The sequence below is a fragment of the Bradyrhizobium daqingense genome, assembly GCF_021044685.1.
GTDB lineage: Bacteria > Pseudomonadota > Alphaproteobacteria > Rhizobiales > Xanthobacteraceae > Bradyrhizobium > Bradyrhizobium daqingense.
This window is the reverse complement of sequence record NZ_CP088014.1, coordinates 7,896,378-7,953,490: the sequence shown is the minus strand read 5'-3', so window position 1 is coordinate 7,953,490 and position 57,113 is coordinate 7,896,378. Positions and strand designations below refer to the sequence as shown.

Sequence of the window (57,113 nt, the reverse complement as noted above, 5' to 3'; positions counted from 1 at the left end):
ACAGTTAGTGAGGCCGTCGAGCGAGCCTGTTTGGGCGGACTTGGATGCGCCGTGCAGGCGCACTAGCGCATCTGATTCTGCTTCAGGCAGTCACGCCAATGGCGATGGCATCGCAGTGTTTCTTCGATCGGCCAGCCAAAAGCGGAATCTAGCTGGGCGAAGCGATGATGGCCGGGAGATCTAAATGAGGCCAGAGAATGCGGCGGTGATAACGGCGCCCGCTGAAAATCCCGAACCTAAACCTGTTACCTTTGGGCAAACGAAGTTTGCGACGGTGCTCCTGTTGGAGGAACGTCAGACTTCTTGAAGCTGGGCTGCATGGATTGATATGTGTGGAATTGTTGGCATTTTGGGCCGTGGTCCGGTCGTTGATAAGTTGGTCGCGTCGCTCAGGCGATTGGAATATCGTGGCTACGATTCCGCGGGCCTCGCAACTCTCGAAGGAGTCCGGATCGAGCGCCGCCGCGCCGAAGGTAAGCTGAGGAACCTTGAGGAGCAGCTGCGCTATTGTCCGCCGTCGGGGCATGCTGGCATCGGTCACACCCGCTGGGCGACTCATGGAAAGCCGACCGAAAGCAATGCTCATCCGCATGCGACGGAGAATGTCGCGGTCGTTCATAACGGGATCATTGAGAATTTCCGCGAGCTGCGAGCCGAGTTGGAGCGGAATGGAGCCGGCTTTAACTCGGAGACGGACACCGAGGTAGTGGCGCATCTCGTCGATTCCTATCTCAAGAATGGCTACTCGCCGCAGGATGCGGTACAGGCGTCACTGCCGCGACTGCGTGGTGCCTTCGCGTTGGCATTCCTTTTCAAAGCGAACGACGATCTTTTGATCGGTGCTTGCAAGGGCTCGCCGCTCGCGATCGGACATGGTCGCGGCGAAGTGTATCTAGGCTCGGACGCAATTGCGCTCGCACCTTTGACCGACACCGTCACCTACCTTGAAGACGGCGACTGGGCCGTGCTTACGCGCGCAACGTGCGTGATTTATGGTGCAGACGGCTCTATCGTCCAGCGGGAAACATCAAAATCTGGCGTATCAGCGCTCCTTGTGGACAAAGCGAATTACCGCCACTTCATGGCCAAAGAAATTCACGAGCAGCCGACAGTGGCCGGCAAGACATTGGCGCATTATCTCGATGTTGCGGCCAAACGCGTCGCCCTGCCGCTCGCGTTGCCCTTCGACTTTAATTGCATTCAGCGCATTTCAATTACTGCGTGCGGCACGGCTAGCTACGCTGGGCACATCGCCAAATACTGGTTCGAGAGGCTCGCGCGTTTGCCTTGCGACGTCGATGTAGCCTCTGAATTCCGCTACAGGGAGGCGCCTTTGCGCCGAGGCGATCTCGCAATAGTCATCTCGCAATCGGGCGAAACCGCTGACACATTAGCTGCCTTGCGATACGCCAAGGGCAAGGGCTTGCATACGATATCTGTGGTTAATGTACCGACGTCGACGATTGCGCGCGAGAGCGAATCCGTTTTGCCTACCCTGGCAGGGCCAGAAATCGGCGTCGCTTCCACCAAGGCATTTATCTGCCAGCTGATGGTATTGGGGGTGCTTGCCGTCAGAGCAGCTAAGGAGCGGGGTAAGCTGTCTGAAATCGATGAATCGCAGCTCGTGCGCGAGCTCATTGAGGTGCCGCGATTGATTGCTGCGGCCCTGTTGGTCGAGCCCCAGATTGAGAAGCTCGCGCGTTATATCGCCGGCGCGAGGACAGTACTCTATCTCGGTCGTGGCACATCGGCCCCCTTGGCCTTGGAGGGCGCGCTCAAGTTGAAGGAAATTTCCTATATCCACTCAGAGGGCTACGCCGCCGGCGAGCTCAAGCACGGCCCGATCGCACTGATCGATGAGGCTGTGCCTGTGGTGGTGATCGCGCCTTACGACGAGGTCTTCGAGAAGACCGTCTCTAACATGCAAGAGGTGGCCGCTCGGGGCGGCAAGATCATCCTGATCACCGATGCGAAGGGTGCGTCTGAAGCGATGGTAGACACGCTCCTGACCATCGTGCTGCCGGCAATGGTCGCAAGCTTTACGCCGCTGGTCTATGCCATTCCGGTCCAGCTCTTGGCTTACCATACCGCGGTCGCAAGGGGGGCGGACGTGGATCAGCCGCGTAATCTTGCAAAATCGGTCACGGTGGAATGAGGCTGGAGAAGTTAGTATCAAAGCATTGAGGTCTCGGCCTCGAGCCATTCGGCGCGGGTTTGGTGGCCTAGGTTCTGCGGGGACGGAATCCGACAAGTTCCCAATCCGGGTCGCTCGTAGCTGTCGTGCGGTTTTGGTGAACTTAGCTGATGCTGCCATCAGCCTCGTATAGCAGAATCGACTAGCCTAGGGGCGATCCGGGATGTTGCACGACTGGGACGGCGTTCATCACGCCCGTCCACAGCCCTGTTGCCCTGGTCGCCATCGACCGGAACAGGTGGTCGTCATCGATCGGAAATGGTGGTCGCCATCAATCGGATTCACTGGTCGCCATGCCCCGGAGCGCGCAGCCTGACTTCGACGGCTCTGTACTTCGAGCGCTGTTTATTGAAACGAATACCGAAAGTCACGCGCGTGCCGGACACCAGATCAGCCCCTGCGCAGCCGCGAAGGTCCGATATGTGCACGAACAAATCCTTGCCGTCGCCATAGTCAGGCCGAATGAACCCCCAGCCCTTTTCAACGCTGTACGACACTACTGTTCCGGTGCGCATGTTTGTTCCACGGTCTTGCGGCTCGATATCGCCGCCTACTACTCCGGAGCTGCGGGTGCACTTTCCGTTCCTAACTCGGCGGCGACGAGCGCGAGCGAAGATGAGCGCCACCACTTGAAACATCCTGACTCACCTCGCCTCACAGCAAACCGGCGGGGCGGACCAGGCGCTAGAAGCGACGAGCCCGCCCCTAACATTACCGCATCTGGAGACTCGGTGATGCTGCCCAGGACCGAGCAAGGGTCGTGCCGAATCGAGAATCGGAGATTCTGCAGGCGCTTCGTGGCGGGCTACAGGGTCAAGGTGTTCGCTTTGGTCTGAAAACTGATGGCCGACGGGGGCACTGTCCGTCCCAGTTGGTCCCGCCGAACTTCGGACTGCAGGCTCACGCTCGCGCCGCCAAATTGCCCCGACAACGTGCTGCCCATCACGGCCCAGCGCATTCTCTTGCACGCCCGGCCTGTACGCGATGGCGGCATTCATCCGACCTGCTAAGCACACAGAAATTTCGCTGGCGTATTGAACAGCAGGCAAGCGGGCCTTTTAATCGATCGTCTCCCTTCGGACGCGCACCCGTTCTCCAACACGCCGTGCGCGATTGAGGCTCGAAAACTACGCAATCACGAGCTCGACCATCTCCATCTCAGAATCACTGAGCCTCACGAGGAGGAGCATTCGCATGGGTAGTCGAGCAAGTAGCGAAGCTGGACTGGGGTGATTGTCAGGCTTGCCAAAGGTGCGTTCACCTCGGAGGTAATAGAGCGCCATCGACCCTATTTCACGCTTGGCGAATTGCTCAGCTAGCCGCAGATGACGGCCCGCTCTAAATGATCTTATCTCTCAGCCTTTGCTGAACGATTTCGACCAGAACTGCTCCGCGAAATCCAGATGGCACTTCATCACGTCCGAGGGAGTTTTGGAATTGGCAAGATTCTTCAGAAGATTGACCTGAGCGTGCAGAGAGGAAGCAGCCAGCTTTGACCCGTCCTTCAACGCCGCAGCGAACAGGTCTGTTGTCTCTTCGAGGGATTTTTTCCATTCCGGAGACGCAAATGAATGGCTTGATGCAGCCCTCGCTGATTCTCCAACATCGTGCGTGGTGCCTCCCGCTTCAGAGGCTGAAGCCTGGGCGGCCCGTTCGGGCTCTGGATGGGTCTTCCGTTCGCGTTTCTCGTATTCGGGACTTCTCGCGGTCATTCAACGTCTCTCCGTCTAAACAGGATCGCAGCTCGCTGCGTGGTCTAGATCCGACCAAGAGCTTCGGAAAGTACCACAACCGGCAACATGTCGAACCTATCTCATTTGGTAGCACTTGCTCATCGGGATTGCTTAAGCGGATATCCGCACCATTTGCGGGGTATGCGAACGACCGCGAGATTTGACTGAGAATTTCCTGCACGGCATGAAGAAAGTTGGTGGCAAGGAAGTCGAGAAGGACCGCGTTCTAACACTCGACGAACTGAAGCCTTCTTTGCGATCCTCAACGATGAGGAAGCGGGCATCACGGATGGAACGCGCTTGGCGCTGAAAGTCCGTATTGCTGACAGCCCAGCGCCGGGGCGAAGTCGCGAGCATGATGCGTTCCGAGCTTCACGGCCTACACGGGGAAAAGCCCCACTGGATCATTCCCGCTGTACGGACGAAGAACAAGAAAGCGGAGCACACAGTCCCGCTCTTCCCGACTGCCGTCAAGTTGATCGAGGCGGCCTTGGAGATCGGCAAGCCAGAGAAGGGAGAGGACCAAGGCAACAGACCCGTCGTTGCCAGTCGCTTCGAAAGCGTTGGGGTGCTTGCGAGCCACTGTATGAGCCAGGCTGTGCGGCGCTTGTTGGAAGACAATGAGCTGGTAGCCTTTACGCCCCATGACCTCAGGCGTACAGCCGCGACCATCGTTCATGCGTCTATGCGCGATGGCATATGTTCGAAGAGAAGCGAGAAGCGATTCCAGCGGATTGAAAAGCATTTAATCACAATCACCGGTTAGCAAACTTCTGCGACACTTCAGCTCCCCTCTCGTCTGTATCGAGCCAGTGCTGTCCGCTCCTCTGCGCTAATGCCCATGAATGTTACGCCGTTGTACCCGCCGTTTGAAAGGGCAGATCGCACGTCATCCGTCGAAGCGCCGATATCGTAAGCGATGTTAGCGAACATATATTGCTGGGTGTCGCTCTCATTGTTCGCGATCTGGGTATTAAGGTGATTGGCGGCGCGATGCGCAACCGCGTTATAAACCCGCTTTTTTTGCGCTGCAACTTTCGGTTCACGCCACTGTAGTATCTGAGTTTTGGTTTGACGGGGAACCGAATCATGATCAGGCACCAAACACGCCAGCGCCCACGAGACGCCCTCTAGAAGAGCGCGTATGCGTGCAGCGATCTTGCCTGCCTCCTTCGGCCCAGGTTGAGTTTCACGCTATCGAGTATGCCCAACACTGCCTGAGCCTCCTCGGCATCAAACGTCGCGACTTGGCGATCTGCCGGGCTCAAAGACTGATCGGCGGCCCGGGCCTGATTGGCTGCAAGCACCTCAAGCGCTTGCGACCGCAGGGCTGTGATCTGCCGAAGATTTCGAGTGTTGATTGTCACCGCCCATTCGGACCCACAGTAGATAGCTGCACGTGACTCGGCGCTTTGACGTGAACCGAGGAAGCGCTGTCCCTACCACTCACCGCTAACTTCACCATGGTCAGCCCAAGCAGCGGAAGAAGCTAACCGGGATGCATATTCGGCGAACGCCCCTATCACAACTACCAGGATTGGTCGTAGCCAGCGCTTGGCGATCAGTTGTGATCTTAGGCAGTATGGCCGCGCCACTAGCGGCGAACCGGCTGCGTCGACAAGAGAATGCACAAGCGCATCGCGCTCTCATCCTGATTGTCGCGCTATAGGAGTTCGTCTCGATACGCTCAACGAAGCCGTCAACAGTTCCGAACTGAAGCTGACAGGCAACGATTTCCACAAGCTGGCCGGAAAGTCCGTGCGCTACACGATTCACATCAATGGCCCGTGGTGCATCACATTCGAGTTTGAAGGAAGCGATGCATTCAAGGTTGACTTTGACCAGTACCACTGAACGCAGAATACCGAATAAGCCATGAGGGCTCCGACATGCTGGAGAGCATCAATGGCAGAGCAGAAGGCTAAGCGCGATCCTAACCGCTGCCCGTCTCATCCGGGCGCCGTCCTTGATGAAATTCTACAGTACATCAGGAAGTCTAAGACCGAGATTGCAGAAGCGCTGGGATTCCAGGCAGCATCTGCACGACATCCTCGCGGAGAAGAAGCCGGTCAGTCCGAACGTGGCCGCCCGGATTGGAAAGCCGGTCGGCAACGGCCCGGCCATCTAGCTTCGTTTGCAGGCAGCCCCCGATGCGTGGCACGCCGACGCGAAGTTGATGTCAGCGAGATCAAGATGCTGGAACCGGCTTAGGGCGACGAGTCCGGGTGCGGGGTCGCCCAAACGGTGTCGCAAGCGATGGTAGCCAGCCCGTCCTCGAAGACAGGGGCTGGCCACCTTTACGCCCGAGAGGTTCAAATTCCCCAAGGTGCTACCATTGTATGGTGGAGAAGAACTGGAGAGCACCTACCAGTACCGGTGGGGTGCCGCGCCCCGCGTGCATGTCATATTGAAGCGCTCGGCCCGCAACTGTTCGAGCTGGCTCCGCTCATAGGAGTAACCGCCGTGCCTAGGACCGATGTGGGGGCGGCAATCCAAGCATTCACGGACTACGCCCGTAGGCCAAGCCATACCCCGGCAGAAGACACCTACGGGCCACAGCGAACTGAAGAGCAGCTGGCCGCTCGGCGATTCCGGGTTGAAGTTATCTGCTCAAAAATGGACGCGGTGGCGGAGTGCCCTCTTTCGACCTTAGCCGAATTCGAGGCGCTCAGACGCGAGATGGGAAAAGATTTTCCCCCAACGCCACCCGCTTTACTCAACCATGTAGTGGACGCATTTTTACGTTGTGGGTCCTACCCGCGCGGCCGGATGACCGACCCTTAATCGTGGACGGAGCCAAATGATGCTTGGCACGTTCTCGCTGCACAAGATCGACCACGCTATACGCGACCTAGAACAAAAAGTCGCCCACGGCGCGGAAATCAGCCGCGAGGAGCTTGCGAGCGGACTGCGGATTACGAAGCATCTTCGAGATGAACTCGAAGTGGCGCTCAAGGTGATCGATGGCCTAAAGGATCATACCGGTCCCGGGTCGACAGGCCGCTCAAGGTGGTAGCCGCGACCTAAACAGCGGGAACGTTAGCGGCCACGTGGCTCGGCGCCCGCTTGGAGAAAAAGCGCTCTCCCTACCACGCGCCAGCCTCAAACAGCGGAAGAAGCTGACGGTGGGATACATTCATCGCAAAAAGCCGTGGCACAACTACCAGAACCGGGGTTGCAGCCTCGCGGGGCTCGGGGATCAGCCTCAGATCGCAGGCAGTGCGGGTGAGACTCGGCGCCGTTCGGTTGCGCCGGAGCGGACGCTGTCCCTGCCCCGCCCGCACTGCCGATAGTTAGCGGTCACGTGACTCGGCGCTCAAGTAACCCCCACGCATACACAGGGGAAGCGCTGTCCCTGCCACGCGCCGCTAACCCCCACACGGCCAGCCTCAAAGCAGCGGAAGAAGCTGACCGGGAGGTCATCGCTCGCAGAACGAGCGTAACTTACAGAACCGGGAATGGCCCGTGATTTAGAAGCAGTGGGCGCGACACGGTGCCGACCGACCAGGGGGGCTGAGTTGAAGCACCTGGCGCATCCGCACTGCTGGTGAGTTTAGCGGAAGGTGACACTCCACCCCACTGCTCTGGAAACCACAGCAATGTCCGTGCCACCCCCGCTAAACCCAACAACCAATTATTGGGACTAGCTTACTGAAAGCTGACGAGACTGCGCGCCCATTCACAAAACGAAAAGCGGCCCACGGGGCCGCTTGCCGTGGAGACAATAAAGACGTTCAGGCCGCAGACGAAAGGCGTTCGGCTCGCTTACGATCAGCGGCAGCCGCACCACGACGACGGCCCGGATCGGCAGTTCTGTGCGTCAAGTTCAGCAAAATCGATTATGGGATCCGGCCGAGCCATCCCCTCGGAGCCGCCGTCGCTCGCTTGCGCAAAAGCGTAGCCCTGGCGAGCGACGGCGGCGGAGAGGGGGGCGTGCATCCCCTTGGTGGGCCTGAGCATCGTCAGGCCGCCGGCGTAGCGCCTCCTTGTGCTCCTTCGGCAGATCCATGTTTAGATGGCGATGGTCCTCGAGCCAGGCCTCATGGCGCTCGACGGTCAGCGCCCGTACCAGCCTTAAACAGCTCTCGGCATTGGGGAGGATTCGCACGACATAGGTTCGCCGCCTGATCTCCTCGTTGAGGCGATCGAGCAAATTGGTGAGATGTCTCGGTGCCAACGTTCCCGCTGCGGTGTTCTACATCGTGGAGTATGGTGCGACCATCGGGACAGCGGCACCGGGAGCACGAAGTGCGGGCAGGCCGATGTTATTCCAGAGCCGAGAGCTCGAGTTAGTAGCTGGCGGCCGCCTCCGTGATGGGCTCGAGTATCCCGAGGTCACGCGGGTCGAACTCGATCGAGCGGCGCCCCCTCCACCGGCGTATCGGCGCGGCCCGCGCCCATCTGCGCCATGTGCATCGCGATTCTCCGCGCGCGCTCACCTGCTGCGGACCTCACCATCGAGATCGAGCTCGGAGGGGGATGGCATCCGCTGCGAGACTCATGCCCAGGGCACGGCCGTCGAGAGGTGTCCGGGGCTGGAGAACATCTGCATTCTGCAGCGCGTCGTCGGTCATAAGGTCACCTGCAGGCGGTACGATCGCGCGAACGATGTTCTTGTCGATATCGCCCCTCCAGCCTGGAGGTCGGGAGTAATGAGATGGGGAAGTAATGACATGGATTGGCGCCGCGACCTCATGCTGTGGCACCCGCGTCTGTTCCTCACGACGGCCGAGGAGCCTAGTCGCTCGTTCGGCTACCCGCACTGCGAGCGAGGGTGGCAGGATATCCTGGTCCGGCTCTGTCGCAGGATCGAAGTCGCGCTCCGCGACGGCGAGACCTTCGAATTCGTCCGCATCAAGCAGAAGATGGGCATCCTGCTCGTCGACTGGGACACCGAAGCCTCGAAGTCCACCGAGTCCGCGATCGGCCATGCAGTTGACCTGGCCGTCGCCCGCTCCGCCTGCACCTGCGAGATTTGCGGCGCGGAAGGCCGGCTGCATGCCAACAAAGGGTGGCTCGAAACCCGCTGCGCAGAGCACGCGGCCGGCGATCCAGTGCCGCCCCACTTGGGGCAGGGCTTCGACAACGTCCGCCGGCTGCGCCGCCGGCGAGGCCAGGCCAGCGTTTACTACGCGCTTACGACCGCGACGCCGACACTTTGACCGAGGTGCCGCCGCCCTCGCCGCAGCAGGAGCGCTAAGATGGCCAGATTTCGCTGTAGCGCCTAGGACCAGCAAGGCGAGTTCACCTAGCCGCGCCGGCGAATGCGCCGTCCGGCATCTCAATGGCTATCGCGGCATCCTCCAAGTGGATGGCTACGCCGCCTATAACAAGCTCGCGCGATCCGATCGCGGCGATGATGGCATCACGTTGGCCGGCTGCTGGTCACACAGCCGGCGCAAGTTCTATGAGCTGCATGTTGCAGGGAGCTCGGAAGTGGCAACGGCGACGCTCGAGCGGATGGCGAAGCTCTGGCAGGTCGAGAAGACCGTGCGCGGTCAAAGCCCCGACGCCCGCGTTGCCGCGCGCCAGCAAGCCTCCGCGGCTGTCGTCGCAGATCTCTTCGATCTCTGGCAGCAGACCTTGCGGCGGATCTCCGGCAAATCAAACTGGCCGAGGCGATCCGCTATGCTGTCTCGCGCCGTGCCATCTTCGAACGCTTCCTGCTCGACGGCCGCATCGAGCTCGACTCCAACATCGTCGAGCGCGCCATCAGACCGCAGACAATTACAAGAAAGAATAGCCTGTTCGCGGGCAGCGACGGCGGCGGACGAACCTGGGCGACCATCGCAACACTGCTGCAGACTGCGGATTTCACGGATCGTGTGCATCGATTTCGCGCGATCGTGAGCACTGAATTCAGACGATCGTGAGCAGCCCGCTACGGCCGATGGGAGATAGAGTCAGTGTTCTGGTTGCCGTCAAGGGTGATGGTTTTGGCGCTGCGTTTTCGCATGCTTTCTCCGGTGAGCTGGAGGCGGTGGGCGTTGTGGACGAGGCGATCGAGAATGGCGTCGGCGACCGTGGGGTCCCCAATGGCTCCATGCCAGGTGTCCACGGGGAGCTGACTTGTGACGATGGTGGATGCGCGGCCATGTCGGTCCTCGAGGATTTCGAGCAGATCGCGGCGTTCCGCGGCGGTGAGCACCGATAGTCCCCAATCATCCAAAATCAGAAGCTGAGCGCGGCCGAGGCTTTTGAGGAGTCGGGCGTAGCGTCCGTCTCCGCGCGCGAGCGCGAGCGCCTCGAACAGCCTTGGAACGCGATGATAGAGGACTGATCGGTTGTCGCGGCAGGCCTTGTGGCCGAGCGCGCAGGCTAACCAACTTTTGCCCAGGCCGGTTGCCCCGGTGACGAGCAAATTCTCGTGGCGATCGATCCAGCGACCTTCGACGAGTTTGGCGAAAACGGCGCGGTCGATGCCCCGCGGGGTGCGCAGATCGACGTCCTCGACGCAAGCAGTCTGGCGCAGTGCGGCGATCTTGAGGCGCGTGGTGAGCCGCCTGGTGTCGCGTTCGGCGGCTTCGCGGTCGACCAACAGGCCGATGCGATCTTCGAACGGCAGGGCTTCGAGATCGGGCGATCGGCGCTGCTCCTCGAAGGCCTTGGCCATTCCGGTCAGTCGGCGCCGTAGCTTTTGACGAGCGCCAGAATGCCAAGGCAGGTTCGAAAGCCTTGTTCTGGATGGGGCCGGGCGTCGATCGCGGCCTGGAAAAACGCTGCTGTCGAAGGACCGATCCGCTCGCCGGCGGCGATCACCGCGGCGGGGGTCCATTCGCCGTAGCGGCGATGGGCGCTGGGCATGTGGTCGGCGATGGTGGTGTGTCCGCGTCGGTTGGGCGCGCGGGCATGGCTGGCGATCCGCTGGCCCTTGTGGAAGATCTCGACCGTCCGATCGTCGATACGGGCATCGACCAGCTCGCCAATCAGACGATACGGCGCGGAGTACCAATGGCCGTCGACCTCGACATGATAATCGGGAGCGAGGCGGCAGCGCTTCCAGCGTGCGAAGGCATAAGGCTGATCTGGCAGCGGGGTTAGCTTGGGTTTGTCGAGTTCGGCAAACAGTTCGGCGCGGCTTGAGCCGAAGCCACGCATTTGACGAGCATTGAGTTCGTCGACGAGTGTCTTGATGCCGGCGTTGAGCTCGGCCCGGGAAAAGAAGCGCTGATTGCGCAGCCGGGCCAGAATCCAGCGCTGGGCGATTTGCACCGCGACCTCGACCTTCGCCTTGTCTTTTGGGCGCCGCGGCCGTGCGGCGAGAATGGCGGTGCCGTAATGGCTCGCCATCTCGGCATAAGTGCGATTGAGGCCGGGATCGTAGCGGTCGGGGTTGCTGACGGCGGCTTTGAGGTTGTCGCAGACCACGAACGTCGGCGTTCCGCTCAAAAACGTGAACAAGTTGACGTGGGCCCGGATCCAGTCGGCCAAGCTCTCGCTGGGGCAGGCCTCGGCGTAGGTGTAGTTCGAAGCGCCCATCGCCGCGACGAACAGCTTCATCGGCTGCACTTCCCCGGTCAGGGGATCGACGATGTCGATGGTGTCGCCGGCGAAATCCACGAACACCTTCTCGCCGCCCAGATGAATCTGCCGCATCGAAGGTCGGACCCGCCCCTTCCAGGCCTCGTAGGTAGTGCAGAACCACGTGTACCCGAAACCGTCGGGATTAACGGCGCGATACTCCTCCCAGAGCAGGCGACGGGTTACGTTGCGCCGGCGGAGCTCTTTATCGATGTAGCTCCAGTCGGGCACCGGCCGCTGCGGGCTCTGAGACGCTGGTCGTGGGGCCGGGAAAAGCAAAAGCTCCAGGTCTTCATCGGTCATTCCCTCCGGAAGCGGCCAGCTCAACCCAGCAGAGCGGGCGCGGCTCAGGTAGCTGTGCACAACGCCGTTGCTGACGCCCACGCTCCGCGCGATGGCCCGCTCTGGCAGGCCTTGAAAATGTTTTAACCGAAGGACTTCCTTGATCCGGCGCATCGACAATCTCTGGGTAGGCATTGGACTTCCTCGTTAACCACGAGGTCATCCCTAAGCCGGTTGAGTTGTCGGCCGAAGCGCTGCAAGGCTCCGAAAGCCTTGCTCACGATCCCGCGAAATCGTTGCTCACGATCCCCTGAAATCCGCGCTCACGATCCCGCGAAACGCGCATGAAACTGACGAGAACCGCTTTGCTGGGCGATTTCCCGCCTGTTGCGTTGCGTAGCTTCGGCATTCACAACGAATTCGCCATTGGAAAGCATTGCGGGAATGCTGTCCGAGACGCTTGTCCCAGCGCCGGAGACGAAGCCGCCGGTGCTAAAGCTAGGTGTCGACATAGAGCTGATCGCGGCGACCTTGGCCATACCGGCAGCGAGCACGCCCGCAGCCAACGCATCATTGAATGGCGGCACGGCCGATGCCAACGCCTTCGTGAAGGCGGTGTAAGTGTTGATCCTTGCCTCGACAATGCCGAACGCTTTAGCCGCCGTCGCCATAGCCATGCTGTGCTTGCCGAATTCCTGCGAGAGTTGTGCAAATTCGCCCGCCATGGAGGCGCCGGCGGTGTTCCACGTCGATTGGGCGTTCTCCGCTAGCCTTTGTTGCGCATCCAGGAATTGCTGCGCACTGATCGTATTGGCGTTGAATTGCGCTTGGATCTTAGGCTCCTGTAGGTAACTCTCAGAGGGAGTCAAGTTCGCTTGGATCGTCTGGAGCCCGGCCAGCGTCATGGCGTATTCCGAAGTCTTCTGCTTCAGCAGGTCGAGCTGCACCTGCTGCGCGGCGGTGATCGCGGTGTTGTTCGCCCGCGCGATCGACTCCGTTTGCAATTGCAGCTTCATCGCCTCCATTGCGCCGGGAAGCAGTCCATAGGTTGCCACCTCGGCCTTCATTCCCTCCGGCGACTTGCTTTGCGATGCAATGAACTGATCGACCACGTTTTTTCCGCCCATCACCGAAAAGTTGAAATCCTTCTGAGTCTTCGATGCCTTGTCCGTCGATGCAGCCGCGGCTTCCTGGGGACCGCGCTCACCGCAGTATCGACCGCGATGAAGGCGCTCGTCACCAGTGGGGTGATTGTTTCACGGCCGCCTTCGAGAAGGTGAAGGGCGGCATCGCTGGGATTGAGGAGACGGCAAGGCGCCGTGTTCAAAGTCGCTCGCCAAATACATCTCAACCGTCTCCGGTTGCGAGCCCTTCCACAAATTGTCGACGATTCTTGCGTCATTGATGCCGCTCGAGCCCGCACCGAGCCCGGCAGTGGATGTGCCCGAAGCGCTGAAAGCCAGCTCGCTCGAGCTGTGGTATCAGCAGAAACTTCATCTCCGGACATTGGTTCCGAGCGGCGCCGAGGCGCTGATCCGGATGCGCCATCCCGCATGGGGCGTCGTGCCGCCTGCCTACTTCATCCCCGACGAAAGCGATCCGCATTTTCATGCGCTGTCCGAGTTCGTGATCGCGCGCGCGATCGAGGACTGGCGCTATCTGCTCGGGCAGATCGGACCGGTCGATCTCTCGATCAACCTGCCGATCTCGTTTCTGGCCGACGATGCTGCGGTGCGCGAGCTTTGCTACCGGATTCCGGATCATGCGGCGTTCGCCGGCCTGCTGATCGAGATCGACAGCGCCGAGGTGATCGACAATCTCGACCTGGCGATCGATGTCGCCCGGCGCGTTCGCCTGCACAATATCGGCATCTCGATCGACAATGTCGGCGCGAAGTGGCCATCCTTGCTGGGATTGCCGAACTTTCCGTTCGTCCAGCTGAAGGTCGACCATCAATACGTCACCGGTTGCGCGGATCAGCGCCTCAAGCAGACGGTGTGCCGGCGTATCGTCGAGCTCGCACACGACTCCGGCGCGCAGGTTATTGCGCAGGGGGGCGAGACGCGCGCGGACTTTCTTGCCGCACATGAGATGGATTTCGATCAGGTCCAGGGTTACCTGTTCGGCAAGCCGATGGGCGTCAAGAAGTTCGCCCGCTCGCGCACGCACTTCTCGGAGAAAGAGCCGATCGTCCTGACGCATGGCGCCTAGTCAGGCGCGAGTGTCGCCATCGATCGCGCGCAGCGCTTCGCCGCGGGCGATCAGGCGCTTTGTGTGAATCGGCGGATGGAATGACCCTGCCCAGATTAATGATGTCAACGGCTTAACGTGCCGATCGGCGCCGGGCCCCGCGCCAACTCACATGCTGACGGCGGTCGTCTTCCCCTCGGCTTTGCTATGCACTTCAAACTCGAGAGATCGATTCGTTCAGGATAATGTCCTGAATAACGAGATAAGCCGTACGGCAGTTGCCGCACGGCTCTTCCGGAGTTCGTCATTCACTGCGCGGATCCGGTAGCGACGCGCTGAGCCGCCGTCTTGGCAGACTTATTGGACGCGCTCGTCGGCGACCTTCTTCTCAGAAGAGAGCTCGGTCGTAATTCTGCGCATTGCCACGGCCTGGGCCTGAACTTTTTGGCTAACACGCTCGAACTCAGCCATCTGGTTCTGGAAACCGGCATCCTGGGTCTGCTGGGTAGCAGGAGCGGCGCCGTTACCGCCAACACTATTAACCGCCATGTCTATTCACCTTTCTTTATGATAGTCGTTAGTTGTGGCCTGCTACGTCGGGCGGGCCGACGATACGAGGGGCAGGAATAGAAAGAAAGACGGTGCTCGCCCCCCAGACTTCTCAGGCTCAGTTCGGCGCTCTTGCCGAGACCAACGGTCTTGGGCTGTACGTTGTCCGTTTTGCCGGCGTTCTTGTTTTCGGCGGCCATCGCTTTCTCCTATGCTCGTCTTGTTACGTCTCAATAGACGTGCTCGCCTAGAGTTCAGCAGCCTCACGCTAGGCGGGCTACCTTTCGAGAAGCTGACGAGTCTCGGTCGGGGTGATTAGGTCGATCCTTTGCAGCAGCCCATCACCTGCCGGCAGCTGCAACCTCACCTAGGGTCTGTACCTAAATAGCGCCACGTGATTCTCTTGCCTACGTGTTGATTCGGGGGCGAGAGAATGCGCGCTGGTTTGTTTTGGCTGAACGACAGGCAATGGGCGCGTATCGAACCGCATCTGCCGAGGGGACTGACGGGGCCGGATCGGGACGACGACCGACGCATCGTCAGCGGCATCATTCACATGCTGCAATCGGGTGCACGATGGCGTGATTGTCCACGTGAATACGGCCCTTACACGACGATCTACAATCGCTTCAATCGCTGGGCCAAGCGAGGACGATGGTGCGCAATCTTCGAAGCGCTGGCCAAGCCTGGCGAAGACGGCGTCGTACTGTCGCTCGACTCGACCTCGATTAAAGCTCACCGGTGTGGCTCCGGCGGAAAAGGGGGGAGCACAATCAAGCAATCGGCCGCTCGCGCGGAGGCCGCACGACAAAAATCCATGCGCTGAGCGATCCGCTCTGCCGGCCGGTCGTCCTGCATCTGACTCCAGGCCAGGATGCCGATATCGCTGCGGCTCCCGATGTCCTGGCGCTCGCGCCACCCATGAGCGTGCTCCTCGCCGACAAAGGGTATGATGGCGACAAGCTTCGCGGCGCAATCATTCGTCGTGGCGCCAAGCCCGTAATCCCCAATAAATCTAACCGTGTCGTCATCCATCGCTTCAACAAACGCGCCTACAAAGGACGAAATGTCATCGAACGCTGCTTTGGCAGGCTCAAGGACTTCCGGCGCATCGCCACGCGATATGACAAGCTCGCCCGTAATTTTTTGGCCGCTGTTCATCTCGCCGCTCTCGTCGCATATTGGCTCAATTGAGTCTGGACCCTAGCTAGTGAGGCTAGCAGCGAAATTCTGACCTACGTGCGCGGTCAGGCGCGCACTTGGATCGATCGGCCAACAGGTTGGCTGTGGCGTTTGTCGATCAGCGCTGAGTCATCCAATCTGAAGTCTTTGGAGACTCATGGCGTGGGGCGGTAGCCTGGTTAGGGCCGCGCGCTGATGCTGTAGAGGCTGTTGGTGTGATCGCCGGTATCCCCACAGATCGCGTCCGGAATCTTCGGATCGCCGCTGGCGGCAATAGCGGCGTGGCCGGAGCGGTTGGAATGCTGCTTCCCAGATCCGCTGGAGTGACTGGCGGAATTGCGGCGACCGCGTCACTTATCGACAGAATGATATGCCTCTCGGTCCCGATGATTGTTGCATCAAGAGCAAGCGGCGTGAATCTCGCATGCAACAGGACCGATCGGCGCAGCCGACATCGGACAGTCGATCGATGTTAACGAAGCGACGTATCACATGTGATCGGCGGGCGTCGATAGTTGCCTGAGATGGTCCGTCGTGACGGCCGGCCGCCGCGAGCAACCATGCGATCCGCACCCCTCGGATGCTACGAGGGTTGCGATGCTCAGTCGGTGGTTCATTGTCGTCAGCTTTTCGACAGGTGCTGCAGGTAGAGTCCCTGCGAGTTCGATGGGCGCGATATGCTCGCGCCGAGCCGCTGCGAAGGTGATGAGAGAGGGGGCTCATCGAGGCTGCCGGGGCTGGTGGCGAGAGGCATTCATTCGCTCACCATCGGGCCAAGGGTGCGGCCTGAAATGCTTCCTGTTGATGTGCGCATAACGCTCGCAGTTTTACCGCTTTCTTCGATGCAATCAGGAGTGAACTAAATGGCGTATCTTCCCGTGGCCGGTCTCCCCGTGGTCGGCGCACTCGATTCGACGGTAAATGGGGTGGGGTCAGAGGGGGTGGTTGCCAGCCCAGCTTTCAGCACACTGTTGGGACAGTATGTCACGCCGGGTGCCTACCAGTACCTGCCGGCAGGCGCTGCCGTCGTTGTCGCTCCGGTGGTCGTTCCTGCAGGTGGCGTCACAACCGCTGTCGTGGCTCCGGCGGTCGTCACTCCAGTCGTGGCTGCTCCCGTGTACATGATGGCTCCGCCTCCTCCTTTCATGCTGTTGAGCCAGCAAAGTTCGGGTTCGGAGCCTTCCGTCGATCCGGTATGGACGCATGAGGTCAAGGATGGCAAGGCCACGATCAACCTCGGCGACAAATATACGATCACAGCCAATGAGAAGGATGGCACCTGGACCGTCCGCAACAACCAGACCGGCCATGTCACGAAGATCCATGGCGATCCCCATGTTGACGCTAACGGGGACGGCAAGGATGACTTCGACTTCAAGAAAGATATGACCTTCCAGCTCGACGATGGGACCAAGATTACCGTCAATAATGTCGACTACGGTAATGGTGAGACCATCTCCTCAAGGCTGACCATTACGAACGGCCACAACGCGATGGTTGTGGAGGGGCTCGGCGACGACAAGGATGGCAAAAACAATCTGAGGGTGACTCAGTCCAACGCTGGCATGACTCTTGATGAGCTGACACCCGATGGTGCCCAGACGATCCATGAGAGCGGCCAAGGCTGGGTCGATGGCGCCGGCGGCGTGGTGAATCAGGCGAGTATCGATGCCGGCGAACAGGGTCGCGCGCCGGGCAACTACCAGTCTGCAAGCGCAACGCCTGCCAGTGCAACACCCGTGTTCTTCGTTCCTCCTCCACCGCCGCCTCTTGCGATGGTTCCGTTTGCCGTCGCTCAGACGCCAGCGCCGTCATCTCAGCCAGCGCCAGTGTGGTCGCACGAGGTCAAGGACGGCAAGGCGACGATCAACCTTGGTGATAAGTATACGATCACAGCCGATGAGAAGGACGGCACCTGGACCGTTAGGAACAACCAGACCGGCCATGTCTCGAGGATCCACGGCGATCCTCACGTCGATGCTAATGGCGACGGCAAGGACGATTTCGACTTCAAGAAAGGTATGACCTTCCAGCTCGACGACGGCACGAAGATTACGGTGGACACGGTCGATTATGGCAAGGGAAAAACCATCTCCTCGAAGCTCACCATCACCAACGGCGACAATGCCATGGTTGTGGAGGGACTCGGCGACGACAAGGATGGGAAAAACAATCTGAAGGTCACGCAGTCTAATGCTGGGCGAACGCTTGATCAGCTGACGTCCGATGGAGCTCAGACAATCCATGAGACAAATCAGGGGTGGGTTGACAACTCCGGACGCAAGGTGACGCAGTCGGTGATCAACCACAATGAGAACCCGGATGCGCCGCCGGATTTCAAGACGATGATGCGCGAGGCCATGTTCCGGCGCATTTTCGGTCGCGATGCACAGCCGGCATGAGGCCTGATCCCGGGGATGTCGGAAACTCGTGGAAGCGGGCGCTAGCGCCCGCCTTTCATTTTCGCCAAACGGCCGCGAGAAGGGCAGCTTGGCGATCTATCGATTTAGGATCGACGGTAACAGCCAGATTGTCTTGGCAATCGCAGCCTTGGCGCCGACAAACGGGCGGAGGGCCTCCAGACCCGGCTACCCGGCTAGAATTGCTGCGGCGCGTTGCCGGCGATGGAGGCGCTGCACGGGAACGGTGCTCTCAGGTCTGTCTGCACGTCAACGTCCTGCAGATGCAGGCGTCGCAGCGAAAATCCCGGCCAAGATCGTAGATTGGATTGGGGACGGCCTCGGCGGCGCGATCTACCCTCGGCTCAAAAGCATAAGCCACTGTTTCGCGTTGAGCCCTGCCTGTCTTTAGCCTACCAAGCCGGGCGTGAACCCTTGCGCTCCCAGAACATCCATCATCCTCTCACGAAGCCGGAGGCGCCATGGCTTTGAGCATCACCATTTCCGTCAAAGTCTGCTGTTGGGGACGCCAAAGGGACGTCGCAGCAGCCCGCTGCCAAAAAGATCCAGGTGCATTCGGATTCGCGGAGCAGTTCGCAGCGGACCTGAAAGATCATAGAATGCGCATCTAACTGCTGGCGTGTGCCAAAGTCTCACTTGGCACGTCTTCGATTCAATCACCAGGCGGCCGTATCGCTATCTGGCGCCGACCATCGGCTCATCCATCATCAAGCTCGCTCATGGCCTCATCCATATCCGACTGCGAATCGCTTATGACTTGCGTCGCGACGGAAACGAGAGCCTTTTCGAATGCTCGGCGCAGTAGCGCTGCACGCGTGTCATCGCCGCCGTTCTCGGCGGTGTCGGAGGGGGCGCCAACCTGCGACGCTGTTGCATTGATATCGGCTGCGTCTGCGTTCATGTCGTAACACCCGGATAGCGGCGTCGCCTAGATGACCTATCCTCTTCATGCTAGCAGGAGCAGCTTGCGAAAAGCTGACTAAGATCGAGCTTCCTTGGCGGCTTCATCCATGATCGAGAAGGATCATGAGCACGCGCCAGCGGAAGTGATGACATTCAAAGCGGCGCGCGATGCTGCTGTCGAGCTGGCTGCACGCAAGCGGGCCAATCTCGTCAAGGTGCTGCCTTAAAGCATTGCGGACTCAGGGCTTTACCTCCGACGGTTCAATCACGAAGTAGCATGTACCGGGGCGAAGGCCGCATACGTTATCGCAGGTGCACGAGCCGCCATCACATTCGTCTCCTTTTCCGCCAGTTAGCAATTCGTGGAACAGAAACGCGCCCTCTGCAAATTCCTTTGCGTTGCCTTGGCGAACTCCTCGGATACCGTTTTTCGATTGAGCGATTGCTTTCGTATACAGATGAAGTTTCGGGCAGTTCGCAGCAATGCCGAACGCCGCGCCCTGCAGAAATGCAACGCTTCGGCCATCGGCGTGCGCTGATGATGAGCACGGCCGTTGTTGGCGATTTGAACAACATCAGACCTCTTGTCCCCATAACACCATACCGATTGCGGCGCTAAAGCATCGCTACCCTGCTGTTGGCTGATCTTCCTTATCCGCGCCGCGCATCACGATCTTCAGCGCATCATCCGGCAACGGCCGCTGCAATGCCTTTGCTTCATCCCGCGGCGCGCGCATCCATACGTCGCGCTCCTCATCGGTCGTCAGGAAGCCATAAACGAGGTGAGGGCCGGGGGCCGGCTTGGACTTGGTGCCCCGGTCGCCCTTGAACCCGGTCCAGATGCCCGCGATCAGATGGGCATGGCGGCTACCGGCCGGTTGTACACGCCGCTCGCGGGAGAGATCGACAGGCGCGCAGCCAGCCAAGGAGCAAGGTTGTGTTCCAGCCAGCCATGGCAATCGCTGATGAGCGATCCTCATCAGTGGTCGCGTTGTCGACCGTGGTGAGGCATCCGGGCGAAACTTTGCGCCGCAATGCTGCTCGAAGAACAGGGAGTCGTCCAGAAACCTGACGGCGTTTGCCCCTGAGGTTGGTGAGCGTGATTTTGGTTTGATGAGCGCTCATCCATGCGAATAAGTTGCTGAGAAACACGATGCCAGCAGGTCGGACAAAGCCGAGATTGCCGAAATCGTTGATGACCTCCGGCGGCCAGCCGTTGACGGCGTGCGCCGCAAGATCGGCCGCAACCTTCGACAGGGACAGTCCATTGAATGGTACCGTCAAATTAACGAATTGGAGCGGCGGAGGGGTAGACGACCGGCAGACCGCCCGGGACCCTCTTTATCGCCGCCATCGCACCGGAAGTGATCAGTTATCCCGTTTGGTTATATTTCCGGCTTCCCTTAAGCTTGCGGATGGTCGAGGAAATGCTGGCGGCGCGTGGCATTGGCGTGACCTATGAAACCGTGCGCCAGTGGGGACGGAAATTCGGCAAGCCGTTCTCCGATCGGATCCGCCAGCGCACTCCCCCTCGCGGTGACAAATGGCATCTGGACGAAGTCGTTATCTCGATCGCGGGCGAACAACATTGGCTCTGGCGCGCTGTCGACCAGAATGGCTTCGTTCCTGACGTCTTGATCCAGCGCCGAAGAAACTCGCGCGTTGCGCAGCGGCTCATGAAGAAGCTCTTGAAATCCGCCGGCACGCCGCCGCGCGTTATGATCACGGATAAGCTGCGTTCGTACGGCGCTGCGAGGGCGAAGATGGGCTTACACGTCGAACATCGCCAGCACAAAGCTCTCAACAATCGGGCCGAGAATTCTCATCAGCCGACGCGGCGACGCGAGCGGATCATGACGCGCTTCAAATCGTCCCGTCAGGCTCAACGGTTTCTGTCCGTTCACGATCAGGTCGCGAACCTTTTCCACATCCCCTATCCCGGCGCCGCCACCGCCGACTTCCGTCGTGCTTCGCGCGAGCGAGCCTTTGCGACTTGGCGCGAGATCTCCATGACAAGCGCTATCGCCGACTCTCGACCTCTGAGAATCGCCTCCTTCGGCTCGGCGGTCGATTAAGTTGACGATGCCCCCTGATGAGCCAGAGCCTCCCTTCTCGAAAAGCCTGATCAGTCTCAAATTGTCTGACGACGGACAATCGTTGCCACTGTCTCAGCCAGGCTGCTGTCATCCGAAAGACGGCAAATCCGGGCGCGGGTCCACCCTTCTTCCCGAGCTCGTCAGCTTCTCGAAAGCCAACCTTCCTAGCATTCAAGCCCGGTCTCTAGATGCCGATGCCGCCCATGCTGAACTAGGGGGCCCGCTAGTGGATCTGCAGGAGATTTTGTTATCAGAAAGGAGAGCTTTATGGATTCCAATCGGATAAGCGGTGCCGGCGCGCAAGGGTCTCCAACGGGTTACGTCCGGACACAGGAGGATCATGATCTATTTAGGCAGGCCGCGAATGAAGCCCGGTCATTATCATCTGCCGGGCCTGTGTCGGCACAGACGCCGATTTGGCGTTCGAGCGCTCCATACGGAAGCTTTTCACGCGATGGCTACTCTTGGAACAACGACGTATGGGGCCCGCACCCTGGGCCTCAGACGATTTCGGTGAGTGCAGCCAACCGGTGGAGCGTGTGGTCGAACCAGCCCAATACTCCTGGCATCAAGAGCTATCCGCACGTGGCTTTCAATATCGGGAAACCGCTCAGCTCAATCAACACTCTGAGCTCGAGCTTCAATCAGGAAGTTCCCACTGGCGGCGCCTGGGATGTCGCCTACGATATCTGGGACAGCTCAGACCGACATGAGATAATGCTCTGGACAAACTACACCGGAAACTCGGACGGGAGCGGCAACGTTAAGCCCATTTCATATCATTATGCCCCTTCCGGTGCGGCGATTCCGGTCTACAGCAATGTCAATGTAGGCGGGGCGACTTGGAACGTGTTTGAAGGCGAAGGCTCCGATGGTCACAAGGTCATCTCATTGCTGCGCACTTCGAAGACCAACAGCGGGACAGTGGACATCAAGAGTATCCTGCAGTGGATCAAGTCGAAGGGGTACTTTGGCGACATAAACGTCGGTAGCGTCCAATACGGCGTCGAGATTACCTCGTCCCCGGGGGGAAAGAACTTCAATTTCAACAACTGGTCCGTGACTTCGAAGTGAAGTCCGCGCGGGCGGTAAGGTGAGCTGCGCTATGCCAATGAGCCACGCTGACTGACGGCCTTGGCTTGCCGCTCACATCCCGACCGCCACGATCCCGGCCTCAACCGAACCTATGCCGAGATGGCAAGCCATTACGGCACGGCCATCTCGCAGCCCGGCCGCGGCGCCCAAAAGATAAGGCAAAGGTCGAAGTTGCGGTGCAAGTCGCGCAGCGATGGATTTTGGCGCGGCTGCGCAACCAACGCTTCTTTTCGTTGGCGTGACCTGCCACTGAGCATTTCCTCCAGAAGGATTCAGAGTCCGCCCCGAAGAAGGACGGACAGATGAAGCGAGCAAGGTTCACGGAAGAGCAGATTATCGCAGTGTCGAAGGCGCATGAGGCCGGGGCGAAGACGGCCGACCTAGCTCGCAAGCACGGGGTCTCCGAAGCGACGATCTACAATTGGAAGGCCAGCTCGCAATGGTTGGCACGCAAGATCGCCGCGATGGGGCATACCGTCCGCATTATTCCGGCTCAATTCGTCAAGCCTTATGTAAAGTCCAACAAAAGTGACATCATCGATGCCGCAGCGATCGCGGAAGCAGTGACGCGACCAACAATGCGCTTCGTCGAAATACGGTCGCCCGAACACATTGACCTGCAAGCGCTGCATCGTGTTCGCGATAGGATGATTTCGCAACGGACGTGCCTCATAAATCAGATGCGCGCTTTTTGCCTTGAATATGGGATCGCTACTCGACTCGGGAAGCGTCCGAGGGAGGGTGTTTCCTCCCTTCGGCCATCACCTTATCCGTTGACCGTCGGCTACTTTTCTGACTCAATCAAGCCGTTTATGGACCGGTCTTAACAACCTCGGGGGCGGCATGGATTCGATCCTTCGCGTTCTGATGCCCTTCTTCGGGCCGAAGAACTATTCTGAGATGCTCTAGAAGAACGCTTTGGCGGATTTCTGGCTGACCTTAGCCTGCTCGTTCCTGGTGAGGTACGATCCTTGGATTAACGGTCTTTTCTTGCGAGTTGAGCATCTGCCCGGCGTCAAGGAATTCGCCACGGCTATTAAAGCTCCTGAGGTGAACGTGGGCGGCTTCGCGCTTGCTTTGCTGGTGCTCATCTTCAGCAGGGTCACCCGATTCCATGATCGGATTTCGGACATATTTAAGATCAGGGCGAGGTTCGACCGCGCTAACATCCTTCTCCCTCTGGCTGTCATGTCGGGTGCGCAGATGTCGGCCCGTCAGGTGGCAAATCTCAAACGCGACCGCCATCCCCTCGTGAGAGCGACGTTCTACAAATACGCGTCCAGCCGAAGCGAACATCCGCTCGTCGACAAGCACGACATCGAAAGCGCATTGGAGGCTTGGCACATATTGGGTTGCCTTGGAGTGGCTCTTCATACTCACAGGCTTCGCGGTCTTATCCGCCTTCGCCAGGGCAGCTTGGTTTCTGATCATTTTTTGGACCGCCTCGATGGCCGCGCTTCTATTTATGCATCTTCGGTATGGATTGCTGGAACGAAGGGCGGATCCCCAGATCCAACAGATAGCCGGGAATGCCGAGGCAAGTGCAGGCAACCGCCAAGCATTCACAGAGGCGGCCATCTGATGTGGTACAAGATCGGGAAGGATATCATCGTCCGGAGCGAAAACGCAGCCAAGCCGGAAACACAGAGTTGGGCCTATCTTAAGAAGCTGATCTCGCGTCTCGAGCCAATTCATTCCAGCTTCGACTTTGGCTGCGGCAAACTGCGTTACGAACGGGCAATAGCCAAAACCACCGGCGAACTTGCGTTGGTGGATTCGGAAGTGCAGCTTTCAAGGGGTCAAATGATCCGCGGTCGTTCGACCACCATCCGCGATTACGTCGGCAAATCAAATCACGTCCACGCCCTCACCGTGGGTCAGTTTGCCTCCCATGACCGGAGATACGACCGCGGCTTCTGCATAAACGTTCTTTCTGTGATCCCATCGGCAAGCGTGAGACTTGGCATCGTTCAACTGATGAGAGCTAAGCTAAAGCCAAACGGCACTTGCTTGTTTGTGACGCTCTATCGCAATTCTGATTTTACAAGGATGCAGAATCTCCCGAATTGTCAACCATACGGCAACGGCTTCCTCATGGACTCGCTTAGGGGCCATTCCTTCTACGGCCTCATCCCGCCGGACGATCTCGCCGGATTGGTTAAGCGTGCAGGCTTCTCGGTCGAGTCGATCGTGCTGGATGAAGGCTCCGCATACCTGTGGGCCCGAACTCCGGACGGGCGACCTGGACCGATCAATTTCGAAATCCGTGAAACTGCGGAGAACTTTCAGATTCGATCTCAGCCAAGCGTGAGCAACCGCAGCTCGGCAAGGTAGACCAGGCCGGCAGAGACGGCGCTTGGATCCTGAGCAGCAGCCGCGGGGGCTCAAGTCACATCGACGACCTGTCCCGCTTAGGTTCGTCTGCTTCCGATAGTCGGCGATCTGCTGTCTGTAGTGGCCGATGCTCGGCGCATCCGGAGCCACGTCGCTCTTCCAATCGACGACCGCGTCGATGGCGCCGGCCTCGTCGAACGCGATCGCGTCAACCTGTCCGGAGAGCAGGACCTTGCCGCCTTCGTGAGTCTGGCTTCCGAACAACGGGAGCTCGGGGGCGAGACGCGGTCGCGGCGTCACGACGTCCGGAAGAGCGAGCGTCCGCAGCACCGTGGCGGTCAGTTCGACGGCGCTGATGCCCATCTTCGGATCCTCCGCCGGTTCGTGCCCCATCTGCCGGATCAGTTCCGCAGCCCGCGTTTCAAGTCCGCCCTGGCGTCGCAGGCTTCTCCGGTCAGCACCTCCTCGATTAGCTTGTGAAGGATGGTGCCACGCGTCGAACTTCTGAGAACGGCAGCAGGCTCCGCAGCGCCGGTTTCCGGAATTTCCCCGCTTTCGATCTTCGCTTCTGGCTCGTCCACCTGATCAAGTTCGCTCCGGCTCGGGCGACGCCAGATCACGGTCTTGCGCACATCGAAGATAGCGGTCGCCTCGGCGGCGAAGGTCTCGCGGGTCTGCCCGTTCTCTAGCGGCGTGACGTTCCTTTCCTTCGCGGTGCCGACGTCGTTCGGGTTGATCGCCGGGAGACCAGCCAGGCCCAAATCGACGAGCTTTGCCCAGCACTTGTCCGACAGGTCGGCGGAGTGCCTAGGCAGGATCAGCAGGTCGCGCGCCCGGGTCGCGGCCACGTACCAGAGGCGTACGCGCTCGCGCCGCTGCTGCTGCCGCGGTGACGGTGTTGCCCCACGGATTGGCCGAGGAGACAATCACGGATTGAGCAGTTGCGGAGGCTGTGCGGACGCCGATCCCGCTGCGGCGATCGAGGCCAGCACGATTCCTAGCGTCAATGCTGACCCGGACAGCCAGCGCTGTTTGAGCAGGATTGAAGTTGACGCCGAAACTCGCGCCGGCACGGCTACTACGTTTGAAATGAAAACGGTGATGACCACGGGCGAAACAAAAAGCCGTCACGCACATTCGCCGTGAGCGGCAGCCGTTCGCCCCGAATGCGGCAGATCTCGATCGGCTTTGCAACGTCTTGGAGCACCCCGCCCCTGCGTCAGTCCATGACCACGACCGGCAGCAAGGTTTCCTGGCTCGCGGGTTGACGCCTCCGACCACCTTCCCAGGTTCGAACGAACGAACCCAATGGCCCAACTGTCGTCGGCTCGCCGCTTACAGTTGCGGGGGCAGCTTCGGCCTTGTCCGTGAGGACGCACCGTATTCCCTTGATACGCCTTTCGGCGCTACCGATAACCAGACTGAAGGCCCCTCATAACCGAGTCAAGCAAGGGGCGTGAATCGAGTGCTGAGTGACACAACATGTGACAGTTTAGCCCGTCCTATTCGTGAGAGTGCGTTTTTCTAGTCCGATTGATGTGGCCGCACATCTGCTCTGACGAGGCGCACAGGATTGCCTTCGGCTTTTCACCGCCTGACGACCCGTACTTTGCAACGCGCTTGAGGGATAAGTTGGGCGAACGGGGGGCGGACGCCCCGCCGGTCAAGGACTGAGCGGCAGCAGCGCGCCGGGCAAGCCGCGGATCAGGTCGGCTTCGGGACATGCCGCGGCGAACGCAAGGCGAATGCGGCTCGTGGTCTCGACCACACGGGCAGCGAGTTTCAAGAGACTCCGCCTCGACGGCATTTGCGATGTTCGTTTCGATCTTCTCTAGCAAGATCGACCTGATCTGAGGATCGAGGGGCGACTCCGACGTCGAAAGCCCAGCCAAATGTCCCAGCTCTTTGATGCGGCCGTGATGGCCGGCTCGGGTGCCGTTTACATGTCTCAACCGTTCGCACAGTGTATCGAAGCCGGCTTGTCCGCCTATGATCGCCCTGCCTGTCGTGCTGAGCATGTCCGGTGTTAGCCCTGCGAGGTACTTCACGCTGACCCTGAACCGCGCGTCGCGATCTGCAAGGCAGAACGCCATTGCGACGATGGCGTCGAACAGCGCGGAATTCGAGAGGTCATGGTACTCCGCGGGGAGAAGCTTGCGCGCAGCCTGCTTACGGCTAGGGTCAGGGTGAACGAGACCAACCACGAAGTCGAAGGCTTCTTCGTCGGGAATCTCGACGAGAGATTGCTCGAAATCGCGCAAGTCGACGGTCGGAAGGAGCAGATGCGCCAACAGCTTCAGGCCGAACGGCAGCAATTGCTCCAGCAACTTGCTGGATCGGCGGGAGATGTCCGGCGCGCGGAGGATGAGGCACGGCTGTTCGAAGCCATGTTCGCGCAATTCCAGGCCATCCGCGACTCTGGCCTGACCTGCTTTGGATGCGGCGAGGAATTGGCTGCTTTCGATCGCAAGCTGGCGGAAATCGGCAAAAATATCGAAGACGCCAAGCGGAATCGCGATCCCAAGCTCGTTGCCGATCTGGAGCGCCTAGCCGCGGAGGTCAAGACGGCAAACCGGCTCAAGACCGAGACACAGGATGCGTCGACCCGGGCACACAGCGCGAAAGACAGGGCCGAGGGCGCGTATGAAGACTACATGAAGAACAATCGTGAAGTCCTGGCGGTGGCACGTCGCGCCCGCGCGCGCCAGCTGCTGGACGGATTCCCGCAATCGAGGGAGATGAGCGACTACCGGTCGAAGGTGGCCGAAATGGCGGCTCAGTCCTTGTCGGACCGCATCGCTGGGCTGACGGCGGACCGTGAAAACCGTTCTACCAACCGGCGCTCCACCCTGATGAGGGAAATGACGGGCGCCGTGAACAAGCACGGGCAGGACTTCTATCTCGTGCCGCCGTTCACCGCCGAGGAGGCGACGCCGTCGGCCGTCGAGCAGTGGGCGGTCGCCGAAAAGGACCGATTGGATGGGCATGAATTGGTCCAGTACGCGGAGCAGTGTCGGAACGCTGAGACGGAGATGACCTCGGCATTCCGGGACGACCTTCTCCATCGGCTCGACGATGCCTTCACCGGCATCAAGTCCACCCTGAACGAGCTCAACCGCCACCTGAAGGACCGCCAGTTCCACGGGCGCGACTACTACTCGTTCAAGGCGCTCGAGGCCCCGACCCACGTCGCGCGCCGCCCTAATGGACGTCATTGCGGACAAGCTTGCGAACGAGGCCGAAAGCCGCGAGACAGCGCTCGAAAAGGTTGCCGCTCTTGCTAAGCGGGTGAAGTGGCTGCGGGTGGCGAAGCTCGCAACGACGTCGGCGGCTTCGATCTATTTCGGCGTTCCGCCGGTCGGGGCCGCCGGCGAGTTCTTCGAACTCGGCAGAAAGATGTGGAGCGAGGGCTTCGGGAAGAGCGATGCCGATGCGGCGAAGAAGGCCGTCGGCGATGCCGTCAAGGAAGGCGGCGAGCTTCTAAAACCGAAGGAGGAAACGTCTCCTCCGAAGGAAATTCAGGCTCTGCGCGACACGCTCGAGCAAACCCTTGAAGAACTCGGTATCACGCTTGTCGTGTTGATCGACGATCTCGACCGCTGCCTGCCCGAGACAACGATCTCGACGCTCGAAGCCATCCGCCTCTTCCTATTCCTCAAGAACACCGCCTTCGTCATCGCTGCGGACAACGACATGATCAAGCACGCAGTCCGCAAGCACTTCGCGGGCTTCGAAAATGACTTGATGGTAACGAACTACTTCGACAAGCTGATCCAGGTTCCGATCCGCGTGCCGCAACTCGGCACGCAGGAGGTCCGCGCATACATGATGCTGCTATTCGTGGACAACAGCGACCTGCCCGAGCCCGACAAGGAGAAGATTCGCGCCGCCGTGATCCGTCAACTGAAGAGCACTTGGCAGGGCAAGAAGGTGGACCGCGCGTTCGTCAACTCGCTTGACATCGGCTTACCGGGATCGCTGGTCGGGCAACTCGACACTGCCGAGCGGCTGTCTTCGCTCATGACAACGGCGTCCGGAATTGTCGGCAATCCCCGCCTGATCAAGCGCTTCCTGAACGCGCTATCGATCCGCATGACCATCTCCAAGGCGCAGGGTGTGGGCGTGGATGAGGCGGTCCTCGCTAAGCTCCTTCTGTTCGAGCGCATCGGCGACGCCAAAGCCTATGCCGAGCTCGTCAAGAATGTGACGACGGACGCGGAAGGAAAGCCCGCGTTCCTGAAGGACTGGGAGGAGGCAGCGGCCGCCGGTCGCGACCTGGAGACGAAGGATCCGTGGACCGGCGACTTCGTGCGCGAATGGCTGGCGCTTTCGCCGCCGTTGCATGACGTCGATCTCCGCGGGGCTCTTTACGTCAGCCGCGAGCATGCGCCGCTGATCACTCCTGAAGATCGCCTGTCCTCCGACGGCGCCGAACTTCTCGCGGCGATGCTCGAACATCCGGAAATGTCAGCTCGGTTGAGGGACCGCCTGGTCCGGGTGCCCCGGATCGAAACCACAGTGATTATGGATCGACTTCTCGAGCGCGCCCGCAAGGAACAGGAGTGGGGCGCGCCGCAAATACTTACGGCCTGCATTGCGCTCGCCGATGCCGATCCGGTCCAGGGACCGCGTTTGGCGGCGTTCCTCGAGGCGCGCCCTCACCAGCAGATTCAGCCTAGCATCGTGCCGAAGATCAGCGACCGCCCTTGGGCGGCGTCGCTTCTTGAGGTGTGGGGTTCGTCGGGCGACGTTTCTAAACCCGTGAAGAACGCCATCAACAAGACGAGGGCGAATGGGAACGTCGCAGTCTAGCGGGGGCCCGGGCCCGGGCGTCCCGTTGGTGCCGCCTTGGACGCCGGCCGCGCCCCAGGATCCGGTGCCACCTCCTCCGGAGCTTCCCAACGAACAGCCGGATGTACCGCCCGACGGCGCGCCTCCGGACCAAGTGCCCCCGGTTTCTGCTGCACCGCCCGCAGTGCCGCCGCTGCTGCAGCCGTCGCCCATCGCTCCCGAGAAGCGATTCGGCGGCACCCGTGCCAGTCTGGGAGACTTTGCGCGCTCTGGTGACGCGCGTGATCTGAGACGCGGGCTTGGGCACTATATCCGCAACGGGTACGGCGGTTCGAATCCAGCGACCCAGAGGTTTGGTGCCACTGCACAAACCGCTGGTTCGCTCGGCTACACGCTTTACTCGACCGCCTCAGGCGCCGCCGACGCGCCGATCGACGCGGCCGTACTGGCCGGGCGGTCGACGGAAGAGATAGCGACCGCAATCATCGAGGCGGTCAGGCCGGTCGACGGAACTCAGGATGCCGAAGCGGAGCGTGCCGCCATGCACGACGCAATGTCGGAATTGCTGAAGGAGTTTCCGGAAGCCGACCTGCTCAATCTGTCGGACGTCGAACGTGAGTTCGTCATCGAAAAATTCACCGCCATCGATGTCGCCCGGCGCTTCGAACTCGACGTTGGCAAGCACCTTCTCGAACGGGCCCCGACCGCAACGGTCGCAATGTCCCGGTTGAAGCAGATGCGGGCGTACATCGCGGAATCCGTAGCGGCGGCTTTCCGGCGGTTGAGGGACCAGGGGCGAACCCTTACGACGGGACGCGTTGCGAGCGTTGTGCAAGCGGCGCTTCGGGATACGTTCGAGGTATTCGAAGGATACGAAGAATGAGGCTGTTGTGCGCTCCGGCGGACGTCGGCCGCTTCGATGAGGCGGGCACGCTCAGGGTAGTGCTGTACGGCCAGGCAGGCGTCCCTGGTCGAGCGAGCGTAGGCGCCGCTTTACGCGGCGACGTCCGGAAAGAACGGTTTGCTCCCGATAGGCGCGCATGGGATCTCCTTTCCATCTCCAACTCGGTCATGGTGGCGGATGCCGCCGGGCTGCGAACCCAAAGCCCGGATGGATGGACTCGCGAATTCGATCTGGAGATCGCGGTGACCGAACCGGGCTTCTGGAATGGAGTTGCGCCGTTGATCGCCGATGCGCTGGCGTTCTTGACGACCGACAGATGGAGCTTGCGCTTCATCGCGGGCGGAGCGGCAGCTCCCCAGCCGGCGCGTGTGGTCCGGCCGCCGCAGGATTGCGTCGCGCTGTTATCGGGCGGCCTCGACAGTCTGATCGGAACGATTGACCTCGCTGCTGCCGGCACGCTGCCCCTCCTCATCAGTAAGATCGTGCGCGGTGACTCTGAGAAGCAGGAAGAGTTCGCGCATGCGATCGCAGGCGGTCTGAGACACATACAGCTCAACGACAATGCGGTCGTACCAAAACCGAAGGATACCTCGCAGCGCGCCCGTTCGATCATATTTCTCGCCTTCGGAGTTCTCGTCGCGACGGCCCTGGCGCCCTATCAGGAGGGAGCGGCCATTCCCCTATATGTCTGCGAAAACGGGTTCATCGCGATAAATCCACCGCTGACCGGAAGCCGGATCGGAAGCCTGAGCACACGAACGGCGCATCCCCAGTTCCTGGCGTTGTTTCAGGATCTTCTCGACGCCGCTGGCATCCGGGCGGCGCTCTGCACTCCCTACGCCAACAAGACGAAGGGAGAGATGCTGAAGGAATGCAACAATCAGCCGTTGCTGCGCACATTGGCCGTGCGTTCGACGAGTTGCGGTCGATTTCAGAAATTCAAATATAGCCACTGCGGCCGATGCGTACCTTGCCAAGTTCGAAGATCCGCCTTCCTCGCCTGGGGGCAACCGGATCTGACCCAGTACGTCTTTGAAGATATCGGTCGCGACGACGAGCAGCACGCGGGCTTCGACGACGTTCGTTCTGTCGGCATGGCTCTGGCCGCCGCACAAAATGGGGGGTTCGAAGAGTGGCTTGGGAGCGCACTGTCATGGCCGCGAATCGAGAATCGCGAGGCACTGCGGGATATGCTACGTCGGGGGCTCGCCGAACTCGGGCATCTGCATGCGAAATACGGTGTTAAGTGATCGATCTACATGCGCATCTCGACCTCTATCCGGATCCTCAAGCGACGACGAAGGAGTGCGTCGAGCGCAATCTGTTCGTTCTGTCCGTGACGACTACGCCGTCGGCTTGGACCGGGACAGCCGCACTCGCCGAGGGAGCCTCCCGTATTCGCACCGCGCTCGGTCTGCATCCGCAGCTTGCTCACGAACGCCGGAGCGAACTCGCGCTGTTTGAAGATTTGTTGCCGCGAACAAGATACGTCGGCGAGATCGGCCTCGACGGCGGCCCTGAACTGAAGGCAACGTGGGACACGCAGTGTCGGGTGTTCGACAATATCCTGCGAATGTGCGGATCGGCCGGCGGTCGCATCATGACGGTACATAGCCGCCGCGCAGCAGGCCCCGTCCTCGATGCACTGGCCTCGCGGCCCGATTCCGGCATCTCCGTGCTCCATTGGTTTTCGGGATCGCGCCGCGAACTGCAGCGGGCGATTGACCAAGGTTGCTGGTTCAGCGTCGGTCCGGCCATGCTCAACGGCGAACGAGGTCGCGGGTTGGCTGCACTAATGCCGCGCGAACGAATGTTGACCGAGTCAGATGGGCCTTTCGCGCAGGCAGAGGGGCGCTCGCTCTTTCCTTGGGACGTGGCGAAAACCGAACCGATGCTCGCTGAACTGTGGAGCATGGGCCAGGACGAGGTCCGTGACCAGTTGATGTCGAACCTCAAGCGACTGACGACGCAGTTTGCTCCAGAGAATGACCGGTCAACATCAAAGCCGTAGGTCGCCGCTAATCGAGTCACTCTTCCGTAGTCCGCGGACCGACACGGGCGCGGAAGGACCCCCCTCGGTTTTTCTGCGCTCAAGGATCGGCGAGAAGAACGGAGCCAAATTCGTCAACACCGTCAGAAGGATGTGAAATCGAGTCGTTCTTAAAACGAAATCGAGTCGCTCTAAAGGCCCAAATCGAGTCGTTCTAAAAGTGGCCTCACAGCACAATTTGAACTCACTGGTGGGCCCGGCAGGACTCGAACCTGCAACCAGACCGTTATGAGCGGCCGGCTCTAACCATTGAGCTACAGGCCCCGCTGCGGGCGACCGCTCAAAGACGGCCGGCAACGGTGCGCGGCCCGTTTACAGGATAGCCGGCATTCCGGCAATGCCAATTGAAAGAGGCGATTGGGTCCCGCTTTGGCGCTCGCGTCGCTTTATCGGAGCAAAGCTGGAGGGGCCCTTAAGACGTACGGGCTGTCAAGCATGGAAGCGCTGAGCTGACCGAGACAGCCCAGCCTTGCGAAACGGAGTTGACACGGCTCAAAGAGATGCAGACCAAAACTCGCGAGAGCGATCTTCAAATCTAAGGTCGTAAGGTTGTAAGAAAACGGCGCATTGAAAACTACCATACGCGCGTGAATGTAACCGACCATCTCTCGGACCACGGCTCCGTTCTTCTGTTCGACAAACGCCTGGTCGTTCTTGCGGTAAGGCCGGCATTCTAGGCCGGTCATTCCGACAAGATCGATCTCCTCCACGAGGCGTTCGGCCACGGAAGGTCCGATTGTCAGACGTAGACCATCGTCGGTTCGGGCAACGCGGAGTCTGAGGCCTTCGTGCCTATCCATGACATGGGCAAGGCCATGCTCGAGCACTCGGATATTCAGGATTCCGCCGGGCAAGAAGAACAGATCGCCGATGCACGTGGAGGCTGAGCAGGCCAAGGGCTACATGGTGGCCTGGGTCATCGATCGCGCCGATGCAGGCGCCACCAGATGACATTGGTGATTCAAACTCATCGGTTCGACGCTGATCGTAAGCGCAGCTCTGCGGCGCTTTAATTGGCGCTTGACGTCTGTTTGATCACGGTGTGTCCTGGCACGGCATCGTCAACTTAATCGACCGCCGAGCCGAAGGAGGCGATTCTCAGAGGTCGAGAGTCGGCGATAGCGCTTGTCATGGAGATCTCGCGCCAAGTCGCAAAGGCTCGCTCGCGCGAAGCACGACGGAAGTCGGCGGTGGCGGCTCCGGGATAGGGGATGTGGAAAAGGTTCGCGACCTGATCGTGAACGGACAGAAACCGTTGAGCCTGACGGGACGATTTGAAGCGCGTCATGATCCGCTCGCGTCGCCGCGTCGGCTGATGAGAATTCTCGGCCCGATTGTTGAGAGCTTTGTGCTGGCGATGTTCGACGTGTAAGCCCATCTTCGCCCTCGCAGCGCCGTACGAACGCAGCTTATCCGTGATCATCACGCGCGGCGGCGTGCCGGCGGATTTCAAGAGCTTCTTCATGAGCCGCTGCGCAGCGCGCGTCTCTTCGACGCTGGATCAAGACGTCGAGAACGAAACCATTCTGGTCGACAGCGCGCCAGAGCCAATGTTGTTCGCCCGCGATCGAGATAACGACCTCGTCCAGATGCCATTTGTCACCGCGGGCGGGAGCGCGCTGGCGGATCCGATCGGAGAACGGCTTGCCGAATTTCCGTCCCCACTGGCGCACGGTTTCATAGGTCACGCCAATGCCACGCGCCGCCAGCATTTCCTCGACCATGCGCAAGCTTAAGGGAAACCGGAAATACAACCAAACGGCATAGCTGATCACTTCCGGTGGGAAGCGATGGCGGCGATAAAGAGGGTCCTTGGCAGTCCGCATGCCGCTCGTCTACCCCCTCCGCCGCTCCAATTCGTTAACTTGACGGTACCCTCTGACCTCATCTGGCTCAAGCCGAAAGGCTGCACCGAATCGAAGCCGAACTCCTTCACAAATTGCGCAGATCGCTTCCTCAACATGGTTCAACGCTCGTCAGCTCGACGTAAGCTAAATGTCTTAGAGGCTGCAACGTTCGATGTGGGCCGAGAGGTCGCATAATTTGCTCAGTCCGACAAGGAGCAGGAAATGGATCCCTTTGATGCAGGGCAGGCTCAGCGCGGTAATGGCAGCACCGAATCTTCCGGCCGCGAGGACCGGGAAGGTGAGGAGGCGCAGTGGGTTGGAGTCTTGACCCACGCGGTGCTCGCCGCTGACGATCCGGCAAATCTCGGGGATTCTGCTCCTGCGGAGGGGGGGCACGACCAGATGCTGGAGGAGTGGGCTGCCGAAGAGGGGCAGAACCCGCTCGAGGATCGACAAGAGGCTGTAAGGCGAGTGAATGCTTGGAATCAGGGCGATCTGAATCTTGCAATGCTGCGCCTCACCAGCCTGCCTCCACTTCCAGCCGGGCTCCACTCGCTCGACGCGTCCTTCAACCGGCTGACCAGTCTGCCCGAGACTCTCCCTGACGCGCTCAATTCGCTCAATGTTAATGGGAATCAGTTGGTCAGCTTGCCCGCGCTTCCGGCCGGGCTCGCCTTGCTGGACGTGTGGAGCAATCGGCTCACCAGCCTGCCTGAGACCCTCCCGGCCGCGCTCGAGGGCCTCAACGTCGGCAACAACCAATTGACGAGCCTGCCCGAGGCCCTCCCGGCCAGGCTCGAAAGCCTTGACGTTAGTGTAAACCAATTGACGAGCCTGCCCGAGACTCTCCCGGCCAGTCTCGGAAGCCTTGACGTTGGTGTAAACCAATTGACGAGCCTGCCCGAGACTCTCCCGACCAGTCTCGGAAGACTTTACCTTAACGATAACCAGCTAACCAGCCTACCCACGGGCTTGCTAACGCAGTTGGGGGCTGCTGCGGAGGTGGTTGTGTCTGGCAATCCGCTGCCCCAGGAGATGCTGATGAACCTGGACACAATCCAAAGTACCGATGGGTATGCCGGCCCGAGGGTCGTCTTTGATTTGTCTGAGACGCACGAAGATCAGTGGGAGGACGCCGCCGTTGCGCCGTTTCCTCTCGAGACAGTAGCTGCGGAGTCTCTTCCCGAGGCAGTAGCGGACTGGCTCAACGGGGATCCGAAGGAGGGCGATCCCGAGGTGGTGGCCAAGTGGCAGAGCTTTGCAGAAGAACCCGGTGCCCAGCAATACGCAGACTTCCTCAACGGGCTGCGGAATACCGTGAACTCTGGGAACGAAGGATTCCAGCAGGGGGTGGCCAATGATCTGCGGCAGGCAGCGGCCAACCCGCAATTGCGCGCGCAGTACTTCCAGCTTGCTCTTGACGCCAACGAGAGCTGCGCGGATCGCAGAACTTTGACCTGGAACGGCATGCAAACCGCGCGCCTGATCGCCAACGTCGAGAACGGGCTCTATGACAATAACGAGGGGGTAGCGGCCCTCGTTGATCTAGGCCGTGTCATGTTCCGCTTGGAGGCACTGGGGGGGATCGCGCGCGAGAAGGTCCAATCGCTCCGCACAGGCGGCACCATCAACAACGTCGACGAAATCGAGGTCTACCTTGCCTATCAGGCCACGCTGCGCGAGCGGCTGGGGCTGCAGCACATCGCCCCGGACATGAACTACTTCTACGACTCTCACCTCACCGAGGAAGACATTGACAGGGCTGAGACGTCTGTGCGGAGCAAGGAGGCGACGGGGTTCGCCGACTATTTGGCGACGGACTGGAAACCTTGGGACGATGTGGTGCTCCGCATTGAACCGGAACACCATGCCACGATGGAGGAAAAGCTCGCCGATGCCTTGGAGGAGGAGTTCCCGGGCCGACTGAAGCAAAAGCTCGTTGAAGCGGGACTGATCGGCGCTGAGGCCGATGTCGTTGCGGATGCCGAGCGGGAGTTCGGACCCCAGGTCAGCAAGGACATCGCTCGCGAGATCAAGGGTGCTCTGAGGGACACGGTGCTCAACAAACGCGGCCTCAGTCTGTGAAGCGGCGTCTGCTGCTTGACCACGCGGTCCTTCATCCAGATCGAAGGATCAAGCAACTGCCTGAGCGAGGTATTGGTTCAACCGCAGCGGCGGAAACTGAACTGCGACGGCTGATCAGCCATTATGCTGTGAAGCGGCAGTAGTGCTTTGGCAAGACCAAGGCCGTGACCGCCACGGCCCGGAAGATCGCAGTTCTGTTCTACAATGCTGTGCGATACGGAATGGACTATGTCGATCCCGGGGCCTCGTCCTACGAGACGCGCTACCGGACGCGAGTGGTCAACAATTTGCAGCGGCGTGCCAAGGCATTCGGCTTTGTTCACCTGCCCTTGGAGCCGAAAGTAGATGCTGCCGTTTCTTAGGAATCGTTCTCAAGCGTCAGCTCCCCGATCTTGGCGTGCAGCGTTTTCACGTCCCCCGCGGGCTCGCTCGTTCTGTTGCCACCGCGAGGACCAAAGACCTCGGCCGCCGCTTCCTGAAGCTGGGACTTCCACTGCGTGATCTGGTTCGGATGCATGTCGAAATGCTCAGCCAGCTCGGCCAGCGTCATCTCGCCCTTGATCCTTGATCGCCGCTAACGCCACCTTGGCCTTGAATGCGAGTGCGTGCTGCCGGCGGGCTCGTCTGCTCATCGTCTCTCCTGATTCGCGGGACAATCTTGCCCGCCGTCAGGCAGAAACTCCACTCATCGCTGTCCAGATTTCCGGAGCCAGCTCTTTCTGTTCTACGCGCTACCCGACATAGGCATCCGTCTGACGCCGTTCGAGACTTCCTGGCTAGCGCTCGCATTGTGGGGCGGTGCTTATCAAACGGAGGTCTTCAGGGCCGCATTCGAAGCTGTGCCGAAAGGCGAAGTGACGGCAGCTCGCGCTCTCGGCTTGCCGGCGTTCCAGACCTTTCTTGACATCACACTCCCGATCGCGTTGCGCATCGCGATCACCGGAACAACAACCACGGCGATCACGCAGTTCAGGTCGTCCTCCTTCATGATCGTCGTCGGCTATCAGGAATTGACCTATGTCGCCAACCGGATCGTGTCAGATACGTTTAAAGTGTTTGAGACCTTCGGAATCGCTTGTCTCATGTACCTGCTGGGGTGCAGCATCCTAAGCGCTTTGTCTCGTACGTTCGAGCGCAGGCTCGCGGTTCCGGGGCTGGGAGTAGTTAAATGACCAACTGGGTTTGGCCTGTCACCCTTTACCTTGGTAAGAGCCTTTTGGTTACTTTGTGGATCTCGCTGCTCACCGTCATTTTGGCGACAATCCTTGGTCTCCTGATCGCGGCGCTGTCGCAAAGCACGCTCACGTTCGCGCGCTTTGTCGGACGGCTTTACGTTGAGTTGTTCCGCGGCGTGCCGTCGCTTATGATACTCCTCTTCGTGTTCTTTGCCCTTCCGCAAATTGGTCTCCGCACGGGCCCACTCACGGCCGCAATAATCGGATTGGGGCTCTGGGGCGGGGCGAACATCGGTGAGGTCTTTCGAGGCGCCTTGGATTCAATTCCACATCGCCAAGAGCAGGGCGCCCGAGCGCTTGGCTTGAGCGCAACGGAAGCGCTTGTGTTCGTCATTTTGCCACAAGCATTTCGGCGTGCGTTGCCGCCCTACGTCGGGCAGCTCACCGTTCTCGTCCAGGCGAGTGCACTGACGTCCGTTGTTGGGGTGTCGGATCTCTTGGGATCGGCGCGTCAAATGATAGAAAGACTAGCGTATGTCGGAACCGGAGACTCACACGCCATCGAGATCTATCTGGGCGTGCTGAGCATATTCTTTGTGATCTGCTACGCGTTGAGCGGGCTGGCCAGTATAATCGAACGCTGTCTTCGAGTCTGAAAACAATTCCTAGTCGATCGAAACCTTCTAGGGAAAGGCAATTGCGCCGTTTGAGCGAACCCGCTCGACTCCATCGAGCGCTTTGCGCGGAGACATGTTCTAGGGTCTGTACCTAAATAGCGCCACGTGATTCTCTTGCCTACGTGTTGATTCGGGGGCGAGAGAATGCGCGCTGGTTTGTTTTGGCTGAACGACAGGCAATGGGCGCGTATCGAACCGCATCTGCCGAGGGGACTGACGGGGCCGGATCGGGACGACGACCGACGCATCGTCAGCGGCATCATTCACATGCTGCAATCGGGTGCACGATGGCGTGATTGTCCACGTGAATACGGCCCTTACACGACGATCTACAATCGCTTCAATCGCTGGGCCAAGCGAGGACGATGGTGCGCAATCTTCGAAGCGCTGGCCAAGCCTGGCGAAGACGGCGTCGTACTGTCGCTCGACTCGACCTCGATTAAAGCTCACCGGTGTGCCTCCGGCGGAAAAGGGGGGAGCACAATCAAGCAATCGGCCGCTCGCGCGGAGGCCGCACGACAAAAATCCATGCGCTGAGCGATCCGCTCTGCCGGCCGGTCGTCCTGCATCTGACTCCAGGCCAGGATGCCGATATCGCTGCGGCTCCCGATGTCCTGGCGCTCGCGCCACCCATGAGCGTGCTCCTCGCCGACAAAGGGTATGATGGCGACAAGCTTCGCGGCGAAATCATTCGTCGTGGCGCCAAGCCCGTAATCCCCAATAAATCTAACCGTGTCGTCATCCATCGCTTCAACAAACGCGCCTACAAAGGACGAAATGTCATCGAACGCTGCTTTGGCAGGCTCAAGGACTTCCGGCGCATCGCCACGCGATATGACAAGCTCGCCCGTAATTTTTTGGCCGCTGTTCATCTCGCCGCTCTCGTCGCATATTGGCTCAATTGAGTCTGGACCCTAGTTCAAGCAAAGCCCAAACTGCACCGAGAGCGCGCCCACGCCAGTCAGATCATCGCCTAAAAAGCGGCCGTGCGGACGGCCAGAGTCGAATCCTCTTGGTCTGGACTCGCATCATCATACCGGACGGCAACTCGATCGTGCTGGAGCGCCAGCCGGGCGCCGACAGTGGTGGTTATGCCGGACTCGAGGACGATGTCGACAACCACTGGGGCATGCTATTCAAGGCCGCCGTTCTCTCGACCATGCTCAGCGTCGGAGCAGAGGCGGCACGAGCCAAATGAGAACAACCTCGTTCAAGCGATCCGTAGCGGTGCGTCCATCAGCATCAGCCAGACCGGCCAATTGGTCGTGCAGCGTCAGCTCAACATCCAGCCGACGCTGACCATCCGGCCAGGTTTCCGGTCCGCGTGATCGGCACGCGCGATTTGGTGCTGGCGCCCTACAGCAATGGAGGAGCGCCATGACGAAGCTCAAGCTTGGGCCGCTTGAAGACGACAAGCCAGTCAAGCTCACGACCGAGCTGCCGGCGGCGGTCTTTAGGGATCTCAGAAGCTACGCCGAGATCCTGACGCATAGCGTAGGTCTGATGACGCGGACCGAGCCTGCTAAACTGATTGCGCCGATGATCGAGCGTCGCATGGCGACCGACCGCGCCTTCGCGAAAGCACGGCGAAATACACTCAGCTCGCACCTCGGTCATAGCGTTCACGACGCAGGTCAAGAAACGGACGCAACGATGGATTGCCGTTAGCTTGCCGCCAGTAAGCGCGAAAGCTGAGCACAGGGTTTGCCGGTTCGGGAAGGCAAGGCGTCCAGCCATAAGAAGTATTGGCCGAACAATTCGGTCGTCAAATCGGCCGGCGCCTGAACCCTGCCGCTATCGGCGAGAAAGCGGGCAAAGAACTTCAGTGCTTTCCAGCATTGGTGACGCGTGCTAGGTGACGACGATGCATGATGCCCCCGGAACGCCTCGGCATAGGGAGCAACAAATTCGGCTGGAAGATTGGGTTGCCCGAGGTCGAACCGCTGCGCCGGTTCGCCCCACGCATCCCGGAACGGCATCGTCAACTTAATCGACCGCCGAGCCGAAGGCGGCGATTCTCAGAGGTCGAGATTCGGCGATAGCGCTTGTCATGGAGATCTCGCGCCAAGTCGCAAAGGCTCGCTCGCGCGAAGCACGACGGAAGTCGGCGGTGGCGGCTCCGGCATAGGGGATGTGGAAAAGGTTCGCGACCTGATCGTGAACGGACAGAAACCGTTGAGCCTGACGGGACGATTTGAAGCGCGTCATGATCCGCTCGCGTCGCCGCGTCGGCTGATGAGAATTCTCGGCCCGATTGTTGAGAGCTTTGTGCTGGCGATGTTCGACGTGAAAGCCCATCTTCGCCCTCGCAGCGCCGTACGAACGCAGCTTATCCGTGATCATCACGCGCGGCGGCGTGCCGGCGGATTTCAAGAGCTTCTTCATGAGAAGCTGCGCAGCGCGCGAGTCTCTTCGGCGCTGGATCAAGACGTCGAGAACGAAGCCATCCTGGTCGACAGCGCGCCAGAGCCAATGTTGTTCGCCCGCGATCGAGATAACGACCTCGTCCAGATGCCATTTGTCACCGCGGGCGGGAGCGCGCTGGCGGATCCGATCGGAGAACGGCTTGCCGAATTTCCGTCCCCACTGGCGCACGGTTTCATAGGTCACGCCAATGCCACGCGCCGCCAGCATTTCCTCGACCATGCGCAAGCTTAAGGGAAACCGGAAATACAACCAAACGGCATAGCTGATCACTTCCGGTGGGAAGCGATGGCGGCGATAAAGAGGGGCCCGGGCGGTCGGCATGCCGGTCGTCTACCCCATCGGCCACCCCTATTCGTTAACTTGACGGTGCCGGTTGGGAGTGAGCCTACAAGCTTTGGCAGGCGACCAACTCAACGAGTTAAGGTATTCTGGGGCAAACTCGGTCGCAGATCACCGCGCAAAGCCGGGACACCGACCAGATCAAGGAGATCACTGATGGCCCACAAGAAACTGGTCAATCAGAGCGGGTTGTTGCTTACAGTGTTACTCATCACGCGTGTTGGCTCGGAGCCCAACCAGTCCGTGACGACGCGCGGCAGCAGCTGGGATAACGTGCTAAACACACATGACACGCTGGCCTTTAGCGGAGCGGACGGCCTGAACGTGGTGGGCTCGAATACGTAACCGCGGTCCACGGCGCTACGACCACCGACTCTCTACGGCCTGAACGCCGCCGGCAGTTTGATGGAAGCTCCCGTCGGCGACTAACGCGTCCCGGAAATCCGACGCTTTGTCGTGCTGAACATCGTCACCTTTCTGTGATCACTTCCAGACAGTGCGTCGCGCCGCCAGTTAAGCCTGTGGTCAGGCATAGGCAAAAGCGAATCCCTTTAAAGCGATCGTCAACGACGACTATCGCAAGGCCCAGAGAAGCCGGAAACGGACCGGCGCTTCCCCACATGATGCTCCGGTCCCTATCCAATTCTGAACCGATGATGTGACGCCGACCATGCTGCCCAGTTCTCAACAGGCCCGAGATGTGGCCTATCAGCTTCACGCCTATACCAACGCGCGGTCGCACCAACGGGCCGGGCCGCTCATAATTGAACGCGGCGAGGGCCCCTACGTCTTCGACACGGCAGGAAAACGCTACCTCGATGCGATGGCCGGTCTCTGGAGTGCGGGTCTTGGCTTCAGCGAAAAGCGGCTTATCGAAGCCGCGCATCGCCAGATGCAAATCCTGCCATTCTATCATACCTTCGCATCACGATCGAATGGGCCTTCCATCGCGCTTGCCGAGAAGCTGGTGAAGATGTCTCCGGTGCCAATGAGTAAGGTGTTCTTCACAAATTCCGGCTCGGAAGCGAACGATACGGTGTTGAAGCTGATCGCCTATCGATCGAATGCAGCGGGCCAGCCTCAGCGCAAGAAGGTCATCAGCCGGTTGCGCGGCTATCACGGCGTCACGATCGGTGCGGCAAGCCTGACCGGATTTCCAGACAACCACCGCTCTTTCGATCTGCCGCTCCCCAACATTATGCACACGGGCTCCCCCCATTTCTACAAGGACAGCCGTGCGGGCGAATCGGAGGAGACCTTTGCTACGCGTCGGGCCGAGGAGCTCGAGTCGCTGATTCAGCGCGAAGGTGCCGATACCATTGCAGCATTCTTCGGTGAGCCTGTCATGGGCGCGGGCGGCGTCATCGTTCCGCCGCCGACTTACTGGGACAAAATTCAAAGTGTGCTAAAAAAGCATAGCATCCTTTTGGTCGCTGATGAGGTGATTTGCGGCTTTGGCCGGACAGGAAAAATGTTCGGTTGCGAAACCTACAACATCGCGCCCGATGTAATCGTGGTGTCGAAGCAGCTCACGTCCAGTTATTTTCCGTTATCTGCGATCATAATGAATGACTACATGTTCGAACCAATCGCGGACGAGAGCAATAAGGTTGGACTGCTGGCTCATGGCTTCACGGGCGGTGGTCACCCGGTCGGAGCCGCCGTAGCGCTCGAAAACCTCAAACTCATCGAGGAGCGGGGTCTGATTGCGAACGTTGGCCGCATCGGGGCCTACATGCAGGAACGGCTGCGCACGCTCGTTGACCATCCACTCGTTGGGGAGGTCCGTGGCGTTGGCCTTATTGCGGCAATCGAGCTGGTGCTGGACAAGAAACGGAAAGTCGCCGCTACTACTCCGGGCGATGTTGGCAGCATTGCGAGCCGGTTGCTGCACGAGCGAGGGATCATCGTGCGGAATGTAGACGATGCATTGTCGATATGCCCACCTCTGATCGTCAACAAGGATCAAATCGACGAGCTCATCGACGGGATCACGGGCATGCTCCACGATCTTAAGGCGATGTAGTTAATTGTCGCGAGCCTCACTAGCGTTCACTCAACTCCGCTTAGTGCGCCGCGAGTCCGATTGTCTGGACATCCATCAATGAGGGGCAAGGTGCTCGACCTCGCGGTCGACGTCCGCGTCCGGAGCCCGAATTTCGGACGCTACGTTGCCGTCGAATTAAGCGAGCATAACCGGCGGCAACTATGGGTTCCGCGCGGATTCGCGCACGGTTTCGTTGTGTGCTCTCAGAGACCGCGGACTTTTTCTACAAATGCGATGATTTCTATAATCCGGAGAACGAGGTTTCGATCCGCTGGGACGACCCGGTGATCGGTATAAACTGGGGTATCAAAAAGCCGTCGCTCTCGGCCAAGGACGCGGCCGCGCCGCTGCTTGCCGACATCCAAAACTTCCATTGTACGGGCGGATACTGGTGACGGGAACCCGCGGGCAGGTCGGAGGTGCATTGATGCCCGCAGGTAAAGGGGATCGAGGCTGAAGTATTGGAAGGTTGAGGAACACGAACCGGTTCACCCGCATCGGAGGGCTGAAATGTCGCCTCCGTCTACACGGCTTAACAGGTGGAATGCTGATGATGATGTCGCCGGACAGTCGGCGCATTCGCCGCTGCCTTTGGGCGTAGCCGACAGCTGGATGGTGGGCATTTCACGGACTCTTCCTGGCCGAATCGTGTCTCTCGCTGCAGACCGGTGCCGGCGGCGCGGGCCGGATCAGCGGGCGGTCGCGGCCGAACGAGGCCAGCTGGGGTCATCTCCCGCGCGTCGAGCGCGATAGACGCGTCTTGGATTCGCCAGTCGAGGCCGCGGCTACGAGTTCGTTCCACGAGTCCGGCGGGTTTCCGCGGTCCAGCATCTTCCTGAACACGGCGTAGGCGTCGTTCGCGCTCTCGTAGGCGCGCAGCGTCGAGTCGTCGTTCACCCAGGCGAGAACGATGATCTTGGCGTCCGCCGATTGCTGATAGCGGAAGAACAGGCGGAACTGCTGCAGCAATTTCGCGCGGAACCAGTGCTTGTACTCGTCGCCGAGAGTGCCGCCCTGCCGATAGACGTCACGCGTTGGGTCACTCGGAATGTCGTCGAACGCCACCTTCAAGACAGCCGACAGGAGCTTCGCGGCGCGCTTCTTCTTGTATCCCTTCGGATCCTTCTTGCGCGCCTTCTCGACCCCCGCGATCATAGTCTCGAACTGGTCGAGAAATAGCGGATGGGCGTAGACCGTCCAACCGTTAACCCCGAAGGTGTCGTCGCTCACGTATCGTCTTCCGGCAGCGCCGCGTCGAGATCGACCTTAACACCCTTGACCAAGCCCTTGCCGCGCGCGACCAGCGACTTCGGCACCGGCCGGATCCGGGCTGGCTCGCTCCCCATGTCGCGGGCCAGGAACGCGAGGAACGTGCCGATCACCGGATCGCCGTGGTCGGCGCTCAACTGCTTCTTCGCGATCACAACGGTGCCGTCAGCGAGCCCCCGAAACACGACCTGGTCGCGCTTTCCCAGGGCCAGCATTTTGCGGATGGCGGCGGGCACGGTCGTCTGGCCGCGGTCTGTGATGGTCGCGGGGATCTCGAGGATTTCGGCGGTCTTGGCCATAGCGGCTCCTTGCGTCGTCACGACATCCCAATGTAATGCATCTGCATTGTAAGTCAAGTCTGCCTGGGTGCCTCGAGATGGCCGCAAACTGGCGATTCCGCCGTCTGGTGGAGTTGGCGCTGAAGCTCAACGAGAATGATGCACAATTGCCCGCCTCCAATGCCGCTGCTACAGCTGTGGCTCGGGGGTCTGCGCGAATGAATGGAAACTATAGAGCTGGCCCCGCAAATTCGGACAGTAGCTTGAGTGGATTTTCTGCCTGACAGCGGCGAGGATTCTTGCTGCGAATCAGGAGCGAAGATGACGAATAAGAGCCGCCGGACGCATTCTCCGGCATTCAAGGCGAAGGTTGCTTTGGCTGCGGTCAAAGGAGACAAGACACTGGCGGAGCTGGCGCAACTGTTTGATGTTCATCCGAACCAGATCACGATCTGGAAAAACCAGCTCCTGGAAGGCGCCGCCGGCGTGTTTGGGCATGACAAGACATCGGCCGAGACGCCGGTCGATTTGAAGGCGTTACATGCCAAGATCGGCGAGCTGGCGTTGGAAAACGATTTTTTGTCCGGCGCGCTCACCAAGGCGGGCCTGCTGAGCGCAAAGCGATGATCGACCGCGGTCATGATCTTTCTATCGTGCGCCAGGCGAAGGTCCTGAAGCTGGCTCGCAGCACGGTCTACTATGAACCTCGGCCAGTTTCGGCCGAGGACTGCGCGTTTCGCGGGATCGTGAGCAAGGCTTTCGGAGCCTTGCAGCGCTTCGGCCGACAACTCAACCGGCTTAGGGATGACCTCGTGGTTAACGAGGAAGTCCAATGCCTACCCAGAGATTGTCGATGCGCCGGATCAAGGAAGTCCTTCGGTTAAAACATTTTCAAGGCCTGCCAGAGCGGGCCATCGCGCGGAGCGTGGGCGTCAGCAACGGCGTTGTGCACAGCTACCTGAGCCGCGCCCGCTCTGCTGGGTTGAGCTGGCCGCTTCCGGAGGGAATGACCGATGAAGACCTGGAGCTTTTGCTTTTCCCGGCCCCACGACCAGCGTCTCAGAGCCCGCAGCGGCCGGTGCCCGACTGGAGCTACATCGATAAAGAGCTCCGCCGGCGCAACGTAACCCGTCGCCTGCTCTGGGAGGAGTATCGCGCCGTTAATCCCGACGGTTTCGGGTACACGTGGTTCTGCACTACCTACGAGGCCTGGAAGGGGCGGGTCCGACCTTCGATGCGGCAGATTCATCTGGGCGGCGAGAAGGTGTTCGTGGATTTCGCCGGCGACACCATCGACATCGTCGATCCCCTGACCGGGGAAGTGCAGCCGATGAAGCTGTTCGTCGCGGCGATGGGCGCTTCGAACTACACCTACGCCGAGGCCTGCCCCAGCGAGAGCTTGGCCGACTGGATCCGGGCCCACGTCAACTTGTTCACGTTTTTGAGCGGAACGCCGACGTTCGTGGTCTGCGACAACCTCAAAGCCGCCGTCAGCAACCCCGACCGCTACGATCCCGGCCTCAATCGCACTTATGCCGAGATGGCGAGCCATTACGGCACCGCCATTCTCGCCGCACGGCCGCGGCGCCCAAAAGACAAGGCGAAGGTCGAGGTCGCGGTGCAAATCGCCCAGCGCTGGATTCTGGCCCGGCTGCGCAATCAGCGCTTCTTTTCCCGGGCCGAGCTCAACGCCGCCATCAAGACACTCGTCGACGAACTCAATGCTCGTCAAATGCGTGGCTTCGGCTCAAGCCGCGCCGAACTGTTTGCCGAACTCGACAAACCCAAGCTAACCCCGCTGCCAGATCAGCCTTATGCCTTCGCACGCTGGAAGCGCTGCCGCCTCGCTCCCGATTATCATGTCGAGGTCGACGGCCATTGGTACTCCGCGCCGTATCGTCTGATTGGCGAGCTGGTCGATGCCCGTATCGACGATCGGACGGTCGAGATCTTCCACAAGGGCCAGCGGATCGCCAGCCATGCCCGCGCGCCCAACCGACGCGGACACACCACCATCGCCGACCACATGCCCAGCGCCCATCGCCGCTACGGCAAATGGACCCCCGCCGCGGTGATCGCCGCCGGCGAGCGGATCGGTCCTTCGACAGCAGCGTTTTTCCAGGCCGTGATCGACGCCCGGCCCCATCCAGAACAAGGCTTTCGAACCTGCCTTGGCATTCTGGCGCTCGTCAAAAGCTACGGCGCCGACTGACCGGAATGGCCAAGGCCTTCGAGGAGCAGCGCCGATCGCCCGATCTCGAAGCCCTGCCGTTCGAAGATCGCATCGGCCTGTTGGTCGACCGCGAAGCCGCCGAACGCGACACCAGGCGGCTCACCACGCGCCTCAAGATCGCCGCACTGCGCCAGACTGCTTGCGTCGAGGACGTCGATCTGCGCACCCCGCGGGGCATCGACCGCGCCGTTTTCGCCAAACTCGTCGAAGGTCGCTGGATCGATCGCCACGAGAATTTGCTCGTCACCGGGGCAACCGGCCTGGGCAAAAGTTGGTTAGCCTGCGCGCTCGGCCACATGGCCTGCCGCGACAACCGATCAGTCCTCTATCATCGCGTTCCAAGGCTGTTCGAGGCGCTCGCGCTCGCGCGCGGAGACGGACGCTACGCCCGGCTCCTCAAAAGCCTCGGCCGCGCTCAGCTTCTGATTTTGGATGATTGGGGACTATCGGTGCTCACCGCCGCGGAACGCCGCGATCTGCTCGAAATCCTCGAGGACCGACATGGCCGCGCATCCACCATCGTCACAAGTCAGCTCCCGTGGACACCTGGCATGGAGCCATTGGGGACCCCACGGTCGCCGACGCCATTCTCGATCGCCTCGTCCACAACGCCCACCGCCTCCAGCTCACCGGAGAAAGCATGCGAAAACGCAGCGCCAAAACCATCACCCTTGACGGCCAACCAGAACACTGACTCTATCTCCCATCGGCCGTAGCGGGCTGCTCACGATCGTCTGAATTCAGTGCTCACGATCGCGCGAAATCGATGCTCACGATCCGTGAAATCCGCAGATGCTCCCGGTGCGGGTCTATCGAGGGCTGTAAAGGGTGGTTTGTTGCTGATCGCCAGCATGCCAGATCGAAGCCCTGGTTCATATTTTGAAAGTGAGAACGGATGGATTTCCCCTCGACCAAGCGGGTGCGTGAACAATCGGACAGCACGGGCCCGCAAGAGAGCTCACCCGCGGCTCCGTCCGCAGCCGCGGCGACCTTTGAGCGGCAATTGAGCGAGATCGGCAGTTCAGGTGAAGGTGATGGAGCAATGCCGGCCGCCTCGACGCCGCAGCCGGCTCAGTCAAAAGGGATTCTGAGAAGGCTCAGCAAAAGCCCCCTTTATTCCCAGGATGCTCCCCTTATTTTGGGGCTTGAGAAGGCCCTCATCAAGGGCGGGGCCGCCAAAGGCACCGCACGAAATAATCTATATTCTCTTCGCAGCTTTGGCCAGTGGCTCTTCGCAAATAACAAAGATCCCATTGCTGCTCGGCTCGACGACGAAGAGTCGCTGACCGTTGATGCGCGCGTGTTCGAAAAGCGTCCCGCGACACTCCTTAGGGCAATAGACCATCTCAGGACCTCGCGGTCGACGGGCGGAATCGTGCCGATCGCAGGCCGCACTGAGTTGCATCCTTATCCCCAGGACGCAGCTCTGATCGAAGGGTACAAAAACGACGCAGCGACAGATACCGGCAAGAAGGATGCAAGCAAGAATGCAACTGCTCTTCGCAGTTTCAGCGACTACCTGCGTGAAAACAGCAAGAAGGGCATTGCTGCTCGTCTTTCAGACGAGGCGTTGGATGGAGATGTCAAGAGCTATAAGAGGGCCCCCGGTGCTGATTCAAGGATCGGTGCCGCTCTGGCTCATCTCCGAAAATCGCAGGCGGGCGCTAAGGCGATGGAGCTCGAGCGCCATATTGATTCCGAAGACGCGGCCCTGAAGGAGTCGAGGCAGGTCGGCGACGCTGCTGCGCAGCACAGTTCGTTGCAGAAAGCTGGCAGTTGGCCAGAGGAATTGCTTCCTGCGGAAGGCCATGATCAGAATTTGCTTTTGGGTCCGATGGACGAACCCGGCCCGCCGTCCTCGGCGCCGCAACCGGCTCAGTCAACTGGGGTTGCGATAGGGCACAAGAAGCGGCCTCTTCATTCCGAGGATGTTCCCCTTATTGCGGGGTTTGAGGAGGCCCTCCGGAATGGGAGCGCCGCCGAACGCACCGTCCGAAACTATCTATCTTCTCTTCGCAGCTTTGGCCAGAGGCTCTACGCAAATAACAAAAAGAGCATTTTTGCTCGGCTCGACGACGAAGAGTCACTGACCGCTGATGCGCGCGAGTTGTTCGAAAAGCGTCCCGCGACACTCCTTAGGGCAATAGACCATCTCAGGACCTCGCGGTTGACGGGCGGAATCGTGCCGATCGCAGGCCGCACTGAGTTGCATCCTTATCCCCAGGACGCAGCTCTCATCGAAGAGTACAAAAACGAAGCAGCGACAGATACCGGCAAGAAGGAAGAAGCCAGGAAGGATGCAACGGCTCTTCGCAGTTTCAGTGACTACCTGCGTGAAAACAACAAGAAGGGCATTGCTGGTCGGCTTTCAGGCAAGGCGCTGGATGGAGATGTCAAGAGCTATAAGAAGGACGCCGGTGCTGATTCGAGGATCGGTGCCGCTCTGGCTCATCTCCGAAAATCACAGGCGGGCCCTAAAGCGATGGAGCTCGAGCGCCATATTGATCCCGAAGACGCGGCCCTGATGGAGTCGAGACAGGTCGGCGACGCCGCTGCGCAGCACAGTGCGTGGCAGAAAGCTGGCAGTTGGCCAGAGGAATTGCTTCCTGCGGAAGGCCACGATCAGGATTTGGGCCGGATGGACGAACCCGGCCCGTCGTCCTCGGCGCCGCAGCCGGCTCAGTCAACTGGAATTTTGATAGGGCACGACAAGCAGCCTCTTCATACCGAGGATGCTCCCCTTATTTCGGGGCTTGAGGAGGCCCTCCGTAATGGGAACGCCGCCGAACGCACTGCCAGGGGCTATGTACGTACTCTTCTCAGCTTTGGCCACTGGCTCTTCGCAAATAACAAAGATCCCATTGCTGCTCGGCTCGACGACGAAAAGTCACTGACCGCTGATGCGCGCGAGTTCATCGGAAAGGGTAATCCCTTAAGGCTTCTTGCGGCGATAGTTCATCTCCGAACCTCGCAGTCGACGGGCGGAGTCGTGCGGATCGCAGGCCGCACTGAGTTGCATCCTTATCCCCAGGACGCGGCTCTCATCGAAGAGTACAAAAACGAAGCAGCGACAGATACCGGCAAGAAGGATGCAAGCAGGAAGGATGCAACTGCTCTTCGCAGTTTCAGCGACTACCTGCGTGACAACAACAGGCCGGGCATTGCTGCTGGGCTCGGCACGTCGTTTGATGGAGATGTCGAGAGCTATAGGAAGGTCGCCGGTGCTGATTCCAGGATTGGTGCCGCACTGGCTCGTCTCCGAAAATCGCAGGCCGGCGCTGAGGCGATGGAGCACGAGCGCCATATTGATCCCGAAGAGGCGGCCCTGAGGGAGTCGAGGCGGGTCGGCGACGCCGCTGCGCAGCACATTGCGTCGCAGAAGGGTGGCAGTTGGCCAGAGGAATTGCTTCCTGCGGAAGGCCATGATCAGGATTTGCTTTTGGGGCTGATGGATGAACCCGGCGCGTCGTCCTCGGCGCCGCAGTCGGCTCAGTCAACTTGGATTGTGATAGGGAAGAGGAAGCAGCCTCTTTATTCCGTGGATGCTCCCCTTATTTCGGGGCTTGAGAGGGCCCTCATCAAGGGCGGGTTCAGCAAATCCGCTGCCGAGCAGCACGGAGGTTCTCTTCGTAGCTTTAGCCGTTGGCTTTTCGCAAAAGAAAAACCGAGCATTCGTGATCGGCTCGACAATAAGTCGCTGACCGATGGCGGTGAGGTGCTCGAGTTCACCGGAGAGGGTAATCCAAAGAGACTCGTTCAGGCAATCGACTATCTCCGGACCTTGCGGTCGACGGGCGAAGTGCCGATCTCACGACGCGCTAAGCTGAATCCTCACCCCCAGAACGTGGCCTTTATCAATCCCGAAGACACGGTACTGATGGAGCCGAGGCGCGTCGACGCCGCCGCTGCGCAGCACAGCGCGTCGCAGGAAACTGGCCGTCGGCCAGAGGAGCTTCCCGCGGAAGGCCGCGATCAGGATTTGCTTTTGGGGCTGATGGACGAACCCCGCTCGTCGTCATCTCTCGAGCCAGCCGCGCGCCATGACCAGGCACCGGATCCCGGAGAGCCCGACCGCCAGCAGTCCCCGGACGAGCCGATGGCTGCGCTTGCCAGGAGCAACCGCCTGCCAAGCGAGGAGGTCCTCATCAACGATGAGCATGACACAGCTGAGTTGAGGCCAGCGAAGAGGCAGAGGACCCTAAACAATCCGCAAGGCGTTGCCGGCGAGCGGCAGCTGAGCGAGATCGCCAATTCAGGCGGCCAGCCGACACCGGCGCCTACCCATCAACAGGGTACGTCGTCATGGGAGACGCAGCCGATGCTGCTGCGGAGCGGCTACGAAGATGTCACGGCGCCGCATGCGGTCGCGACGTACGTCGGGGGCGCCGCTGCGCAGCACAGCGCGCGGCAGCGAGCTGTCAGTCGGCCATTGGTCCTCCCGGAAGGTTACGATCAGGATCTGCGCTTAATGGTGGAAGACGGCCCATCGTGGCCCGAGGTTCCTCCTGAGCAGGCGCAGGACATAGTCCAAGCTGGGCAGGAACCTGCCCGGCCGACCGTGGAAGCAGCGCCAACGCACTCTGCCAGGGCTCGCTCAAATACCTACGGCGGTATTGAGGTGTCGTTTAATCCGAATTCGCCCGCATCATTTGAGTTGCGTGACAATGCTTGCAGCCCGGCGCCTGGCTTTCCGCCGCCGTTTGCCGGGCCGGTACCGGGGCATCACCAGGGCGCTCAACAGCTCGGCTCGCCGCAGGGGCTTTCTCCGGTGTCCGCCCACTCGGACGATGACGCTTTGGCGTGGTTGAGCGAGGAGCTTGCGCGGCAGATGCAAGAACCGGCATCACCATCAACTGCCAGGGCTCAGGATCTCTATCGTGGATTTAAGGCACTGCTTGATCCGGATGTGGCCGAGTTGGATGACAGTGCTCACTTTGCGCCAGCGCCTTCTGCCAGGGCTCGCTCAGACACCTACGGCGGTCTTGAGGTATCGTTTAATCCGAATTCGCCCACATCATTTGAGTTGCGCGACAATGCTTGGAGCCGGGCGCCTGGCTTTCCGCCGCCGTTTGCCGGCCCGGTACCGGGGCATCACCAGGGCGCTCGACAGCTCGGCTCGCCGCAGGGGCTTTCTCCGGTGTCCGCCCACTCGGACGATGACGCTTTGGCGTGGTTGAGCGAGGAGCTTGCGCGGCAGATGCAAGAACCGGCATCACCATCAACTGCCAGGGCTCAGGATCTCTATCGTGGGTTTGGGGCACTGCTTGATCCGGATGCGGCCGAGTTGGATGACAGTGCTCACTTTGCGCCAGCGCCTTCTGCCAGGGCTCGTTCAGACACCTACGACGGTCTTCCATTGGTTGATCTGACCGCGCCCGCACCGTCCCCATTGCGCGACGATATCGTGCGGCGGTTTCCGATCACCTCCTCCGATGCTCAGATCGGGGCGTTGAATCCGATAGCCTTGTCCCACAACCGCGGGCTGGTGCTCGAGCACACGGAATGGCTGGGCGACGAGCATATCCTCAGGGATTACCAGCTTCAGGAGCTGGATTTGCAGAGGAGCGATTCGGATCTCGCCGCCCGGACGCGGTTCGTAGATCCCCTCGAAGCGCTGCGGCTGCGCCTGGGCGCGGAGAGCGACGTGCTACGCGTATTCCATCGCATCGTCCATGATCGGCGTGATAACGATACAGCCGACTTCCTGTTGCTGCCAGTGAACGATGCCAGTGCTACGGACCGCGGCAGGCATTGGTCGCTGCTGTTCGTTGATCGCAGCAACCGGCAACGGCCTGTCGCCTATCACTACGATTCCTACGGGAGATACAACGAGACGCATGCAAGACAACTCGCAGAAAGGCTGAACCTCGCCCTGCAGCCCGCCGGCATGGCCCAGCAGCAGAACACTTATGATTGCGGCGTCTTTGTCGTGGACGGCACGCGGGAGCTGGTTAGGCAATTGGCGCAAGGACGGGAGCCAGACCAGCTGAACCTCAGCAACGTCGTTGCCAATCGGCAGGCACTGCAAGCGCGACTCAGGGGTTGATGTCGCCGTGGGCGGACCCTCGCGGCGCTTCTCTTTGAGCTTGAATGACGGCTGGAAGAAGTTCACCAGCAGGCGCGCCGCGGCGTAGAGACGTGCCATCACGCGGGCCGTCTCGCCCCCGTCGAAGCGCCCGTATCCGACGAGCCGCCGGACCACCGACAGCGCGATGCGGTTGTCGGCAAGGGCGAGCGCGCGACGCTGCGCTTCGGAAAGACCGGTCAGCTGACCGGCGCCTCGAGGAGACCGAGCTTTCGCGCGGCCAGGTATCGGCCTTCGCCCGCGATGATCGTGCCATCGCTGTCGACGAGCAGCGGGTACCGTCAAGTTAACGAATTGGAGCGGCCGAGGGGTAGACGACCGGCATGCCGACCGCCCGGGACCCTCTTTATCGCCGCCATCGCTTCCCATCGGAAGTGATCAGCTATGCCGTTTGGTTGTATTTCCGGTTTCCCAGCGGCTCATGAAGAAGCTCTTGAAATCCGCCGGCACGCCGCCGCGCGTGATGATCACGGACAAGCGTTCGCACGGCGCTGCGAGGGCGAAGATGGGCTTTTTCGTCGAACATCGCCAGCACAGAGCTCTCAACAATCGGGCTGAGAATTCTCATCAGCCGACGCGGCAACGCGGCGGATCATGAAGCGTTTCAAATCGTCCCGTCAGGCTCAACGGTTTCTGTCACTTCACGTTCCAGGCATCGTAAGTGGATCCGTAATCCCCGGGAAATTGACGAAACCTCAGACTCTCTCCTCAGCAGAGGTGTATCCGCGCCTGCGCTTGGCGCGCTCCAGCCGTCCGAATGCTTCGCCCGCTTCAGCGCTGGCATCGAAAGTCTGCACCATCGTCTGGCCGGTCGTGCCGATCCGGCCCCAGTCGCGGATCAGCGAGACCCCGCCGAACAAGGTCGGTTGGATCGAAAGCAAGTAAAACCGCCGCATGTTGCGGGTGGTGTCGATGCGGCGAAGGTGAAGCGGCCCTAGCTTAAGGTTCGGCATGCATGGATTCTCGCTTCCTGTGGAAGCGAGGTCCAATGCTTTCTATGAATCGATCAGGGCCAAACGATTCATTCTCTCGCTACATCAATTGCACCAGGCGGGTGTCTTCGGACTGTGGCGATGATGTGGAGGCTCCACGGCCCGATTTGAACCCCACCGTCTCGCGGCAAAACCGAGACCGCAGTCTGAACTGATCGAGAAGCTCACTGAATCGCGCCGGAGCTAGGTCCAAGCATTGTCGATCCAGCAGCCTCAGCAAGGTTTGAAAGCTGACTAGGTGACATCGGTGCAGCCGTTGAGCGATCGACGGAGCAATTGCGGACGAACGGGAAATCGAAGTCCGGACACGGGTGAATTATGGAATGACACCCGGGCACTTCTTTGCCGGTGCTGCTGCAGAGAATCAAGCGCGCGATGTGGTCGGACATCGCCGACCTGCGTCTGGCAGCCCGACCAACCTTATGGGGTGTTGAAGAAGCGCGCGGCCTCTTAAAGGCCGCATTCTCTGTGGTAGGGCAGTATCTGAAAGCGCGTATGGCCGCGCAACCTGAGGCGAGAGGAGGATTCCGATGTTCGAGGCTAAAGACTATCGCGTGTGCTGCCATCACTTTGTCACCCCGACCGACCGCGCCGTCTACCCGGCGCAAGAGCCCTTACTAACCTACTCTGAGGCCCTCCGGCAGGTGCAGACCGAGCAGGCCAAGGGCTACATGGTGGCCTGGGTCATCGATCGCACCGGAGCAGGCGCCACCAATGAGATTGGTGGTTCGAACGCATCGGTTCGACGTTGATCGTAAGCGCAGCTCTGGCCCTTGGATTGGCGCTTGACGTCTGTTTTGATTACGGTGTGAGCCGGCACGGCTTCCACTTTTCCGACAACGTTGACGCTGGCCTCAAGCGCCTGCCTGTCGTCGAACCACTTTTTAGAGCTTGATCACATGATCGCAGCCGCGCCGAAGATCGAAGAGGCTGCAATGCCGTTTCCACGCCGAGTCACAAGCAGAAGAAACTCAACCAGGACTCGCGCTGGTCAGCGTCATCAGAAACTGTGCACGCTCGACAGGACGATCGAGCCAGTGCGTCGAGGTCTATTCCTGCATAGGAGGACGCGGCGAGGCGGCGGGAAAGTTGGAAGGTTGGGATCCAGCAAGGTCCCGATTCGCGCGCTGTACCTCGGCGGTCCCAAACACGAGGACGCAGAGAGGTCTGTTTTGGGCGCGGGATTTTGGCTGGGACACGAGCCCGTCAGAGCGTTGCCGCCGCCGCTCTGAAATGGTCGGGAAACCTTCCGATCGTGCGAGACTCTTATCTAACCTCACTTGTGATCCGCTCCCCTCGAGACTTTTGGAAGATATCCCAACTGCCGTTCCAGAGCAGCTAAGGTTCGACGGGCCGAATCCAATCTCGCAGTCGCCTCGACCAGGTCGGCCCATGTTTTATCCGACCGTGCAACCGCCGTGGAGCCGGTCTCAAACAGGTTGTTGTTGAGATGCGGGGCCGCTTCGCCTCGCAGGGCACGCTCCAAATCGAGCAGGGTGCTCGTCAGCGCTCGATGCGCGCACGCGTCCTCTCGTTCCAGGTTTTCCGCCACGTCGAGCGCCGCACGATAGTGTCGTATCGCTGCAACGACTCTGCTCTCGAGGTCGGGCTCATCGCTCATCTGCTTTTCTCTCCACGAATCTTTGAGCAATTTGTGTCGGTCTGAACGAGCAAAAATTGTAAGCGGAGCTTTTCTCCCATTTGATTGACTGGTTTCGCTTCGGCTTTCGCTCTGCGATCCTTGGCTTGTCAGAGAGCCGAGAGGAGACTGAAGGCGATGGAACAATCGGGGGAGGAAGCCGAAGCTGATGGCTTTGTGGGGAAGCTTACGCGCCGGACGCGTTCTGGATGCCGGTTATGGTCTGCGGAGATCAAGGGGCGCGCTGTTTTCGAGAGCATGAAGCCCGACGCCCGGGTATGTGATGTCGCACGGCGTTATGGTGTGAAGGCCCAGCAGTTGACGACGTGGCGCAGATTGGCGCGTGCTGGCCGGCTCGCATTGGTCACGGACGACGCGGCGGATTTCGTGTCGATCGAGCTGAGCGATCCAGTGGCGCCAGGCAAGAGCGAGGGCCCGTCGAGATTACGATTGGCAAGGTTTCGGTCCGCCTGGATGCGGACGTGTCGGCGGTGCGGATCGCGGAGATCGTGACTGCGATCGAGCGCGGCGCATGATCATTCCGGCGCAGGGACTGCGGATTGTGCTTGCTGTGCGTCCTGTTGACTTCCGGTGCGGGCACGACGCGCTGGCCGGTCTTGTGCAAAACACGCTTGGGCTCGATCCGCATTCGGGCCTGATCGTGGTTTTTCGTTCGAAGCGCGCCGACCGGCTGAAGATTTTGCTATGGGACGGCACGGGCCTCGTTTTGGTCTACAAGCGCCTTGGCCGCGATGGTCGTTTCGAGTGGCCGCAGATCAGCGACGGCGTCATGCATCTGACGCGCGTGCAGTTCGAAGCGCTGTTTGAAGGGCTGAACTGGAAGCGAGTGGGCGAACGGATTGTCGCGACGCCAGCTGCGGCGAACTGACTCAGACCCGACAACCTGTTTCGCGCGGGGCTTTGGGATGATAGCTTGCGGATGTGCCGCCGTCCCCCATTGATCCCGCCCGTCTTGCAGCGCTGCCCGCCGATTTGCGCGCGCTCTTCCGCGCGCAGGAAGCGATGATTGAAGCCGAGCGTCGTCGCGCAGACGATGAATGCTCGGCGCGCCTTCATGTCGAGAGTGAACTGGCTGCGTCCAAAGAGAGCGTCGAACGCCTCGAACTGCTCGTGAAGGAGTACGAGCGCGCACGTTTCGGTAAACGCTCGGAGAAGTTCAATCCCGATCAGATGCAACTGGTTCTCGAGGACATCGAGATTGCCATCGCCGAAGTCCAGGAACGCCAGGACGATCGTGCGCGCCGCGCCGGCACGGCGCCGTCCAGCGGCCGGACCAGGCGCGCTGCCCGTGCCTTTCCCGCGCACCTGCCGCGCATCGAGCAGGTGATCGAACCCGAGAACCTCGAGTGTCCCTGCGGCTGCGGCCGGATGGCCCAGATCGGCGAGGATCGCTCCCGCCGTCTCGATGTCATGGCCGCCCAGTATCGTGTGATCGAGACGGTGCGACCGCGCTACGCCTGTGCAAAGGGCTGCACCGGTGTTGCTCAGGCGCCGGCGCCCGCCCATCTCGTGGAGGGTGGCATCCCCACCGAGGCGCTGCTGGCGCAGGTGGCGGTCGCCAAGTTCAGCGAGCACATGCCACTCTATCGTCAGTCGCAGGTTCTGGCTCGGCATGGCATCTTCATCGATCGCGCCGTTCTGGCAGACTGGATGGGAACGGTCGCCTTCCACCTCGCGCCGCTGGTCGAGCGCATGAGCGTCGTGATGAAGCAATCGGGCCGCTTGTTCATAGACGAGACCAGGGCGCCTGTGCTC

43 protein-coding genes, 1 tRNA gene, 18 pseudogenes and 1 riboswitch (1 of these 63 only partly in view) are annotated in these 57,113 nt (G+C 60.2%); of the genes and pseudogenes, 41 read left to right on the top strand and 21 right to left on the bottom strand.

The annotated features are described in order from the left end of the window. Nucleotides 1–328: 328 nt before the first annotated feature. The gene (glmS, locus tag LPJ38_RS37675; RefSeq protein ID WP_011084447.1) at nt 329–2,155 is read left to right on the top strand and encodes a glutamine--fructose-6-phosphate transaminase (isomerizing); all 1,827 of its coding nucleotides are present in this window, start codon (nt 329–331) and stop codon (nt 2,153–2,155) included. A 320-nt stretch (nt 2,156–2,475) separates the two neighbouring features. Here glmS and LPJ38_RS37670 read toward each other — a convergent pair whose 3' ends face one another. Both LPJ38_RS37670 and LPJ38_RS37665 read right to left on the bottom strand, forming a co-directional pair. Beyond that, nucleotides 2,476–2,709: a cold-shock protein gene (locus LPJ38_RS37670; RefSeq protein ID WP_018647867.1), complete on the bottom strand. Its 234-nt coding sequence runs from the start codon at nt 2,707–2,709 to the stop codon at nt 2,476–2,478. 840 nt (nt 2,710–3,549) lie between these two features. Further along, on the bottom strand, nt 3,550–3,906 hold the full coding sequence (locus LPJ38_RS37665; RefSeq protein WP_028182256.1) for a hypothetical protein: 357 nt from the start codon (nt 3,904–3,906) through the stop codon (nt 3,550–3,552). A gap of 376 nt (nt 3,907–4,282) precedes the next feature. Here LPJ38_RS37665 and LPJ38_RS37660 point away from each other — a divergent pair, with 376 nt between their 5' ends. Further along, a complete protein-coding gene (locus tag LPJ38_RS37660) occupies nt 4,283–4,693 on the top strand; it encodes a tyrosine-type recombinase/integrase (protein ID WP_011084450.1) in 411 nt (136 codons plus the stop codon). 17 nt (nt 4,694–4,710) lie between these two features. Here LPJ38_RS37660 and LPJ38_RS37655 read toward each other — a convergent pair whose 3' ends face one another. Continuing rightward, the gene (locus tag LPJ38_RS37655) at nt 4,711–5,028 is read right to left on the bottom strand and encodes a hypothetical protein (RefSeq protein WP_011084451.1); all 318 of its coding nucleotides are present in this window, start codon (nt 5,026–5,028) and stop codon (nt 4,711–4,713) included. A 453-nt stretch (nt 5,029–5,481) separates the two neighbouring features. Between LPJ38_RS37655 and LPJ38_RS37650 the strand changes: the two genes are divergently transcribed. The 3 genes and pseudogenes from LPJ38_RS37650 (at nt 5,482) to LPJ38_RS37640 (ending at nt 6,943) form a co-directional block, all read left to right on the top strand. Beyond that, nucleotides 5,482–5,781 (top strand): type II toxin-antitoxin system RelE/ParE family toxin, encoded by a 300-nt coding sequence (locus tag LPJ38_RS37650; protein ID WP_231088546.1) that lies wholly within the window; start codon nt 5,482–5,484, stop codon nt 5,779–5,781. 51 nt (nt 5,782–5,832) lie between these two features. Continuing rightward, nucleotides 5,833–6,138: pseudogene (locus LPJ38_RS37645) on the top strand (HigA family addiction module antitoxin). Between the two features lie 592 nt (nt 6,139–6,730). Further along, entirely contained in the window at nt 6,731–6,943 is a 213-nt protein-coding gene (locus tag LPJ38_RS37640; RefSeq protein ID WP_225005521.1) for a hypothetical protein, read from the top strand. A 954-nt stretch (nt 6,944–7,897) separates the two neighbouring features. Here LPJ38_RS37640 and LPJ38_RS37635 read toward each other — a convergent pair. Continuing rightward, nucleotides 7,898–8,095, bottom strand: a pseudogene (locus tag LPJ38_RS37635) (transposase); the annotation flags it as partial. Nucleotides 8,096–8,600: 505 nt separating this feature from the next. On the opposite strand from LPJ38_RS37635, the gene LPJ38_RS37630 reads away from it, so the two are divergent. Both LPJ38_RS37630 and tnpC (LPJ38_RS37625) read left to right on the top strand, forming a co-directional pair. After that, a complete protein-coding gene (locus LPJ38_RS37630) occupies nt 8,601–9,089 on the top strand; it encodes a hypothetical protein (protein ID WP_026312792.1) in 489 nt (162 codons plus the stop codon). 85 nt (nt 9,090–9,174) lie between these two features. Then, nucleotides 9,175–9,737, top strand: a pseudogene (tnpC, locus tag LPJ38_RS37625) (IS66 family transposase); the annotation flags it as partial. 71 nt (nt 9,738–9,808) lie between these two features. On the opposite strand, the gene istB (LPJ38_RS37620) reads toward tnpC (LPJ38_RS37625), so the two are convergent. From istB (LPJ38_RS37620) to LPJ38_RS37610, 3 genes and pseudogenes are all read right to left on the bottom strand, one after another. Then, the gene (gene istB / locus LPJ38_RS37620) at nt 9,809–10,540 is read right to left on the bottom strand and encodes an IS21-like element ISFK1 family helper ATPase IstB (RefSeq protein ID WP_014497992.1); all 732 of its coding nucleotides are present in this window, start codon (nt 10,538–10,540) and stop codon (nt 9,809–9,811) included. Between the two features lie 8 nt (nt 10,541–10,548). After that, a pseudogene (gene istA / locus LPJ38_RS37615) lies at nt 10,549–11,925 on the bottom strand (IS21-like element ISFK1 family transposase); the annotation flags it as partial. A 128-nt stretch (nt 11,926–12,053) separates the two neighbouring features. Next, a complete protein-coding gene (locus LPJ38_RS37610) occupies nt 12,054–12,842 on the bottom strand; it encodes a hypothetical protein (protein WP_223153754.1) in 789 nt (262 codons plus the stop codon). A 322-nt stretch (nt 12,843–13,164) separates the two neighbouring features. Here LPJ38_RS37610 and LPJ38_RS37605 point away from each other — a divergent pair, with 322 nt between their 5' ends. After that, nucleotides 13,165–13,941 carry an EAL domain-containing protein gene (locus tag LPJ38_RS37605; RefSeq protein ID WP_014498043.1) on the top strand — a complete coding sequence of 259 codons (777 nt, stop codon included), beginning with the start codon at nt 13,165–13,167 and terminating at the stop codon, nt 13,939–13,941. Between the two features lie 336 nt (nt 13,942–14,277). Here the strand turns inward: LPJ38_RS37605 and LPJ38_RS37600 are convergent, their stop codons facing one another. Next, nucleotides 14,278–14,469 carry a hypothetical protein gene (locus LPJ38_RS37600; RefSeq protein WP_014498042.1) on the bottom strand — a complete coding sequence of 64 codons (192 nt, stop codon included), beginning with the start codon at nt 14,467–14,469 and terminating at the stop codon, nt 14,278–14,280. Nucleotides 14,470–14,880: 411 nt separating this feature from the next. On the opposite strand from LPJ38_RS37600, the pseudogene LPJ38_RS37595 reads away from it, so the two are divergent. After that, nucleotides 14,881–15,663: pseudogene (locus LPJ38_RS37595) on the top strand (IS5-like element ISBj2 family transposase). An 851-nt stretch (nt 15,664–16,514) separates the two neighbouring features. After that, entirely contained in the window at nt 16,515–18,053 is a 1,539-nt protein-coding gene (locus tag LPJ38_RS37590; RefSeq protein ID WP_014498039.1) for a DUF1521 domain-containing protein, read from the top strand. Between the two features lie 715 nt (nt 18,054–18,768). Here LPJ38_RS37590 and LPJ38_RS37585 read toward each other — a convergent pair. Next, complete coding sequence (locus tag LPJ38_RS37585; protein WP_011084467.1) at nt 18,769–18,972, bottom strand: hypothetical protein; 204 nt, start codon at nt 18,970–18,972, stop codon at nt 18,769–18,771. A 628-nt stretch (nt 18,973–19,600) separates the two neighbouring features. Further along, nucleotides 19,601–19,843, bottom strand: a pseudogene (locus LPJ38_RS37580) (hypothetical protein); the annotation flags it as partial. A gap of 398 nt (nt 19,844–20,241) precedes the next feature. Here LPJ38_RS37580 and LPJ38_RS37575 point away from each other — a divergent pair. The 6 genes and pseudogenes from LPJ38_RS37575 (at nt 20,242) to LPJ38_RS37550 (ending at nt 24,499) form a co-directional block, all read left to right on the top strand. Continuing rightward, nucleotides 20,242–21,049 (top strand): annotated as a pseudogene (locus tag LPJ38_RS37575) (IS6 family transposase). A gap of 288 nt (nt 21,050–21,337) precedes the next feature. Then, entirely contained in the window at nt 21,338–22,144 is an 807-nt protein-coding gene (locus LPJ38_RS37570; protein ID WP_011084471.1) for a glycoside hydrolase family 12 protein, read from the top strand. An 81-nt stretch (nt 22,145–22,225) separates the two neighbouring features. Then, nucleotides 22,226–22,404 (top strand): annotated as a pseudogene (locus tag LPJ38_RS37565) (IS21 family transposase); the annotation flags it as partial. Between the two features lie 63 nt (nt 22,405–22,467). After that, nucleotides 22,468–22,539: pseudogene (locus LPJ38_RS37560) on the top strand (hypothetical protein); the annotation flags it as partial. Nucleotides 22,540–22,599: 60 nt separating this feature from the next. Then, a pseudogene (locus LPJ38_RS37555) lies at nt 22,600–22,890 on the top strand (IS110 family transposase); the annotation flags it as partial. Between the two features lie 193 nt (nt 22,891–23,083). Continuing rightward, nucleotides 23,084–24,499 (top strand): class I SAM-dependent methyltransferase, encoded by a 1,416-nt coding sequence (locus tag LPJ38_RS37550; protein WP_231088545.1) that lies wholly within the window; start codon nt 23,084–23,086, stop codon nt 24,497–24,499. A gap of 401 nt (nt 24,500–24,900) precedes the next feature. Here LPJ38_RS37550 and LPJ38_RS37545 read toward each other — a convergent pair whose 3' ends face one another. Both LPJ38_RS37545 and LPJ38_RS37540 read right to left on the bottom strand, forming a co-directional pair. After that, nucleotides 24,901–25,347 (bottom strand): hypothetical protein, encoded by a 447-nt coding sequence (locus tag LPJ38_RS37545; RefSeq protein ID WP_014498031.1) that lies wholly within the window; start codon nt 25,345–25,347, stop codon nt 24,901–24,903. A 376-nt stretch (nt 25,348–25,723) separates the two neighbouring features. Beyond that, a riboswitch (cobalamin riboswitch) is annotated at nt 25,724–25,925 on the bottom strand. A gap of 237 nt (nt 25,926–26,162) precedes the next feature. Then, nucleotides 26,163–26,285 carry a transposase gene (locus LPJ38_RS37540; protein WP_038937273.1) on the bottom strand — a complete coding sequence of 41 codons (123 nt, stop codon included), beginning with the start codon at nt 26,283–26,285 and terminating at the stop codon, nt 26,163–26,165. 400 nt (nt 26,286–26,685) lie between these two features. Between LPJ38_RS37540 and LPJ38_RS37535 the strand changes: the two genes are divergently transcribed. The 5 genes from LPJ38_RS37535 (at nt 26,686) to qatD (ending at nt 32,205) form a co-directional block, all read left to right on the top strand. Then, nucleotides 26,686–27,783, top strand: a complete 1,098-nt coding sequence (locus LPJ38_RS37535; RefSeq protein ID WP_231088544.1) for a hypothetical protein — start codon at nt 26,686–26,688, stop codon at nt 27,781–27,783. Continuing rightward, nucleotides 27,704–29,311, top strand: coding sequence for a P-loop NTPase fold protein (locus tag LPJ38_RS37530; protein WP_099421827.1), 1,608 nt, complete (start codon nt 27,704–27,706; stop codon nt 29,309–29,311). The genes LPJ38_RS37535 and LPJ38_RS37530 overlap by 80 nt, the downstream gene beginning before the upstream one ends. 163 nt (nt 29,312–29,474) lie before the next feature. Beyond that, nucleotides 29,475–30,173, top strand: coding sequence for a Qat anti-phage system associated protein QatB (gene qatB, locus LPJ38_RS37525; protein WP_224517554.1), 699 nt, complete (start codon nt 29,475–29,477; stop codon nt 30,171–30,173). Beyond that, nucleotides 30,170–31,444, top strand: coding sequence for a Qat anti-phage system QueC-like protein QatC (gene qatC / locus LPJ38_RS37520; protein WP_014498023.1), 1,275 nt, complete (start codon nt 30,170–30,172; stop codon nt 31,442–31,444). Before qatB ends, qatC begins: the two co-directional genes overlap by 4 nt. Beyond that, nucleotides 31,441–32,205, top strand: coding sequence for a Qat anti-phage system TatD family nuclease QatD (gene qatD, locus LPJ38_RS37515; RefSeq protein ID WP_014498022.1), 765 nt, complete (start codon nt 31,441–31,443; stop codon nt 32,203–32,205). Before qatC ends, qatD begins: the two co-directional genes overlap by 4 nt. A 227-nt stretch (nt 32,206–32,432) precedes the next feature. On the opposite strand, the gene LPJ38_RS37510 is transcribed toward qatD, so the two are convergent. Both LPJ38_RS37510 and LPJ38_RS37505 read right to left on the bottom strand, forming a co-directional pair. Beyond that, nucleotides 32,433–32,508: transfer RNA gene (locus LPJ38_RS37510), tRNA-Ile, on the bottom strand. Nucleotides 32,509–33,310: 802 nt separating this feature from the next. Next, nucleotides 33,311–34,070 (bottom strand): annotated as a pseudogene (locus tag LPJ38_RS37505) (IS6 family transposase). Between the two features lie 243 nt (nt 34,071–34,313). On the opposite strand from LPJ38_RS37505, the gene LPJ38_RS37500 reads away from it, so the two are divergent. Together LPJ38_RS37500 and LPJ38_RS37495 are read left to right on the top strand one after the other, a co-directional pair. Next, the gene (locus LPJ38_RS37500) at nt 34,314–36,176 is read left to right on the top strand and encodes an NEL-type E3 ubiquitin ligase domain-containing protein (RefSeq protein ID WP_095426901.1); all 1,863 of its coding nucleotides are present in this window, start codon (nt 34,314–34,316) and stop codon (nt 36,174–36,176) included. 149 nt (nt 36,177–36,325) lie between these two features. Further along, a pseudogene (locus LPJ38_RS37495) lies at nt 36,326–36,538 on the top strand (IS110 family transposase); the annotation flags it as partial. A 2-nt stretch (nt 36,539–36,540) separates the two neighbouring features. Here LPJ38_RS37495 and LPJ38_RS37490 read toward each other — a convergent pair. Then, a pseudogene (locus tag LPJ38_RS37490) lies at nt 36,541–36,808 on the bottom strand (transposase); the annotation flags it as partial. Between the two features lie 156 nt (nt 36,809–36,964). Between LPJ38_RS37490 and LPJ38_RS37485 the strand changes: the two are divergent. The 5 genes and pseudogenes from LPJ38_RS37485 to LPJ38_RS37465 all read left to right on the top strand — a co-directional run bounded on the left by LPJ38_RS37485 (nt 36,965) and on the right by LPJ38_RS37465 (nt 39,696). Beyond that, complete coding sequence (locus tag LPJ38_RS37485) at nt 36,965–37,348, top strand: ABC transporter permease subunit (RefSeq protein WP_231088543.1); 384 nt, start codon at nt 36,965–36,967, stop codon at nt 37,346–37,348. After that, nucleotides 37,345–38,007 carry an amino acid ABC transporter permease gene (locus LPJ38_RS37480; protein ID WP_014498011.1) on the top strand — a complete coding sequence of 221 codons (663 nt, stop codon included), beginning with the start codon at nt 37,345–37,347 and terminating at the stop codon, nt 38,005–38,007. The genes LPJ38_RS37485 and LPJ38_RS37480 overlap by 4 nt, the downstream gene beginning before the upstream one ends. 165 nt (nt 38,008–38,172) lie before the next feature. Further along, nucleotides 38,173–38,933, top strand: a protein-coding gene (locus LPJ38_RS37475) for an IS5 family transposase (protein WP_224517492.1) whose coding sequence is annotated in 2 segments (ribosomal slippage) — nt 38,173–38,512 and nt 38,512–38,933 — 762 coding nt in all. Because the reading frame shifts where the segments join, the coding sequence is not laid out codon by codon here. Nucleotides 38,934–39,007: 74 nt separating this feature from the next. Then, nucleotides 39,008–39,409, top strand: a pseudogene (locus tag LPJ38_RS37470) (TraB/TrbI/VirB10 family type IV secretion system protein); the annotation flags it as partial. Continuing rightward, nucleotides 39,406–39,696 (top strand): DUF2274 domain-containing protein, encoded by a 291-nt coding sequence (locus LPJ38_RS37465; RefSeq protein WP_011084496.1) that lies wholly within the window; start codon nt 39,406–39,408, stop codon nt 39,694–39,696. The pseudogene LPJ38_RS37470 and the gene LPJ38_RS37465, both read left to right, overlap by 4 nt. On the opposite strand, the gene LPJ38_RS37460 is transcribed toward LPJ38_RS37465, so the two are convergent. Together LPJ38_RS37460 and LPJ38_RS37455 are read right to left on the bottom strand one after the other, a co-directional pair. Beyond that, a complete protein-coding gene (locus tag LPJ38_RS37460) occupies nt 39,693–40,007 on the bottom strand; it encodes a hypothetical protein (RefSeq protein ID WP_095426902.1) in 315 nt (104 codons plus the stop codon). The genes LPJ38_RS37465 and LPJ38_RS37460 overlap by 4 nt on opposite strands. A gap of 7 nt (nt 40,008–40,014) precedes the next feature. Then, entirely contained in the window at nt 40,015–40,776 is a 762-nt protein-coding gene (locus LPJ38_RS37455) for an IS6 family transposase (protein WP_109866564.1), read from the bottom strand. A gap of 174 nt (nt 40,777–40,950) precedes the next feature. Here LPJ38_RS37455 and LPJ38_RS37450 point away from each other — a divergent pair, with 174 nt between their 5' ends. The 4 genes from LPJ38_RS37450 to LPJ38_RS38425 all read left to right on the top strand — a co-directional run bounded on the left by LPJ38_RS37450 (nt 40,951) and on the right by LPJ38_RS38425 (nt 43,236). Next, entirely contained in the window at nt 40,951–41,139 is a 189-nt protein-coding gene (locus LPJ38_RS37450) for a hypothetical protein (RefSeq protein WP_014498007.1), read from the top strand. Between the two features lie 325 nt (nt 41,140–41,464). Further along, nucleotides 41,465–42,820, top strand: coding sequence for an aspartate aminotransferase family protein (locus LPJ38_RS37445; RefSeq protein WP_038937402.1), 1,356 nt, complete (start codon nt 41,465–41,467; stop codon nt 42,818–42,820). A 78-nt stretch (nt 42,821–42,898) separates the two neighbouring features. Then, the gene (locus LPJ38_RS37435) at nt 42,899–43,129 is read left to right on the top strand and encodes a dTDP-4-dehydrorhamnose 3,5-epimerase family protein (protein WP_244651854.1); all 231 of its coding nucleotides are present in this window, start codon (nt 42,899–42,901) and stop codon (nt 43,127–43,129) included. Beyond that, on the top strand, nt 43,039–43,236 hold the full coding sequence (locus LPJ38_RS38425; protein WP_018648901.1) for a dTDP-4-dehydrorhamnose 3,5-epimerase family protein: 198 nt from the start codon (nt 43,039–43,041) through the stop codon (nt 43,234–43,236). The genes LPJ38_RS37435 and LPJ38_RS38425 overlap by 91 nt, the downstream gene beginning before the upstream one ends. Before the next feature lie 331 nt (nt 43,237–43,567). On the opposite strand, the gene LPJ38_RS37430 is transcribed toward LPJ38_RS38425, so the two are convergent. Continuing rightward, a complete protein-coding gene (locus LPJ38_RS37430) occupies nt 43,568–44,071 on the bottom strand; it encodes a type II toxin-antitoxin system YhaV family toxin (RefSeq protein ID WP_071916615.1) in 504 nt (167 codons plus the stop codon). Further along, nucleotides 44,068–44,409 (bottom strand): type II toxin-antitoxin system PrlF family antitoxin, encoded by a 342-nt coding sequence (locus LPJ38_RS37425; protein ID WP_014498004.1) that lies wholly within the window; start codon nt 44,407–44,409, stop codon nt 44,068–44,070. Before LPJ38_RS37425 ends, LPJ38_RS37430 begins: the two co-directional genes overlap by 4 nt. Nucleotides 44,410–44,709: 300 nt before the next feature. Here LPJ38_RS37425 and LPJ38_RS37420 point away from each other — a divergent pair. From LPJ38_RS37420 to LPJ38_RS37400, 5 genes and pseudogenes are all read left to right on the top strand, one after another. Continuing rightward, nucleotides 44,710–45,122, top strand: a pseudogene (locus tag LPJ38_RS37420) (transposase); the annotation flags it as partial. A 98-nt stretch (nt 45,123–45,220) separates the two neighbouring features. Continuing rightward, nucleotides 45,221–46,597, top strand: a pseudogene (gene istA / locus LPJ38_RS37415) (IS21-like element ISFK1 family transposase); the annotation flags it as partial. Between the two features lie 8 nt (nt 46,598–46,605). Further along, a pseudogene (gene istB, locus LPJ38_RS37410) lies at nt 46,606–47,315 on the top strand (IS21-like element ISFK1 family helper ATPase IstB). Between the two features lie 201 nt (nt 47,316–47,516). After that, nucleotides 47,517–52,667: a Ulp1 family isopeptidase gene (locus tag LPJ38_RS38200; protein ID WP_347342117.1), complete on the top strand. Its 5,151-nt coding sequence runs from the start codon at nt 47,517–47,519 to the stop codon at nt 52,665–52,667. Between the two features lie 362 nt (nt 52,668–53,029). Next, a pseudogene (locus tag LPJ38_RS37400) lies at nt 53,030–53,351 on the top strand (DDE-type integrase/transposase/recombinase); the annotation flags it as partial. 50 nt (nt 53,352–53,401) lie between these two features. Here the strand turns inward: LPJ38_RS37400 and LPJ38_RS37395 are convergent. After that, nucleotides 53,402–53,659, bottom strand: a complete 258-nt coding sequence (locus LPJ38_RS37395) for a WGR domain-containing protein (protein ID WP_011084508.1) — start codon at nt 53,657–53,659, stop codon at nt 53,402–53,404. Nucleotides 53,660–54,228: 569 nt separating this feature from the next. Between LPJ38_RS37395 and LPJ38_RS37390 the strand changes: the two genes are divergently transcribed. Next, entirely contained in the window at nt 54,229–54,450 is a 222-nt protein-coding gene (locus tag LPJ38_RS37390; RefSeq protein WP_014497999.1) for a hypothetical protein, read from the top strand. Between the two features lie 524 nt (nt 54,451–54,974). Here the strand turns inward: LPJ38_RS37390 and LPJ38_RS37385 are convergent. Continuing rightward, nucleotides 54,975–55,319, bottom strand: coding sequence for a hypothetical protein (locus LPJ38_RS37385; RefSeq protein WP_011084509.1), 345 nt, complete (start codon nt 55,317–55,319; stop codon nt 54,975–54,977). A gap of 156 nt (nt 55,320–55,475) precedes the next feature. Here LPJ38_RS37385 and LPJ38_RS37380 point away from each other — a divergent pair, with 156 nt between their 5' ends. The 3 genes in view from LPJ38_RS37380 to tnpC (LPJ38_RS37370) are tightly spaced (at most 53 nt apart) and all read left to right on the top strand, a layout consistent with a single transcriptional unit that may run on beyond the window. Continuing rightward, nucleotides 55,476–55,850 (top strand): transposase, encoded by a 375-nt coding sequence (locus LPJ38_RS37380; RefSeq protein WP_011084510.1) that lies wholly within the window; start codon nt 55,476–55,478, stop codon nt 55,848–55,850. 19 nt (nt 55,851–55,869) lie between these two features. Beyond that, complete coding sequence (gene tnpB / locus LPJ38_RS37375; RefSeq protein WP_011090953.1) at nt 55,870–56,226, top strand: IS66 family insertion sequence element accessory protein TnpB; 357 nt, start codon at nt 55,870–55,872, stop codon at nt 56,224–56,226. A gap of 53 nt (nt 56,227–56,279) precedes the next feature. Beyond that, nucleotides 56,280–57,113: the 5' portion of an IS66 family transposase gene (tnpC, locus tag LPJ38_RS37370; RefSeq protein ID WP_109866563.1), read on the top strand. It continues 714 nt past the right edge of the window; the window shows 834 of its 1,548 coding nt (coding positions 1–834); the start codon lies at nt 56,280–56,282; its stop codon lies beyond the right edge, outside the window.

Excerpts from the sequence above, each read along its gene's own strand:
- glmS (WP_011084447.1), top strand. The coding sequence starts at position 329 with ATGTGTGGAATTGTTGGCATTTTGGGCCGTGGTCCGGTCGTTGATAAG.
- LPJ38_RS37670 (WP_018647867.1), bottom strand. The coding sequence starts at position 2,709 with ATGCGCACCGGAACAGTAGTGTCGTACAGCGTTGAAAAGGGCTGGGGG.
- LPJ38_RS37665 (WP_028182256.1), bottom strand. The coding sequence starts at position 3,906 with ATGACCGCGAGAAGTCCCGAATACGAGAAACGCGAACGGAAGACCCAT.
- LPJ38_RS37660 (WP_011084450.1), top strand. The coding sequence starts at position 4,283 with ATGATGCGTTCCGAGCTTCACGGCCTACACGGGGAAAAGCCCCACTGG.
- LPJ38_RS37640 (WP_225005521.1), top strand. The coding sequence starts at position 6,731 with ATGCTTGGCACGTTCTCGCTGCACAAGATCGACCACGCTATACGCGAC.
- LPJ38_RS37630 (WP_026312792.1), top strand. The coding sequence starts at position 8,601 with ATGGATTGGCGCCGCGACCTCATGCTGTGGCACCCGCGTCTGTTCCTC.
- istB (WP_014497992.1), bottom strand. The coding sequence starts at position 10,540 with ATGGCCAAGGCCTTCGAGGAGCAGCGCCGATCGCCCGATCTCGAAGCC.
- LPJ38_RS37600 (WP_014498042.1), bottom strand. The coding sequence starts at position 14,469 with ATGGCGGTTAATAGTGTTGGCGGTAACGGCGCCGCTCCTGCTACCCAG.
- LPJ38_RS37590 (WP_014498039.1), top strand. The coding sequence starts at position 16,515 with ATGGCGTATCTTCCCGTGGCCGGTCTCCCCGTGGTCGGCGCACTCGAT.
- LPJ38_RS37585 (WP_011084467.1), bottom strand. The coding sequence starts at position 18,972 with ATGAACGCAGACGCAGCCGATATCAATGCAACAGCGTCGCAGGTTGGC.
- LPJ38_RS37570 (WP_011084471.1), top strand. The coding sequence starts at position 21,338 with ATGGATTCCAATCGGATAAGCGGTGCCGGCGCGCAAGGGTCTCCAACG.
- LPJ38_RS37530 (WP_099421827.1), top strand. The coding sequence starts at position 27,704 with ATGGACGTCATTGCGGACAAGCTTGCGAACGAGGCCGAAAGCCGCGAG.
- qatC (WP_014498023.1), top strand. The coding sequence starts at position 30,170 with ATGAGGCTGTTGTGCGCTCCGGCGGACGTCGGCCGCTTCGATGAGGCG.
- LPJ38_RS37500 (WP_095426901.1), top strand. The coding sequence starts at position 34,314 with ATGGATCCCTTTGATGCAGGGCAGGCTCAGCGCGGTAATGGCAGCACC.
- LPJ38_RS37480 (WP_014498011.1), top strand. The coding sequence starts at position 37,345 with ATGACCAACTGGGTTTGGCCTGTCACCCTTTACCTTGGTAAGAGCCTT.
- LPJ38_RS37465 (WP_011084496.1), top strand. The coding sequence starts at position 39,406 with ATGACGAAGCTCAAGCTTGGGCCGCTTGAAGACGACAAGCCAGTCAAG.
- LPJ38_RS37460 (WP_095426902.1), bottom strand. The coding sequence starts at position 40,007 with ATGCCGTTCCGGGATGCGTGGGGCGAACCGGCGCAGCGGTTCGACCTC.
- LPJ38_RS37455 (WP_109866564.1), bottom strand. The coding sequence starts at position 40,776 with ATGCCGACCGCCCGGGCCCCTCTTTATCGCCGCCATCGCTTCCCACCG.
- LPJ38_RS37450 (WP_014498007.1), top strand. The coding sequence starts at position 40,951 with ATGGCCCACAAGAAACTGGTCAATCAGAGCGGGTTGTTGCTTACAGTG.
- LPJ38_RS37445 (WP_038937402.1), top strand. The coding sequence starts at position 41,465 with ATGCTGCCCAGTTCTCAACAGGCCCGAGATGTGGCCTATCAGCTTCAC.
- LPJ38_RS37435 (WP_244651854.1), top strand. The coding sequence starts at position 42,899 with ATGAGGGGCAAGGTGCTCGACCTCGCGGTCGACGTCCGCGTCCGGAGC.
- LPJ38_RS37425 (WP_014498004.1), bottom strand. The coding sequence starts at position 44,409 with ATGGCCAAGACCGCCGAAATCCTCGAGATCCCCGCGACCATCACAGAC.
- LPJ38_RS38200 (WP_347342117.1), top strand. The coding sequence starts at position 47,517 with ATGGATTTCCCCTCGACCAAGCGGGTGCGTGAACAATCGGACAGCACG.
- LPJ38_RS37395 (WP_011084508.1), bottom strand. The coding sequence starts at position 53,659 with ATGCCGAACCTTAAGCTAGGGCCGCTTCACCTTCGCCGCATCGACACC.
- LPJ38_RS37390 (WP_014497999.1), top strand. The coding sequence starts at position 54,229 with ATGTTCGAGGCTAAAGACTATCGCGTGTGCTGCCATCACTTTGTCACC.
- LPJ38_RS37385 (WP_011084509.1), bottom strand. The coding sequence starts at position 55,319 with ATGAGCGATGAGCCCGACCTCGAGAGCAGAGTCGTTGCAGCGATACGA.
- LPJ38_RS37380 (WP_011084510.1), top strand. The coding sequence starts at position 55,476 with ATGGAACAATCGGGGGAGGAAGCCGAAGCTGATGGCTTTGTGGGGAAG.
- tnpB (WP_011090953.1), top strand. The coding sequence starts at position 55,870 with ATGATCATTCCGGCGCAGGGACTGCGGATTGTGCTTGCTGTGCGTCCT.